Source organism: Larkinella humicola (assembly GCF_008727875.1).
GTDB lineage: Bacteria > Bacteroidota > Bacteroidia > Cytophagales > Spirosomataceae > Larkinella > Larkinella humicola.
Genome location: NZ_VTWS01000004.1, coordinates 634,011 through 691,681, shown reverse-complemented (window position 1 = coordinate 691,681; position 57,671 = coordinate 634,011). Strand labels below are relative to the sequence as shown.

At 51.5% G+C, this 57,671-nt stretch carries 54 protein-coding genes and 1 tRNA gene (2 of these 55 cut by a window edge); 25 read left to right on the top strand and 30 right to left on the bottom strand.

The genetic code is table 11. The annotated features are described in order from the left end of the window. Window positions 1–470, top strand: partial view of a DedA family protein gene (locus F0P93_RS18820; protein WP_150878717.1) — the 3' portion only. Its footprint begins 184 nt before the window's first position; the window shows 470 of its 654 coding nt (coding positions 185–654); its start codon lies off the left edge, out of view; the stop codon is at window positions 468–470. 18 nt (window positions 471–488) lie between these two features. Here the strand turns inward: F0P93_RS18820 and F0P93_RS18815 are convergent, their stop codons facing one another. Both F0P93_RS18815 and F0P93_RS18810 read right to left on the bottom strand, forming a co-directional pair. Further along, the gene (locus F0P93_RS18815; protein WP_150878630.1) at window positions 489–989 is read right to left on the bottom strand and encodes a Fur family transcriptional regulator; all 501 of its coding nucleotides are present in this window, start codon (window positions 987–989) and stop codon (window positions 489–491) included. Between the two features lie 159 nt (window positions 990–1,148). Continuing rightward, window positions 1,149–1,658: a gamma carbonic anhydrase family protein gene (locus F0P93_RS18810; RefSeq protein WP_150878628.1), complete on the bottom strand. Its 510-nt coding sequence runs from the start codon at window positions 1,656–1,658 to the stop codon at window positions 1,149–1,151. Between the two features lie 156 nt (window positions 1,659–1,814). Here F0P93_RS18810 and F0P93_RS18805 point away from each other — a divergent pair, with 156 nt between their 5' ends. The 14 genes from F0P93_RS18805 (at window position 1,815) to F0P93_RS18740 (ending at window position 19,714) form a co-directional block, all read left to right on the top strand. Then, window positions 1,815–4,235, top strand: coding sequence for an SLBB domain-containing protein (locus F0P93_RS18805; RefSeq protein ID WP_150878626.1), 2,421 nt, complete (start codon window positions 1,815–1,817; stop codon window positions 4,233–4,235). 72 nt (window positions 4,236–4,307) lie between these two features. Continuing rightward, window positions 4,308–5,381, top strand: coding sequence for a GumC domain-containing protein (locus F0P93_RS18800; protein ID WP_150878624.1), 1,074 nt, complete (start codon window positions 4,308–4,310; stop codon window positions 5,379–5,381). A gap of 94 nt (window positions 5,382–5,475) precedes the next feature. After that, window positions 5,476–6,456, top strand: a complete 981-nt coding sequence (locus tag F0P93_RS18795) for a GDP-mannose 4,6-dehydratase (RefSeq protein WP_150878622.1) — start codon at window positions 5,476–5,478, stop codon at window positions 6,454–6,456. A gap of 13 nt (window positions 6,457–6,469) precedes the next feature. Beyond that, on the top strand, window positions 6,470–7,813 hold the full coding sequence (locus F0P93_RS18790) for a flippase (RefSeq protein ID WP_150878620.1): 1,344 nt from the start codon (window positions 6,470–6,472) through the stop codon (window positions 7,811–7,813). 348 nt (window positions 7,814–8,161) lie between these two features. Next, window positions 8,162–9,079: a hypothetical protein gene (locus tag F0P93_RS18785; RefSeq protein ID WP_150878618.1), complete on the top strand. Its 918-nt coding sequence runs from the start codon at window positions 8,162–8,164 to the stop codon at window positions 9,077–9,079. Window positions 9,080–9,129: 50 nt separating this feature from the next. Continuing rightward, the gene (locus F0P93_RS18780; protein ID WP_150878616.1) at window positions 9,130–9,942 is read left to right on the top strand and encodes a class I SAM-dependent methyltransferase; all 813 of its coding nucleotides are present in this window, start codon (window positions 9,130–9,132) and stop codon (window positions 9,940–9,942) included. A 76-nt stretch (window positions 9,943–10,018) separates the two neighbouring features. Then, the gene (locus tag F0P93_RS18775) at window positions 10,019–10,975 is read left to right on the top strand and encodes a hypothetical protein (RefSeq protein WP_150878614.1); all 957 of its coding nucleotides are present in this window, start codon (window positions 10,019–10,021) and stop codon (window positions 10,973–10,975) included. Between the two features lie 12 nt (window positions 10,976–10,987). Beyond that, a complete protein-coding gene (locus F0P93_RS18770) occupies window positions 10,988–12,100 on the top strand; it encodes a glycosyltransferase family 4 protein (protein WP_150878612.1) in 1,113 nt (370 codons plus the stop codon). A gap of 121 nt (window positions 12,101–12,221) precedes the next feature. Then, window positions 12,222–12,962, top strand: a complete 741-nt coding sequence (locus F0P93_RS18765) for a glycosyltransferase family 2 protein (RefSeq protein WP_150878610.1) — start codon at window positions 12,222–12,224, stop codon at window positions 12,960–12,962. Beyond that, a complete protein-coding gene (locus tag F0P93_RS18760; protein ID WP_150878608.1) occupies window positions 12,959–14,254 on the top strand; it encodes an O-antigen ligase family protein in 1,296 nt (431 codons plus the stop codon). The genes F0P93_RS18765 and F0P93_RS18760 overlap by 4 nt, the downstream gene beginning before the upstream one ends. Window positions 14,255–14,281: 27 nt before the next feature. Beyond that, window positions 14,282–15,364 carry a glycosyltransferase family 4 protein gene (locus F0P93_RS18755; RefSeq protein ID WP_150878606.1) on the top strand — a complete coding sequence of 361 codons (1,083 nt, stop codon included), beginning with the start codon at window positions 14,282–14,284 and terminating at the stop codon, window positions 15,362–15,364. Between the two features lie 65 nt (window positions 15,365–15,429). Next, window positions 15,430–16,557 (top strand): glycosyltransferase family 4 protein, encoded by a 1,128-nt coding sequence (locus F0P93_RS18750; protein WP_150878603.1) that lies wholly within the window; start codon window positions 15,430–15,432, stop codon window positions 16,555–16,557. A gap of 305 nt (window positions 16,558–16,862) precedes the next feature. Continuing rightward, complete coding sequence (locus tag F0P93_RS18745) at window positions 16,863–18,200, top strand: exopolysaccharide biosynthesis polyprenyl glycosylphosphotransferase (RefSeq protein WP_225309547.1); 1,338 nt, start codon at window positions 16,863–16,865, stop codon at window positions 18,198–18,200. 26 nt (window positions 18,201–18,226) lie between these two features. Next, window positions 18,227–19,714 carry a capsule assembly Wzi family protein gene (locus F0P93_RS18740; RefSeq protein ID WP_150878599.1) on the top strand — a complete coding sequence of 496 codons (1,488 nt, stop codon included), beginning with the start codon at window positions 18,227–18,229 and terminating at the stop codon, window positions 19,712–19,714. Window positions 19,715–19,793: 79 nt separating this feature from the next. Here the strand turns inward: F0P93_RS18740 and F0P93_RS18735 are convergent, their stop codons facing one another. The 25 genes from F0P93_RS18735 to F0P93_RS18610 form a co-directional block, all read right to left on the bottom strand. Next, window positions 19,794–20,312: an NADH-quinone oxidoreductase subunit J family protein gene (locus tag F0P93_RS18735; RefSeq protein WP_150878597.1), complete on the bottom strand. Its 519-nt coding sequence runs from the start codon at window positions 20,310–20,312 to the stop codon at window positions 19,794–19,796. A gap of 83 nt (window positions 20,313–20,395) precedes the next feature. After that, window positions 20,396–20,959, bottom strand: coding sequence for a NuoI/complex I 23 kDa subunit family protein (locus tag F0P93_RS18730; protein WP_150878595.1), 564 nt, complete (start codon window positions 20,957–20,959; stop codon window positions 20,396–20,398). Between the two features lie 16 nt (window positions 20,960–20,975). Continuing rightward, window positions 20,976–22,127, bottom strand: coding sequence for an NADH-quinone oxidoreductase subunit NuoH (gene nuoH, locus F0P93_RS18725; protein ID WP_114404302.1), 1,152 nt, complete (start codon window positions 22,125–22,127; stop codon window positions 20,976–20,978). Between the two features lie 80 nt (window positions 22,128–22,207). Next, window positions 22,208–23,293 (bottom strand): NADH-quinone oxidoreductase subunit G, encoded by a 1,086-nt coding sequence (locus F0P93_RS18720; RefSeq protein ID WP_150878593.1) that lies wholly within the window; start codon window positions 23,291–23,293, stop codon window positions 22,208–22,210. A gap of 67 nt (window positions 23,294–23,360) precedes the next feature. Beyond that, window positions 23,361–24,701 carry an NADH-quinone oxidoreductase subunit NuoF gene (gene nuoF / locus F0P93_RS18715; RefSeq protein ID WP_150878591.1) on the bottom strand — a complete coding sequence of 447 codons (1,341 nt, stop codon included), beginning with the start codon at window positions 24,699–24,701 and terminating at the stop codon, window positions 23,361–23,363. 49 nt (window positions 24,702–24,750) lie between these two features. Beyond that, entirely contained in the window at window positions 24,751–25,782 is a 1,032-nt protein-coding gene (locus F0P93_RS18710; protein WP_150878589.1) for a phytanoyl-CoA dioxygenase family protein, read from the bottom strand. 48 nt (window positions 25,783–25,830) lie between these two features. Next, window positions 25,831–26,328, bottom strand: coding sequence for an NADH-quinone oxidoreductase subunit NuoE family protein (locus F0P93_RS18705; protein WP_150878587.1), 498 nt, complete (start codon window positions 26,326–26,328; stop codon window positions 25,831–25,833). A 6-nt stretch (window positions 26,329–26,334) separates the two neighbouring features. Continuing rightward, window positions 26,335–26,775, bottom strand: coding sequence for a DUF29 domain-containing protein (locus F0P93_RS18700; protein WP_150878585.1), 441 nt, complete (start codon window positions 26,773–26,775; stop codon window positions 26,335–26,337). 28 nt (window positions 26,776–26,803) lie between these two features. Further along, window positions 26,804–28,051, bottom strand: a complete 1,248-nt coding sequence (nuoD, locus tag F0P93_RS18695) for an NADH dehydrogenase (quinone) subunit D (protein ID WP_225309546.1) — start codon at window positions 28,049–28,051, stop codon at window positions 26,804–26,806. Between the two features lie 121 nt (window positions 28,052–28,172). Continuing rightward, window positions 28,173–28,676 carry an NADH-quinone oxidoreductase subunit C gene (locus F0P93_RS18690; RefSeq protein WP_150878583.1) on the bottom strand — a complete coding sequence of 168 codons (504 nt, stop codon included), beginning with the start codon at window positions 28,674–28,676 and terminating at the stop codon, window positions 28,173–28,175. A gap of 136 nt (window positions 28,677–28,812) precedes the next feature. After that, window positions 28,813–29,358 carry an NADH-quinone oxidoreductase subunit B gene (locus tag F0P93_RS18685; RefSeq protein WP_114404311.1) on the bottom strand — a complete coding sequence of 182 codons (546 nt, stop codon included), beginning with the start codon at window positions 29,356–29,358 and terminating at the stop codon, window positions 28,813–28,815. A gap of 56 nt (window positions 29,359–29,414) precedes the next feature. After that, the gene (locus F0P93_RS18680) at window positions 29,415–29,786 is read right to left on the bottom strand and encodes an NADH-quinone oxidoreductase subunit A (protein WP_114404312.1); all 372 of its coding nucleotides are present in this window, start codon (window positions 29,784–29,786) and stop codon (window positions 29,415–29,417) included. Window positions 29,787–29,928: 142 nt separating this feature from the next. After that, complete coding sequence (locus F0P93_RS18675) at window positions 29,929–32,067, bottom strand: T9SS type A sorting domain-containing protein (protein WP_150878581.1); 2,139 nt, start codon at window positions 32,065–32,067, stop codon at window positions 29,929–29,931. Window positions 32,068–32,262: 195 nt separating this feature from the next. Then, a complete protein-coding gene (locus F0P93_RS18670) occupies window positions 32,263–34,941 on the bottom strand; it encodes a T9SS type A sorting domain-containing protein (protein ID WP_191908850.1) in 2,679 nt (892 codons plus the stop codon). Between the two features lie 102 nt (window positions 34,942–35,043). Next, window positions 35,044–36,045 (bottom strand): GTPase ObgE, encoded by a 1,002-nt coding sequence (obgE, locus tag F0P93_RS18665; protein WP_150878577.1) that lies wholly within the window; start codon window positions 36,043–36,045, stop codon window positions 35,044–35,046. Window positions 36,046–36,074: 29 nt separating this feature from the next. Then, on the bottom strand, window positions 36,075–36,665 hold the full coding sequence (locus F0P93_RS18660; protein ID WP_150878575.1) for an adenylate kinase: 591 nt from the start codon (window positions 36,663–36,665) through the stop codon (window positions 36,075–36,077). Between the two features lie 159 nt (window positions 36,666–36,824). Continuing rightward, window positions 36,825–38,588 (bottom strand): tetratricopeptide repeat protein, encoded by a 1,764-nt coding sequence (locus tag F0P93_RS18655; RefSeq protein WP_150878573.1) that lies wholly within the window; start codon window positions 38,586–38,588, stop codon window positions 36,825–36,827. A 95-nt stretch (window positions 38,589–38,683) separates the two neighbouring features. Further along, window positions 38,684–39,616, bottom strand: a complete 933-nt coding sequence (locus F0P93_RS18650) for a PstS family phosphate ABC transporter substrate-binding protein (RefSeq protein WP_150878571.1) — start codon at window positions 39,614–39,616, stop codon at window positions 38,684–38,686. A 217-nt stretch (window positions 39,617–39,833) separates the two neighbouring features. Continuing rightward, window positions 39,834–40,661, bottom strand: a complete 828-nt coding sequence (locus F0P93_RS18640; protein ID WP_150878567.1) for an energy transducer TonB — start codon at window positions 40,659–40,661, stop codon at window positions 39,834–39,836. A gap of 40 nt (window positions 40,662–40,701) precedes the next feature. Then, window positions 40,702–41,232 (bottom strand): ExbD/TolR family protein, encoded by a 531-nt coding sequence (locus tag F0P93_RS18635; protein ID WP_150878565.1) that lies wholly within the window; start codon window positions 41,230–41,232, stop codon window positions 40,702–40,704. A 48-nt stretch (window positions 41,233–41,280) separates the two neighbouring features. Continuing rightward, window positions 41,281–41,907 carry an ExbD/TolR family protein gene (locus F0P93_RS18630; protein ID WP_150878563.1) on the bottom strand — a complete coding sequence of 209 codons (627 nt, stop codon included), beginning with the start codon at window positions 41,905–41,907 and terminating at the stop codon, window positions 41,281–41,283. A 43-nt stretch (window positions 41,908–41,950) separates the two neighbouring features. Next, window positions 41,951–42,784, bottom strand: coding sequence for a MotA/TolQ/ExbB proton channel family protein (locus F0P93_RS18625; RefSeq protein WP_150878561.1), 834 nt, complete (start codon window positions 42,782–42,784; stop codon window positions 41,951–41,953). 547 nt (window positions 42,785–43,331) lie between these two features. Next, window positions 43,332–44,507: an MFS transporter gene (locus F0P93_RS18620; protein ID WP_150878559.1), complete on the bottom strand. Its 1,176-nt coding sequence runs from the start codon at window positions 44,505–44,507 to the stop codon at window positions 43,332–43,334. Between the two features lie 110 nt (window positions 44,508–44,617). Next, window positions 44,618–44,995, bottom strand: a complete 378-nt coding sequence (locus F0P93_RS18615) for a hypothetical protein (RefSeq protein ID WP_138994959.1) — start codon at window positions 44,993–44,995, stop codon at window positions 44,618–44,620. Then, on the bottom strand, window positions 44,992–45,297 hold the full coding sequence (locus tag F0P93_RS18610; RefSeq protein ID WP_150878557.1) for a hypothetical protein: 306 nt from the start codon (window positions 45,295–45,297) through the stop codon (window positions 44,992–44,994). The genes F0P93_RS18615 and F0P93_RS18610 overlap by 4 nt, the downstream gene beginning before the upstream one ends. A 1-nt stretch (window position 45,298) precedes the next feature. On the opposite strand from F0P93_RS18610, the gene F0P93_RS18605 reads away from it, so the two are divergent. The 7 genes from F0P93_RS18605 (at window position 45,299) to F0P93_RS18575 (ending at window position 54,405) form a co-directional block, all read left to right on the top strand. Continuing rightward, window positions 45,299–46,249, top strand: a complete 951-nt coding sequence (locus F0P93_RS18605) for an RraA family protein (protein ID WP_150878713.1) — start codon at window positions 45,299–45,301, stop codon at window positions 46,247–46,249. 115 nt (window positions 46,250–46,364) lie between these two features. After that, on the top strand, window positions 46,365–47,633 hold the full coding sequence (locus F0P93_RS18600) for a mandelate racemase/muconate lactonizing enzyme family protein (RefSeq protein WP_150878555.1): 1,269 nt from the start codon (window positions 46,365–46,367) through the stop codon (window positions 47,631–47,633). A 100-nt stretch (window positions 47,634–47,733) separates the two neighbouring features. Beyond that, the gene (uxuA, locus tag F0P93_RS18595) at window positions 47,734–48,939 is read left to right on the top strand and encodes a mannonate dehydratase (protein WP_150878553.1); all 1,206 of its coding nucleotides are present in this window, start codon (window positions 47,734–47,736) and stop codon (window positions 48,937–48,939) included. A 104-nt stretch (window positions 48,940–49,043) separates the two neighbouring features. Next, window positions 49,044–51,137: an alpha-glucuronidase family glycosyl hydrolase gene (locus F0P93_RS18590; RefSeq protein ID WP_150878551.1), complete on the top strand. Its 2,094-nt coding sequence runs from the start codon at window positions 49,044–49,046 to the stop codon at window positions 51,135–51,137. A gap of 24 nt (window positions 51,138–51,161) precedes the next feature. Continuing rightward, complete coding sequence (locus tag F0P93_RS18585; protein ID WP_150878549.1) at window positions 51,162–51,944, top strand: SDR family NAD(P)-dependent oxidoreductase; 783 nt, start codon at window positions 51,162–51,164, stop codon at window positions 51,942–51,944. An 88-nt stretch (window positions 51,945–52,032) separates the two neighbouring features. Continuing rightward, complete coding sequence (locus F0P93_RS18580) at window positions 52,033–52,905, top strand: sugar phosphate isomerase/epimerase family protein (protein WP_150878547.1); 873 nt, start codon at window positions 52,033–52,035, stop codon at window positions 52,903–52,905. A gap of 111 nt (window positions 52,906–53,016) precedes the next feature. Continuing rightward, the gene (locus F0P93_RS18575) at window positions 53,017–54,405 is read left to right on the top strand and encodes an enolase C-terminal domain-like protein (protein WP_150878545.1); all 1,389 of its coding nucleotides are present in this window, start codon (window positions 53,017–53,019) and stop codon (window positions 54,403–54,405) included. Between the two features lie 28 nt (window positions 54,406–54,433). Here F0P93_RS18575 and F0P93_RS18570 read toward each other — a convergent pair whose 3' ends face one another. Continuing rightward, window positions 54,434–54,838 (bottom strand): VOC family protein, encoded by a 405-nt coding sequence (locus tag F0P93_RS18570; RefSeq protein ID WP_150878543.1) that lies wholly within the window; start codon window positions 54,836–54,838, stop codon window positions 54,434–54,436. A gap of 353 nt (window positions 54,839–55,191) precedes the next feature. Here F0P93_RS18570 and F0P93_RS31945 point away from each other — a divergent pair, with 353 nt between their 5' ends. The 3 genes from F0P93_RS31945 (at window position 55,192) to F0P93_RS18555 (ending at window position 57,299) form a co-directional block, all read left to right on the top strand. Continuing rightward, window positions 55,192–55,659, top strand: a complete 468-nt coding sequence (locus tag F0P93_RS31945; RefSeq protein ID WP_150878541.1) for a response regulator transcription factor — start codon at window positions 55,192–55,194, stop codon at window positions 55,657–55,659. A 116-nt stretch (window positions 55,660–55,775) separates the two neighbouring features. Further along, a complete protein-coding gene (locus F0P93_RS18560; RefSeq protein WP_150878539.1) occupies window positions 55,776–56,309 on the top strand; it encodes a DUF4199 domain-containing protein in 534 nt (177 codons plus the stop codon). 63 nt (window positions 56,310–56,372) lie between these two features. After that, window positions 56,373–57,299, top strand: a complete 927-nt coding sequence (locus tag F0P93_RS18555; RefSeq protein WP_150878537.1) for a metallophosphoesterase — start codon at window positions 56,373–56,375, stop codon at window positions 57,297–57,299. Between the two features lie 80 nt (window positions 57,300–57,379). Here the strand turns inward: F0P93_RS18555 and F0P93_RS18550 are convergent. Both F0P93_RS18550 and F0P93_RS18545 read right to left on the bottom strand, forming a co-directional pair. Next, window positions 57,380–57,453 (bottom strand) — tRNA-Pro (locus F0P93_RS18550). 110 nt (window positions 57,454–57,563) lie between these two features. Beyond that, window positions 57,564–57,671, bottom strand: the end of a protein-coding gene (locus F0P93_RS18545) for a M1 family metallopeptidase (RefSeq protein ID WP_150878534.1). 2,295 nt of this gene lie beyond the right edge of the window; the window shows 108 of its 2,403 coding nt (coding positions 2,296–2,403); the start codon falls outside the window, past its right edge — the gene reads right to left on this strand; its stop codon occupies window positions 57,564–57,566.

The window sequence follows — 57,671 nt, the reverse complement described above, 5'->3', positions numbered from 1 at the left end:
TTCCCCTGTGGCTGTTGCTGCTCTGCATTTTCGGGGCCGCGGTGGTGGGGTCGCTGGTAGGGTATCTCACGGGGCGGTATTTCGGTGAGCGGCTGCAAAACCGCCCGGATTCGTTGTTTTTCAAGAAAAAATACATTGAAACCACCCGCGAATATTTCCTGAAATACGGCAGCCGAACGCTGATTGTGGCCCGGTTTCTGCCCATTGTCCGCACGTTTGCGCCCATTCTCTCCGGATTGATTCGGATGGATATGCGGTATTTTATGCTTTACAACGTTATCGGGGGAGCCATCTGGGTGGTCTCGCTGGTGGGGGGCGGGTATTATTTTGGCGAAAAATTCCCCTGGATCGTCGATTACGTCCACTACATCATCATTTTCTTCCTGGCCGTTACCACTTTCACGGTCATTCGGGGCTACCTCAACGCCCGGAAAGAAATGAAGCAGGAAAAAGAAACCGTCAGCGAATAATCCAATCAGGCGGTTCCGCTAGTTTATGTTGGCATTGGCTGCTGCGGCTTTCGTCCGCGCCACGCAGGCTTCGTCCGCACATTCGCCGTAAAAAACCAGGGAATGTGATTCGACGTGAAATTGCAGCGTATTGCCGACCGTGGTTTTGATCAGTTGCAAACGCGGATCACAAAACTCCATAACGCGGTGGCAGTTGACACAAATCAGGTGCGCATGTTGCTGCCGTCCGAGTGATTTTTCAAACCGGCTTTTCGTATTATCCTCATCGCCAAACTGGTGTCGGCTCACCAGCCCGCAATCCACCAGCACGTCCAGCGTGTTGTATACCGTGGCCCGGCTAACGGCAAATGATCGTTCCTTCATCGCCTGATACAATTCCTCGGCGTCGAAATGGTCATTGCGCGAATACACCTCTTCCAGAATGGCAAACCGTTCCGACGACCGGCGCAGCCCTTTCATGAGTAAATATTCTTCCAGTTTTGTTCGGGCTGTCGTAATCAATGGAGTTAGGTTCGCCATAAAAATAAGGCCGAGACGGCTTCTAAATCCCCAGGCAGAGGGCGTAAAAACCGGCCGCTGGTCAACAAAAAAATCCCTAAAATTATTTAGACTAATTTCAAACAAATATACGACCTCAACCAATGCGATGCAATATTTTTTAGAAAGGAGTTTTACAAGTTATTGATACCACTTGGCGTACATCACATAATTGTTGGCCGTTCGCATAAAAACCTCGCCCAGTTCGGGTGTAACGGCTTTCAAAAACCGGGCGGGATTACCGGCATAAATTGTGCCTGGCGGCACGACCGTGTTTTGGGTCACAATGGCCCCGGCGGCAACAATGGAACCGGTTCCGATCACGGCTCCGTCCATCACAATGGCTCCCATGCCGATCAGAACCTGGTCTTCAATCGTGCAGCCGTGGACAATGGCGTTGTGGGCAATGGAAACATAGCTGCCAATGGTAGTTCTGAATTTCTGGTAGGTGCAGTGTATAACCGCTCCATCCTGAACGTTGCAATAATCCCCCATTGTGATCGAGTTCACATCGCCCCGCACCACGGCATTGAACCAGACGGTGCAATTTCGCCCCATCACGACTTCCCCAACGATCGTTGCATTATCGGCAAACCAGCATTCTTCGCCCGCTTTCGGATGAATGCCGCGAACGGATTTTATCAGAGCCATCTTGGATATATTCTATTTGTTCGGATATTATTTCGGAAAACACTTCGGCTAAATAGCGGTTTTTTCCATTAAAAAGCCACTTTTGGACCATTGACTATAAAAAGCGGCAGAGAATCAATCAATTCGTAACTTTGTGGGTCAGATTTTTTTCACTGCATGAACCGTAGCAGAACACAATCATACTGGTTAACTCCCCGTGACTCCTCGTTTTTGTTGTTTCGACAACTGCCCGCGCTGTCTTTCTTTTTCCTGTTGATAGCTGTCACTGCCGGTTTTGCCCAGCAACCCTCGCGGGCCGATCAGTTAAACGACGAGCAGATTATTGAATTTTATCAACGGGCACAGGGCAGCGGACTCACCGAAATGCAAATCGAGCAAGCGGCTATGTCACAGGGGTATACGCTGACCGATATTGCCAAAATGCGGCAACGCATGGCAAAAATACGCCAGCAATCGAACCGCACCGGGCAGTTTTCCGTCGATACACTCATTAACCGGGCGCAGCAGGGCACGCTTTCGCAACGACCATACGCACTGGGCGACAGCCTGAATCTGCTGCGCCGGGATACCATCCGGCGACCGTATATTTTCGGCGCGGCTTTGTTTCAGGGAACGGCTCTTACGTTTGAGCCGAACCTCCGGATTGCTACCCCCCGGAATTACGTGGTAGGCCCTGACGATGAACTGGTAGTGGAAATATACGGCAATTCCACTGAAAGTTTCCGGCTGCGCGTTAGTCCCGAAGGCTCGGTGCGGATGCTGAACCTGGCGCCCATTTTTGTCAGCGGCCTCACCATCGAACAGGCCGAACAGCGGATTGTCGGGCGGCTCCGGCAGGCTTTTCAGGGCCTGAACCGCCCCAACAGCGGCACCTATGCCTCCGTAACCCTCGGTAACATCCGCAGCATCCGTGTCACGATGGTGGGCGAAGTCGTCATGCCCGGGACCTACACGCTTTCGTCGCTCTCAACGGCTTTCAACGCCCTGTATCTGGCGGGCGGCCCAAACCCCGAAACCGGCTCTTTCCGCGATATTCAGGTGATCCGCAACAACCGCGTCGTCCGGACCATCGACCTGTACGACTACCTTTTGCGGGCCGATAAAAAAGACGACATCCGGCTGCTGGATCAGGATGTGATTCGGGTTAATGACTACGGCGTTCGCGTTGAAATGGTCGGGCAGGTTAAACGGCCGGCCATTTATGAAGTAAAATCCGGCGAAACGCTCAAGAATGTCCTGAGTTTTGCGGGCGGTTTTACGGATCGGGCCTACACCTTTTCGATCACCCTGCGCCGGAATACGCCCCGCGAACTGCGAATCTCAACCATCACACAGGATCAGATTGCGACCTTCATTCCGCAGTCCGGCGACAAATACACGACTGGTGAGATTCTGAACCGGTACGAAAACCGGGTTCAGGTGTCGGGCGCCATCATGCGACCGGGCGATTATGCGCTGGGCGACGAAATCACGACCGTCCGTTCGCTCATCAGCCGGGCCGAAGGACTGCGGAAAGACGCTTTCCTGAACCGGGCGGTTTTGTACCGCGAACGCGAAAACACCGATCTGGAGGCCATTCCGTTCGATGTGGGGCGGCTGATGCGGAACGAAACGGAAGACATTCCGCTGGCGCGGCAGGACAGCGTGCACATTTACTCGGTCCGCGATTTGCGCGAACCGTATTACGTCAGCATCGAGGGAGCGGTGAATCGGCCGGATACCATTCCGTACGTAACCAACCTGACCGTCACCGATTTAATTGCGCTATCGGGCGGTTTTCAGGAGGGCGCTACCCCCAACCGCATTGAGATTGCCCGGCGGATTCGGGAAGATACGACCAAAATGACCGGTGGCGAAACCGTTCAGGTTTTTCAGTTTTCGATTGACCGCAACCTGAACCTACTCCCGGCGGATGCGCGGTTTCCCCTCAGGCCTTTTGATGTAGTGTACGTCCGAACGTCGCCCCGCTACGAACTTCAGCAGAATGTGGCGGTATTTGGCGAAGTGATGCACCCCGGGAATTACGCCATCGAGTCGCGTTCCGAACGGATTTCGGATGTGCTTCGGCGGGTGGGCGGCCTGAAAGCCGGGGCTTTTCTGCCGGGAGCCCGGTTCTCCCGGCGCGGCACCCCCATTGCAACCGATCTGGGAGCGATTCTGGAAGACCCGGGGGTTTCGGGTAATTTGCTGCTGGAAGTTGGAGATTCGCTGATTATTCCGAAACGGCCCGAAACCGTCAGTATTCAGGGAGCCGTTCTGAATCCGTCAACGATCAGTTATACGGAAGGATTCAGCTTTAAAGATTACGTGACGCAGGCCGGAGGCTATACCGACAATGCCCGGCAAAAAAGAACGTATGTGGTGTATGCCAATGGCCTGAAAGACCGGACCAAGCGGTTTTTGTTTTTCAGGAAATACCCCAAAATTGAACCCGGATCACGCGTTATCGTCCCGTTTGAACCCCTGAATGATCAGCGACCACTCACCCCCGGCGAACGAATTGGCCTGATTTCCGTGCTCGGTACAATGACAATTACCCTAACCACCGTTATCATTAACCTGGTTCGGTTATTTTAACCATCTTTAGCGCCACGTTTAGTACGTCGCTTCATGTCAGTAACAACGCACAAACCATCAACAGGGCCAGAAATGGACGACGATGATCTCATCCAGATCCGCCCCGGTGACCTCTGGAAATTTCTACAGCGCAGCCGCCTGGCCGTGCTGGCTTTTGCCGTGCTGGGTGCCCTGGCAGGGTTGTATTACGGTTTTTCCAAACCGGACGACTATAAATCGGAGGTTACCGTGATGCCTGAAGTGTCGGCGGGGAGTCCGGGCGGCATGGGAAACCTCGGATCGCTGGCCGGGCTGGCCGGCATCAGCATGGACAATGCCGCCGGTGATGGCATCCGGCCCGATCTCTACCCGGAAGTTCTCCAAAGCATTCCGTTTGCCCTCCAGATTCTGAAGCAACCGGTTTATTCCAAACACTACAAAACCGTGCTGCCGTTGCAGAACTACCTGAAACGACACAGCCGGGAAACGGCTTTTCAGCGACTGACCGGAAACACGGACGACACCCCGGCCGACGACTCAAAACCGGCTCCCGTGGCCTTGCCCGATCCTAAAAATTACAGCAAAGCGTTGCAGGTCTCGCCCGAACAGGAGGGTCTGGCGGCCATGCTAACCAGCCGGATTACGACCACCTACGAACGGCGCACGGGGGTGGTAACCATCGAAGTGATCATGCCCGACCCGGTGGTGGCGGCCACCGTCGCCCGGTTTTCTCTCGAATACCTGACCCACTACATCACCAGCTACCGGACGCAGAAAGTCAAAAATCAGGAGCGTTTCCTGACCCAGCAGGTCGAGCAATCCCGGCGCCGGTACCAGACGGCGGAATATGACCTGGAAAGTTACCGCGACCGGAACCGGAGCCTTTACAGCGGTTTGGCGCGGATCGGGGAGCAGCGGCTCCAGGCCGAGTTTTTGTTGGCACAAACGGTTTACAATGATTTATCCCGGCAGTTGGAACAGGCCAAAATTCGGGTGCAGGAAGAAACGCCGGTTTTCAAGATGCTGGAACCACCGCGCATACCGCTTCGGCCCAACGGCCCCCGGCGCACACTGCTGGTTCTGGCCGGTTTGGTGGCTGGTGCGGTGGTGGGTTTGGGCTGGACGTTGGGAAAAACGATTTTGGAAAAAATGAATCGCCAGGTGTAAAAATAGGGTACGGTTTTCAGTTTACGGTTGTTGATGATACGACTACAGGACGCGTCAGCAACCGTAAACTGAAAACTGAAAACTGAAAACTCGTATGAAAAAAGCTTTGATTTGTGGGGTTTCAGGACAGGATGGTGCGTATCTGGCACATTTACTGCTGACCAAAGGATATGAAGTGTATGGCGGTTCGCGCGATGCCCAGATGTCGTCGTTCAGTAACCTGACCCGGCTCAACATCCGGTCGCAGGTGTCGCTGGTGTCGGTCAACATCAACGACTTCCGCAGTGTTTTGCAGACGTTGCTGAAAGTCCGGCCCGACGAGGTCTACAATCTGGCGGGGCAAAGTTCGGTGGGCCTGTCGTTCGAACAACCTGTCGAGACCCTCGAAAGCATCAGCATCGGAACGTTGAATTTGCTGGAAGCCATCCGGTTTAGTGAGTTGCCGATCCGGTTATACAACGCCGGTTCGAGCGAGTCGTTCGGTGATACGGGCCGCCTGGCCGCCGACGAAGAGACGCCTTTCCGCCCGCGCAGCCCCTACGGCGTGGCCAAAGCTGCGGCTTTCTGGCAGGTTGCCAATTACCGCGAAGCCTACCAGTTGTATGCCAGCACCGGGATTCTGTTCAACCACGAGTCGCCCCTGCGGCCCGAACGGTTTGTCACCCGGAAAATCGTGGCAGCCGCCTGCCGGATTGCGCAGGGCAGCAACGAGAAACTAACGCTGGGAAACATCGACATTGCCCGTGACTGGGGCTGGGCGCCGGATTATGTGGAAGCCATGTGGATGATGCTGCAGAAACCCCAGCCCGACGACTACGTGATTGCCACCGGACACACCCGGAAACTGAAGGATTTCATTCGAATCGTTTTCGAACAGGTCAACCTCGATTGGGAGGAGCACGTGCAGATCGACCCCTCGTTTTTCCGGCCCACCGACCTGGCCGAAGGAAATGCGAACCCGGCCAAAGCTTTCTGGCATTTTGGCTGGAAGGCCCAACACAAGATGGAGGACGTGGCCCGGCTGATGGTCGAAGCCCAGCTCACCGGCGTTCTTCATCCGACCGCTGCTCCCTGATTCTCACATCCGTATGATTGAACTAAGTCCGCAAAAGCTGAGTACGACGGCTCGGAAAGCGCTTGCCAATGCTGGCTGGGTCTTCTTCGACCGCATTTTCCGGATCGCAACGGCTTTGCTGGTTGGGGTCTGGTCGGCGCGGTATCTGGGGCCTTCCCAATTTGGCCTGCTCAATTTTGCGAATGTTTTCCCAACCGTTCTAACGTCGCTGGCCGGGCTGGGTTTGGCCAACATCCTGATCACGGAAATTGTCCGGAAAGGCGAATACGCTGAGAATCAACTGCTCGGCACGGCTTTCATTCTCCGGCTCATGGCCGGTTCGGTTTCTCTGTTTATCATTGCGGTTGCCATTCGCCTTCTCTACAGCGATCAGCCGGTTTTACAGGCCATGATTCTGTTTACCAGTTCGGTGCTGGTTTGCCAAAGCGTGGATGTCATCGATCTGCATTTCCAGTCGCGTGTCAAATCCCGGCTTTCGGTCGTTGCCAAATCCATTGCGTTTGTTTTATCGACGCTGTTGCGGGTTTATTTTCTGGCCAATCACTTCAGTCTGCTGGCATTCTCCTCGGTTGTTTTTGTGGAAGCGGCTTTCTCGGCCCTGATTCTGGTTCTGATTTATAACCGCGAAGAAGGGCAGCACGTTTTGCAGTGGCGGTTTAACCGGGTGCTGGCCGCGCGGCTTCTGAAACTGGCCTGGCCGATTATGATTGCCGATTTCTTCATTTTCCTCTACATGCGTTCCGATCAGTATATGCTCAAAGAACTGGCCAGCGACCTGGAATTAGGAAAATATACGGCCGCCTTACGGCTTTCGGAAGTCTGGTATTTCATTGCGACAGCCCTGACCTCGTCTTTTTACCCGACTATTGTGAAGCTGAAAACCCAGGATGAAGAAGCGTTTCAGCGGGCGTTTCGAAAGCTGCTCGGGCTGTTGACCTTCATTAGCCTCGCCATTTCGGTTTTTATCTCTTTTTCGGCCCCTTTTCTGGTTCAGCTTCTCTATGGCCAACAATACGCCGGAGCCGATCAGATTCTGATTATTCACATCTGGTCATCGGTTTTTGTTTTTACCGGCGTGGGCAGCAGCTACTGGTTTATCCTCCACGGCCAGCAACGCATTGTTTTGCTCAAAACCATCGGTGGTGCCCTCGTAAACATTCTCCTGAACATTGCGTTGATTCCAGGCTATGGCGCCGTTGGTTCGTCGGTGGCGACCTTGCTGGCTTACATGATGTCCTCTTACCTCATGAATTATTTTATCAAAGAAGCCCGGCCCGTTTTTTACATTCAATCCCTTGCCTTTGTCGATATTTTTAAACTAAATTTCATTCGCAGTCTGTTGAAACCGGGGCAATAACATCGTTTAGTCAACCCGGTTTTCAGCGAAACGAAGCAGGCAAAACCCCTGCTGACAACCAATTTCCGGTACTCTCTGTCTCCTGCTATAGCTCCTGTGCATCTTGTCATTCGGCCGGAAAGTCACGCATCACTTGGGTCCCAATCCGGGATTTGTTCGCTCGTTTTTCCGGATCGTTGTGATCGAAATGTATTTTTTTTCAGATGAAATCGTGTAGTAACACGTTATACCATCGTACCTGATCAACTGAGGTTACGTTTTTCTGGACAATCTGCCGGAAACAGATCCCTTGTAAATCAGGACTATACGGCGTACCAATCTCATTGAATCAACAAAATTGATGTGCTGATGCAGTTTGATGTCCCAATCCTCTTTGTCTTATTTAACCGTCCTCACCACGTCCGCGACGTGCTTGACCGCATTCGTCAGGTTCAGCCGCGCGAGTTATTTGTATCCGTAGACGGCCCCCGGCCCGGCAACGAAACCGATCCGGGACAGATCGCCGAATGCCTGGCGCTGCTCGAACAGATCGACTGGCCCTGCTCGGTTCACCGGTTGATTCATGATCAGAATCTGGGCTGTAAAAAAGCCGTCAGCACGGCCATTAGCTGGTTTTTTCAGCAGGTGGAAATGGGGATTATTCTGGAAGACGACTGTTTGCCCGATCTGAGCTTCTTTTCGTTCTGCCGGGAAAACCTCCACTACCACCGCGACAACGCGACGATCATGCACATCGCCGGCGTCAATTTTCAGAATGGCCACTGGCACGGCGACGGTTCGTATTTTTACACCAAAATCTGCCACGTATGGGGTTGGGCCAGTTGGCGACGGGCCTGGGAAAAGTACGACGTTTCGATGGCAACCTACCCGGTTTTTCGCCAGCAAAACCGCATTGCCGACCTGTTCGCCGAGCCCAAAGTGCAGCAATACTGGATCGACGCGTTTGACAGCGTGGTTGCCGGGCAGGTCAACAGTTGGGCCTACCCCTGGGTCTATACCATCTGGATCAACAACGGACTCTGCATCTGCCCCAACCAGAATCTGATCTCCAACATCGGTTTTGGCACAGAAGCCACCCACACCAAAGAAGACCGGGAATTGCTCGCCAATTTGCCCCTAAACGCCCTGACGGAAGTCAAACACCCTACGTTTATCATTGAAAACGTGCTGGCCACCGAATACTCGGTTCACCATTATTTTAAAAAGCCCGGCTGGGTGACCATCAAAGCGGAGAGCTTGAAAAGGCGGCTTGGTTTGAAGAATTAAGCTTATTTTTGGAGCTAATCGCCAAATAGCCAGGAACAAAAAAATATTCTATGACCTGCCATATTTGCAATACCCCTTCGAACGAGTCTTTCCAGGTGAAAGTATTGTTCAAATATGATGTTACGTATTATCGTTGCCACGAGTGCGGTTTCATCCAGACCGAATCCCCGTATTGGCTCCCGGAAGCCTATGCATCAGCCATTACCTCGCTGGACATCGGCCTGGTTTCACGGAATGTACGCTGGGCTCCCACCGTCGAGGCTATGATTCGGAAATGGTTTCAACCGGAAGGTCCGTTTCTGGATTACGGGGGGGGCTACGGACTGTTTGTGCGGATGATGCGCGATCGTGGGTTTCCGTTCATCCGGCAAGATCAATACTGCGAAAACCTCTTCGCGAAGCATTTCGACGTGACCGATCAGCCTGCGGGCAAAACCTACGAGTTAGTTACGGCTTTTGAGGTATTTGAGCACCTGGCCGATCCGGTGGCTACCGTCGGGGAAATGCTCCGGGCTGGTAAGAGCATTCTCTTCACGACCAAAGTGTTGCCTAATCCGAATGTCACCCCGGAAACCTGGTGGTATTTTATCCCCGAAACCGGTCAGCACGTCGCCCTTTACAGCCTCGAATCGCTGCACCGGCTCGCCAACCGTTTTGGCCTGCAATTGTATAGCGATCAACACGACCTGCACCTGATGACGGCCAAACCGATCAACCCTACCTGGTTCCGCTGGTTCACGCACCCGCGGAAAGTGGCCCTGTATAACTACCTGCATTCGTATCCGGCCAAATCCCTGTTGGATCATGACTTTCAAGCAGTGTCCGATTCCGTAAGAAAGCAACCCTTAAAAGACCTTATTTGATGGCTCCGCCTTTATTTCGTACCTTAATTGCGAAATTAGCAATTGTCGAGTTCACTATTAGGCCATCTCTGTTCCAGTGTCTATACAATTAGATATTCCGGTTCTGTTTATTTTGTTCAACCGGCCCCGTCATGCCCGCCGGGTGTTTGACCAAATCCGCCTGGTGCAACCGCTGGACCTTTACGTTGCCATCGATGGTCCCCGATCCGATCGCCCGGATGACTCAAAGCAGATTGCCGAATGTCTGGCGCTGCTCGACGGAATCGACTGGCCGTGTCAGGTACACCGGCTGGTTCGAAATCAGAATCTGGGGTGTAAACGGGCCGTCAGCACCGCCATTAACTGGTTTTTCAACCAGGTCGAGATGGGCATCATTCTGGAAGATGACTGCCTGCCCGATGTCACTTTCTTTTCATTTTGCCGTGAAAACCTCCTGCATCATCAGCACAATCCGGGCGTAATGCACATTACGGGCGTCAACTTTCAGCACGGGCAGTGGCACGGGGATGGCTCGTATTTTTATTCCAAAATCTGCCACGTCTGGGGCTGGGCGAGCTGGCGACGGGCCTGGCAGCACTACGACGTTGAAATCACTACGTATCCGGAATTCCGGCGGCAGAAACTGGTGAGCACCCTGTTTTCGGATCCAAAAGTGCAGCAATACTGGACCGAAGCCTTCGACGGTGTTTTCAACGGACAGATCGACACCTGGGATTACCAGTGGTGTTACGCCATCTGGATCCATTACGGGCTCTGCATCTGCCCCAACCAAAACCTGATCTCCAACATCGGTTTTGACCAGGATGCCACGCACACCAAAACCGACGCCGAATCGACGGGCAATAATCCCCTGCAACCACTGACGGAACTCAGGCATCCGCAGTTTTTTATCGAAAACCGCCAGGCGACGGAGTATTCATTGAATAAGTTTTTCAGGAAAGTAGCCACCATCCGGCAGCGAATGGACAATATCACCACAAAAACCGGGTTAAAAACGATGAAGAAGACTTTCAAAAAGCACTTGCTTCCCTGAAAGAAGAACCGCATGAAGATTTTTTTTGACCATCAAACGTTTTCCCAACAAAACTACGGCGGCATTTCCCGGTATTTTTGTGAATTGATTGCCGGCATCAACCAGTCTCCAACTCCTCACCAGGCTCATTTATCGTTGTTATTTTCCAACAATGCATACTTAAAAGAGAAAGGGCTTCACGCTCTGCCTTTTTTTCCCGGTCAGCCATTTGCCAGAACACAGCCTTATTTTTACCGACTTAACAAAGCATTCAACCGGCTGGAAATGCAGACCCGTTCATACGATGTTTTTCACGCGACGTATTACGAGCCTTCTTTTCTGAGTCACATTCGAAAGCGCCCCGTCGTGGTTACTTTCCTGGACATGATCCACGAAAAATACCACACGGTGTATCCCGAATTGGCCGCCGACAGCCGCGTGATGGCCTGGAAAAAGGAAATTGTGCATCAGGCTACGGCGGTTATCGCGATTTCCGAAAACACCAAACGGGATTTAATCGAATACTACGACCTTTCACCGGATCGGATTCGCGTCATTTACCTGGGCTCGTCGGTTTTTGTAGATGATACCCAAGCTGAACTCCCGTCGGAAGCCACAGCCCCGTATTTGCTCTTTGTCGGCAACCGGGGGATGTACAAAAACTTCCTGCCCTTTATTCGGGCCGTTGCACCCTTGCTCCTCGCCTACCAGGTTCGGGTGATCTGCGCGGGCGGGGGAGCCTTTTCGCCCGAAGAAACGGCTATCCTGAAACAATTGAACCTGACCAATCTTGTTGACCAGCAACCCATTGACGACGATACGCTGCGGCACCTCTACCGCCAGGCCCTGGCGTTTGTCTTTCCGTCCCTCTACGAAGGGTTCGGCATTCCCGTTCTGGAAGCCTTCGCCTGCAACTGCCCCTGCATTCTGAGCAACCGGAGTTCGCTGCCTGAAGTGGCGGGGGCTGCCGCGCTTTATTTTGATCCGGATCAGCCGGATTCCCTCCGCGCAGCCGTCGAACAACTCATTACCAGCCCGGCCCGTCGCCAACAACTCGCCGAGCTGGGACAGGCGCAACTGCGTCATTTTTCCTGGGAAAAAACCGTCCGCGAAACGCTCGATCTCTACGAGAGCCTGCTGCACTAGGTTGCCCGCTAAAAAGGAGTGTTGCCAAATTGGTCGGGTGCCGAGCCACAATTTTCTATCTTTGTGGTTTATACCGTTTTATCCAGGACGTATTTCCGTACGTCCTTCACCGGAGTTGTCTATGCCGCCATTGGTTTCCGTTATTACGGTTTGTTACAATAGCCAAAAACACATCGAACAAACCATTCAATCGGTTGTCCATCAAACCTATGCACCCATCGAATACATTTTGATCGACGGAAAATCGACCGACCGGACGGTAGCCATCATCGAGCAGTATGCCCGGCAGTTTCCGAACCGAATCAAGTATGTGTCCGAACCCGACAGCGGTATTTACAACGCCATGAACAAAGGCATCCGGCGGGCCACCGGCGAACTGATCGGCATCATCAACAGCGATGACTGGTACGAAACCGACGCCGTTGAACGAATCGTGCAGGCTTACCAACAGTTTGGCCCCGCCGTTTACCACGGCATTCAGCGCACGTTCCTCGATGAGCAGGAAGCCTTCCTGATCCAGACGCACGCCAGCCAGCTTCCCAAAGGCAACATCGAACACCCCACCTGCTTTGTGCCGGCTGCGTTTTACCAAACCTACGGGCTGTTCAGCGAGCAATACCGGTACGTGAGTGACTATGAACTGATGCTGCGTCTGGCCGGGAAGCACCTTCCGTTTATTCCCCTCAACGCCATTCTCAGTAATTTTCGGCAGGGCGGGGCATCGCACCGGCCCGAAGCGGTTTGGGAAAACCTGCACCTCTGGCACGAAAAAGGCCTGCTGAGCCGCCGTCAATACCTGACCTGGCTTTACAAAGACAAACTGAAAGTCTACACCAAACGGCTGACCCGCCGAACGCCATGAAGATCAGGACGTTATTCTATATCGCCCTGCTGATCGGCTTGTTCGGAACCGTCACCAACCTGATTTTCATCAGCCCGTTGCCGTCGATTCTGGCCCTGGCGGTTTTGCCCTATCTGTTTTTCAGGCATGCGGTTTTCGTGATTCCAAGGTTCATTTATTACCTGTACATCTACTTTTTGTTTTCGCTGGCGGGCATTTTGATCTACTATCCGCCGTCGCTGCTCGCGTTCGGTTTTTATCGGTACGATGGAAACTTCATTATTTCGTACCTGCCCCTGTTGCTCATCGCCTTCTTTTCGTATGATGTCGCCGTCGATTCCCTTTTCAAACGGTTTCTGATCTTTGCCACCCTGGTCAACGGCGTGGCGTTCGGGCTGAATCTGGTGCTGACCAATTTTGCCGCCATCACCGACTGGGGCAATCCGGAAACCTACTTCCACGGTTTTTTCAAAAGCACCAACGGCGCGGGCGGTTTCATCAGCATCGTGCTGTCGCTCAACATCGTGCTGTTTTTGCAGGAACGCAAGCGGAAATGGCTGCTGATGATCGTCGTCAACTTCGTCTTTCTGATCGCTACGACCTCCCGGGGGTCGCTGCTGGGCCTGGTAGCCGGTTTTGCCTTCTACTTTTTTGACCGCACCAACCGGGCCTACCTGATTCGGCTGGCCCTTTTCGCCATTGTCGCCGTCCAGTGCGCGGTTCTGACGTATACCTATCCGCTTTATACGAGGTATGTCCGCGACGCCGACCTCAGCGAAGCAGGGGCCAGTACCTACATTTCGCCCCTCTTTGGCGAAGTCAGCACCAAATCGGCCAACATCGCCATCCGCGCCGTCGAAACCTGGCCCCGTGCCGTTGACTGTTTTCTGCATTCGCCCCTGATCGGAACCGGTTTTGGGTCCGTCAACGATGTTCCGTTGCGGTACAAGGGCCTTCCGTATGTGGTCAGCCTCAACGATCAACCCAAAAAGACCTTCGACGATGCGCACGCCCATCATTCGTATCTGCACATTCTGGGGGAACAGGGCCTGGTCGGGCTGGCGGTCTTTTTGCTGTTCTGGCACGCGCTGTATCGGTATCTGAAAAAAGGTGCAGACAGCCTCGTGCAAAAATTTCTGCTGGTTTCGTATTTCAACCTGTCGGTCATGAGCTTTACCGAACACCGCATTACATCGCCCTCCAACGCGCTGCCGCTGGTGATTGCGCTGTGTTTATACATGCTGAAACGAAATTTCGATACTAAAAAGCGGAATTCCGTGGTTAGTACTAGTAGTGTGGAAAGCAAGATTTAATTTTACGACCGATCATTTACGCCTTCTATGAACCATAAATCAGTTGTTGTCAACGCCCGGTTTCTCACACAGCCCGTTACGGGAACGCAGCGGGTTGGCATTGAACTCGGAATGCGATTGAAGAATCTGCTGCCGGACATTACGTTTTTAACGCCTTATAACATACTCCAGGAAGACATTGCAAAGGATTTAGGCGCTACGGTGTACGGCCGCAGCAAAGGGTATCTGTGGGAGCAGATCGAAATGCCGCTCTACCTCAAAAGCCAGGGCAGTCCGCTCTTGCTGAACCTCTGCAATACCGCTCCCATCGTTTACGACAACAAGATTGTCACAGTTCTGGATTTATCCTTTCATCGTCACCCGGAATGGTTTTCGAAAAAATTCTCGCTACTCTATAATTTTACCGTTCCCCGCATTGTCAAGTCGGCGCACAAGGTTCTGACAATCAGCGAATACTCGTTGAATGATCTGAATCAATTTTATCAGGTTCCCCGTTCGTCACTGGACATTATTTACCCCAGCATTTCGGATATTTTCCTGCATCCGCCTGCGGTGAAAGGCGAAAATCCGTACGGAAAATACATTCTGGCGGTTTCGTCACTCGATCCGCGCAAAAATTTCAAAGGGCTGATTCGGGCGTTTCAGGAAGCTAAATTTTCGGATACGAAGCTGGTGATTGTCGGAGCGGCTCACAAAGTATTCGCCGACAACGGACTGAAGGAAATGATTCAGAACGACCCGTCCATTATTTTCACCGGTTACCTCAGCGATGCGCAGTTGGTGAATCTGTATCAGCACGCCTTGTTTTTTGCCTATCCGTCTTTTTTTGAAGGCTTTGGCATTCCGCCACTCGAAGCCATGTCGTGTGGCTGCCCCACGCTGGTGTCTGACACCACGAGCCTGCCCGAAGTCTGTGGCGACGCCAGTGTGTACGTCGATCCCTACGACCTTGGCAGCATCCGCGACGGGCTAACGAAGCTGTACCGTGATGAATCGCTCCGCAAAACGCTGGTGGAGAAAGGGCGCGGGCGGGTCGAACGGTTCAGTTGGCAACAATCCGCCGAGAAACTGGCTGGAATCATTATGGAATTGAATTCAGACAAAAGATAATAGACCAGAGATTAGGGAGTTTGACAAAATCTTACTTCTCTTGTCTCGCTTCTTTATTCTCAAAAATGCTTGATAAAAAAGTCGCCCTGGTGCACGAATGGCTGGTTACGTTTGCCGGTTCCGAAAGCGTGGTCGAACAAATCCTGCAACTTTATCCGCAAAGTGATCTGTTCGCCCTGGTCGACTTTCTGCCCGACTCGCAACGCCCCCTGATTTTGAATAAAACCGCTACGACGAGTTTTATTCAGAAACTGCCGTGGGCGAAAAAAAAATACCGCACCTACCTGCCCTTCATGCCACTGGCTGTCGAGCAGTTCGATCTGAGTGCCTACGACGTGGTGGTGTCGAGCAGCCATGCTGTGGCGAAGGGCGTGTTGACCGGCCCCAACCAGCTTCACATCTGCTATTGCCACTCGCCCATGCGGTATGCCTGGGATTTGTACCACCAATACCTGAGCGAAAGCGGTCTCAAAACCGGGGTGAGTGGGGCCCTGGCCAAATTAATTTTGCACTACATTCGGCTGTGGGATTATCAATCGGCCCAACGGGTTGATTATTTTGTCGCCAACTCCCGCTATATTGCCCGCCGAATCCGGAAAGTGTACGGTCGCGATGCCGATGTGATCTATCCGCCCGTCGATACCGGGAAATTTGCGCTCTGTGCGCAGAAAGAAAACTATTACCTGACGGCTTCGCGGATGGTTCCCTACAAAAAAATAAATTTGATTGTAGAAGCATTTTCGACCATGCCCGACAAACGCCTGGTGGTGGTGGGCGACGGCCCGGACTTTGAAAAAATTAAACGGCTGGCAACGCCCAACATTGAGTTGGTCGGCTACCAATCCGACGCCGTGCTGATTTCGTATATGCAGAAGGCCAAAGCGTTTCTGTTTGCTGCCGAAGAGGATTTCGGGATCACGCCCGTGGAAGCCCAGGCCTGCGGAACGCCGGTGCTGGCCTACGGAAAAGGCGGGGTGCTGGAGTCGGTGATGGATCAGAAAACCGGACTGTTTTTCGACCGGCAACAGGTCGATTCACTCACCGAATGCGTGCAGCGGTTTGAACGAAGCATCGATCAGTTCGACCCGGTTGTCATTCACGAACACGCGCAGCGGTTTAGTCGTGAAACTTTTCGTCAGGAGTTTGATCGCTACGTAACCCGAAAAACAACCGAATGGTTTTCGGCGGAGTAGGGCCTTTAACTATCTGATTATTAAATGGCACAATCGCAAGAATGATAAAAACAACGAGTCCTTAGGATAAATATTAGCGCATTTTTCAATAAATTTTTGCCAATAATCGTACAAATAAAGTGAACTTGGAGTTAATAAAGAGTTAGTGTTACACGCTCTGTTTATACTAAGTGTCTTTCATTTGTCACAAATTCAAGCGAGGGAGCGGTCTGGCAGTTTTATAATCTGCACGTGCAGCGGCTGTTCCAAACGAATTGCTTATGAAACACCGGTTTTCTTTTTTATTGCGGCCTTTTAGCGCAACGATGGATATCATCTCTCTGGATATCTGCTTTGCCCTTGCCTACCGGCTCAAATTTGGTTCTACAGCGTCTTTATTCGATGCTCCCTACGTTACCCTCTTCTGGTTCATTAACGCAGCCTGGTTTTTGATTTTATTGCTCAATAAGCCCTATAACTTTTCCCGGCTAACGTTTACGATCCAAAATCTGCTGGTGGGTCTTGCCAAACTGGTTGGGCTTCACATTGCCTTGGTGTCGGTTTTCTGGGTGTTCACGAAGGGCGGTTTTGATTATTCCCGCGAGCAGCTTGCCCTAACGTATGTCCTGTTTCTGTGTGCCGGTTCGCTCTGGCGCTCGGTGGTGCTCATTCTGCTGAAGGTCTACCGCGCAATGGGCTACAACACCCGGCGGTTTGTGGTGGTAGGCTACGGGCCGCTTTCCCGGAGCATTCAGACGTTCTACCAGATGTATCCGGAAATTGGGTTCAAATTTTACGGGTATTTTGATAAAATGAACGCCGAGAATGCCACCGCACTGCGGGGAGATTACAATTACCTGAAAGAATTCATCACCCGCAACGAAATTGACTGCGTTTATTGCTGTCTGCCCTACATTGAAACCGAGCAGTTGCGTGACATTATGAACTTTTCGGAGGAAGCCAGCTACCAGGTGAAGCTGATTGTCGACTTCAAAGGGTTCCTCACGAAAGGCGTGACGGTTGAATACCACGATGTTCAGCCAGTGATTAGCCTGTCGACTCACTACCTGGATGATTTGCAGGTGAACGTATTCAAACGGACTTTCGACATTGCTTTCTCGGCGAGTGTGCTGGCGGCTGGTGCGCCATTTTTCCTTATTATTGCACTCATAACCAAATTCAGTTCGAGAGGACCGGCTTTTTATTCGCAGGAGCGGATTGGGAAGTGGGGCAAACCGTTTCGGATTTACAAGTTTCGCAGCATGTATCCCGATGCCGAACGGGGTGGTCCGGCTCTGTCATCGGGCGACAACGACGACCGCATTACTCCCTGGGGCCAGTTCATGCGAAAAACGCGTCTTGACGAATTCCCCCAGTTTTACAACGTACTGAAAGGGGATATGTCGGTGGTTGGGCCTCGCCCGGAGCGGCAGTATTTCATTAATCAAATCGTCGAGAAATCGCCGGAATACAAGTATTTGCTGATGGTCAAACCCGGTATTACCTCCATCGGACAAATCAAATTCGGCTATGCCGAAAATGTTGAGCAGATGGTGCAGCGACTGTGGTACGACCTTGAATATCTGCAAAATGTTTCTCTCTCAACCGACGTGTGGCTCATTGTCCAAACCGTCCGCGTCATGGTGCAGGGAAGAGGAAAGTAAACGTATAGAGGTCACTTATTATATCTATGAACGTAAAAGCCGGGCTGGTCTTTCTCCTGTCCTGCTGCGGTATGTACCCGGTTTTGGGTCAACGGGCTTATTTCCCGAAGACGACGCGGTATGATCTGCAGGCAGGTGCTTATCTTTCTTCGGGCGACCGGACGCCCTTCTGGTTACGGGCCAACCAATTCGGTATCGTTCCCACGACCACGCCCGCGGCTACCTTTCGGCTCGGCATTTCATCCGATTACGGAAAACCGGTCATCGACAGCGGCAGCATTCGCCAGAAGAAATTCGACTGGGGCTACGGCGTCGACGTGGTTGCCAATGTAGCCGGTAACACAAAAATTCTGCTCCCGGAAGCCTACGTAAAAGCGCGTTACGGGCGGATCGAGTTCTACGCCGGTCGCCGTCGGAACGTCATTGGCCTGATGGATACGACGCTGACCTCCGGTTCGTTTGCCTGGTCGGGCAATGCGCTGCCCATTCCGGTGATTCAAATCGGGACCCAGGGGTTTGTTCCCGTTCCGCTGACCAGAAATTTCCTTTCCATTTATGCCTTCTACAACCACGGCTGGTTCGACAACAAGCGGATTGTCCGTAACACGTATCTGCATCAAAAGGCACTGTACGGACGCATGGGAAGACCGGGTTCCAAACTGAAACTATACGCCGGGATCAACCACCAGGTGCAGTGGGCGGGCTATTCGGACCAGATCTCACCGGATTTCACGAACAACGGATATCTGCCCCGCAGTTTGAAAAACTACTGGTTTGTGGTTACGTCCCACCGCAATCCGAACAAAATCGATACGACCCTGCCCAGCTTCGAAGAAAACCGGGTCGGCAATCACCTGGGGACGGTCGATCTGGCGCTGGAAGCAGACCTCGGCTCACTCAATCTCTTCATGTATCGCCAGAGCATCTACGACGACGGCTCCCTGTTTTATCTGACCAACATCCGCGACGGTTTGAACGGAATCCGGCTGAGGAACACCCGACCCGAAAAAGCGTTTGTTTCGATCCACGAAGCCTTGTTCGAGTTTCTGTATACCAAGCATCAGGGGGGTGCCACATTTCTCATCAGCAACCCCGCTAAACGGGGACGCGATAATTACTTCAATCATTCGCAGTATGTCGATGGCTGGGTTTACGGAAACCGCACCATTGGTTCGCCGTTTATGACGCCGGGCCGTGATGTTCGGGCGGGTCTGCCCAACGGAGCCATTGGCAATAACCGGGTGAGTCTACTGCATTTTGGTCTGTCCGGCACCATGGGCCGGGTCGAGTGGCTGGGCAAATTGTCGTACAGTAGCAACATCGGAACCTACAATGAACCCTATTACAACAGGCCCCGGCAGTGGTCAACGCTGTTCAGCCTGATGGCTCCGGTCAGCCTGGGCGGTTTGGGCGACTTCCAAATCAACGCGTCTTTTGCAAACGATTACGGCGGGCTGCTCTACGACTCGGCGGGCGGTTATCTCGGGATTCGGAAAATCATCTCCTCGCGGTAATCAGGTTGCGGAATAAATCAAAAAAAAGCGGGTTGCACTGCTTCCAGTACAACCCGTTCAACGTAATACAAATCCCGTTCTAATAATGCCGGTCGCCCGGTTCGCGTTTTCCCAGCATTACGGCCCCCACCATGGCGACCAGTAGCAGCACCGACGCCAGTTCGAACGGCAGCAGATAGTCGCGGTATAACACAAGGCCAAGGTTTTCCACCAGCCCCACTTTTGCACTGTAGGTCGATGGGTTGTAGGTAGCCATTGAAGCCGCCCGAAACACCGCCACCATGACGACCAGCAACACCCCGCCGACAATCACGGCAGCCAGCTTGGTGATGGTGGTTTTAGATTCTTCGTCCTCCGTTTTCATGTTCAGGAACATGATCACAAACAGAAACAAAACCATGATGGCACCGGCATAGACGATGATGTTGACGGCCGCCAGAAACTGCGCGTTCAGCAGGATGTAATGCCCTGACAGACAGAAGAACGTCAGAATCAGCGCCAGGACGCTGTGAATGGGGTTTCGGGCCGTCACCACGAACGATGCGCTCAGCAGGGTGATGGCGGTTAAGGCGTAAAATAAAATTTCAGTAGGCTTCATTTTTTAGCGTTTAAGGTCTAAGGTTTAAGGGTTAACGTTATCTTAAATGCCTTAAACGTTAAACCTTAAACTTTAAACGAAAATTAGGTTGCTGATCGCGAAAACGACGGTTCGGTGGGGGTTGCCTGCGCATCCGGGTTGGTCCGAATATACCGGTCGCTCATCTTCTCGACCAATTCCTCCTTGCCATAAACGACCTGATCGCGTTCGGTGAAAATCGGCACCAGTTTGTCGTGGCGCAGATAAACCGCCTGTTTCGGGCAGGCTTCTTCGCACAACCCGCAGAAGATGCAGCGCAGCATGTTGATTTCGTAAACCGCTGCGTACTTTTCTTCCCGATACAGGTTTTCTTCGCCTTTTTTACGCTCGGCAGCCACCATCGAGATGGCTTCGGCCGGACAGGCCACGGCGCACAGCCCACAGGCCGTACAACGCTCCCGCCCCTCTTCGTCGCGTTTCAGAATGTGGTGTCCGCGGAAAACCGGCCCCAAATACCGCTTCACCTCCGGATACGGAATGGTCACTTTCTTGGCAAAAAAGTGTTTTATCGTGATGGCCAGTCCCTGAGCAATCGCCGGAAGGTACATCTTCTCCGCCATCGTCATTTCCTTGTTGCTGACCTCTTTAGATCGATTGGTTAGTTGCATAACTATCAGTGCGTTATCAGGTTCGCTGCGGTTGAACGGCGGGTTTCGGGGCGCGGGCCGACGATACCATCGCCATGATCACCATCACGATGACAATGGCCCAACTGGCGTATTTAACATCATATAACAGGCCGAAACCGGTTACGACAACATTCAGAATGGAAAGCGGGATGAAGGTTTTCCAGCCCAGGTTCATCAACTGATCGTAGCGGAAACGCGGCAACGTCCAGCGCACCCACATGAAGAAGAAAATGAAGAAGAAAATCTTGCCGAACAGCACGATGGTTCCGACGAGCGTTGCCAGGTTGTGGCCGGTTGCCGCCCCCAGCGAACCGGTCAGGGTTTCGCGTACCCAGTCCATACCGGGATAATTGTAACCGCCAAAATACAGCGATGCAATGATGGCCGACGACACGAACATGTTGATGTATTCGGCGAACAGGTAGAAACCCAGTTTCATGGAACTGTACTCGGTGTGATAACCGCCCACCAGTTCCGTTTCACACTCCGGCAAATCGAAGGGTGTCCGGTTACACTCGGCAAACGCGCAGGTCAGGAAAATAATAAATCCCAGCGGCTGGTTGAAGAGGTTCCAGGCAAAACCGTGCTGTTGTTCCACAATGGCCCGAATCGACAGCGACCCCGTCATCATCAGAATGGCAATGATGGACAGGCCAAACCCGATTTCGTAGCTGATGTTCTGCGAAGCGGCCCGAATGGCACCCAATAACGAAAATTTATTGTTCGAGGCCCAGCCACCCACCATCAACCCGTAGACGCCCAGCGACACAACGCCGAACACGTACAGAATTCCGATGTTGATTTCGACGCCCTGAACCGGAATCAGCAAGTCTTCATAGCGGATGCTTTCGCCAAACGGAATAACCGCACTCGACATCAAAGCCGTCAGAATAGCCAGACAGGGACCCAGAATAAAAAGCCATTTGTTAGCCTGTGATGGAATAAAATCTTCCTTAAAAAACATCTTGCCGGCATCGGCCAGCGGTTGAAAAATACCGCCCGGTCCCGCCCGGTTGGGGCCAAAACGATCCTGAATAAAACCGGCTACCTTGCGTTCCGCCCAGGTCGAATACATGGCAATCAACAGGGTTACTCCGAAGAGAACCACGATGAGAATGCCTTTGATAATGAGTTCAGTCAGTTCCATATGTTTAAGACATGAGAAGTGAGACAAGAGACAAGAGAGCTAAAAGCCTATCCTCTCTTGTCTGGTGTCTTTTCTCTATTTCAAGGTTCGGGGTCGTTGGCGTGGGGCAAAACCGGGGCAAACCGCTCCGGCGTCAATTGTTGAATGCCCAGCTGCGAGGTATCCCGTTCGTCGTCGACGTGCGTGTACGTCGCTGCGGCCAGTTTCCGCTGGAAATCCGGCTTGATCAGATCGCCCCGGTATTTATTGGCCGAAATCACCGAACTGCGCGAGATTTTCGTCGGCCCTTCAATGACCCAGTCGCTGGTTTTCTTTTTCTCGAAACGGCAGGTGTTGCAGATGAATTCGGTGACTTCGTTCCACTCGTTCTTGCGGGCCGTTACCCGGATCACTTCATCGCCCCGGTACCAAACCGTGGTTTTGCCGGAGCAGGTCGGGCAATCGCGGTGGGCATCGACCGGTTTGGTAAACCAGACCCGGTTTTTGAACCGGTAGGTTTTATCCGTCAGCGCGCCCACCGGGCAGACGTCAATGACGTTTCCGGAAAAGTCGTTATCGATGGCTTTCTCAATATACGTACCGATTTCGGACGCATCGCCCCGGCCCAGCACGCCATGCACGCGTTTCTGCGTGATCTGATCGGCGGTATACACACAGCGGTAGCACAAAATGCAGCGCGTCATGTGCAACTGGATGTAAGGACCAATATCCTGCTTTTCAAACGTCCGGCGTTCTTCCTCGTAGCGGGTGGTTGCCATGCCGTGGTTGAAAGCGAAGTTCTGCAAATCGCACTCGCCGGCCTGGTCACAAACCGGGCAATCGAGCGGGTGGTTGATGAGCAGAAACTCAACGATGGCTTTCCGGGTGGTCAGCACCTGCTCGTTGGTCGAGTTTTCAACGATCATGCCGTCCTGCACGGGAGTGATGCACGACGCGACGAGTTTGGGCATCGGGCGCGGATCTTTCGCCGAACCGGCCGCTACCCGCACCAGACACGCCCGGCATTTGCCGCCACTGCCTTTGAGGGGCTGGTAGTAACACATGGCCGGGGGGGCCACATTGCCCCCGATTTTCCGGGCCGCCTGCAAAATCGTCGTTCCCGGTTCTACCTCGACTTCGATTCCGTCGATGGTAACTTTGACTAACTGCGGTTTTATATCTTCCATTTAGCTATAGCTCGTAAGTTACGATCAGATCCAAAGCTTTTCTTCTAATCTGTTCAGCATCACCTAATTATACCAATGCCATTTCACCTTTGAACACCGCACCCGGTTGCGTAGCCTCGGCAGGATGCGTGATGTGCCACTCAAACTCGTCGCGGAAATGGCGAATGGCGCTCGCGACCGGCCAGGCCGCTGCGTCGCCCAAGGGGCAAATGGTATTTCCTTCAATTTTTTTAGCCACATCGACCAGCAAATCGATGTCGTGCATGCTGCCGTGACCGTGTTCGATCCGGTGCAATACTTTTTCCATCCAGCCGGTTCCTTCACGGCACGGGCTACACTGTCCGCAGGACTCGTGGTGGTAGAACCGGGAGAAATTCCACGTGTTGCGAACGATACAGGCCGTTTCGTCAAACACGATAAAACCGCCCGATCCCAACATCGTACCCGTCTGAAAACCGCCGTCCGACAGCGATTCGTAGGTCATCAGACGCGGTTCGCCATTGGCCAGTTTGGTAATCAGGTTGGCGGGCAGAATCGGTACCGACGAACCACCGGCCACAAGTGCTTTCAAATGATGGCCGTCGCGAATGCCGCCACACCATTCGTCGGAATACAGAAACTCTTCGACCGGAACGCCCAGTTCGATTTCGTAAACCCCCGGTTTTTTGATGTGTCCGGAAGCCGAGATCAGTTTAGTGCCGGAGCTGCGGCCAATGCCGATGGCAGCATATGCATCTCCACCGTTGTTGACAATCCAGGCGGCCGTCGCAATGGATTCAACGTTGTTGACCACCGTCGGACACTGATACAAGCCTTTGACCGCTGGAAAGGGCGGTTTGTTCCGCGGATTGCCCCGTTTGCCTTCCAGCGACTCCAGCAGGGCGGTTTCTTCGCCACAAATATACGCTCCTCCGCCCGGATGAACGACCAGTTCCAGATCATAACCCGAACCCAAAATATTTTTACCCAGAAAACCGGCCGCTTTTGCTTCGGCGATGGCTTTTTCGAGAATACGAATCACGTACATCAACTCGCCCCGCACATAAATGAACGACTTGTTCGCGCCCAGGGCATAGCTGGAAACGATCATGCCTTCGATGAGCAGGTGAGGAATGTTCTTCATCAGGTAGTGGTCCTTGAACGTACCCGGCTCCGATTCATCGGCATTGCACACCAGGTAGCGGGGTACGCCTTCCGGCTTGGCCAGAAAGCTCCACTTCATTCCCATCGGGAAACCCGCACCACCCCGACCGCGAATACCAGCTTTCTTCACTTCTTCCACCACGCCTTCCGGACTCATGGTTTTGATGGCTTTCTCAACCGCCGTGTAGCCGCCCTGTTTCCGGTATACATCGTAGGTTTCGATACCGGGAACGTCAATATGTTCGAGCAGAATCTTTTTGCCCATAGCTTTATCTCAAAAACGGGTTAAAATCGAACCGTGAATCTCCAGACTTTTAGTTCCATTCTTTTCCGGCCGTCATCACATCTTCTTCGGCCAGATTGGTTGGGTTTGCATAAATCGTAATGCCGTTGTGAAGTTGAGCGATGGATTTTTCCCCTTCTTCAAAACGGTGTTTCGGATACGAACGGAGAGTCGAATAATGACAAACGAACGATTTCCGCGTCAATGCCGGATTATTAATTCGGCTCCCGCCATGTGCCAGCGCACCGTGCCAGAGCAGCACATCCCCTTTTTTCAGGAGCAATATGGTGCCTTTAATGCCATTTTTCGCACACGTCTTATTGAGGTAATTCGTAAATTCGTCGGGCGTGTAAAAGGAGTCCTGCTCACTAAACAGAATTCCGGTGCCAAAATCGAATTTCGGCAACCGGTGCGACCCCGGATAATACACCAGCGGACCCGAATCGGGACTGACGTCTTCGAGCGGAATCCAGGCGGCTGCCAGGTGGCTGGCAATCTTTGAGCGCACCCAGGGATAATCCTGGTGCGTACCCTGCTGACTGCCGTATTTAAAGATCAGGCTTTGAAAAACCGTCGTCTTTTCATTGAACACTGCATCCAGAAACGTAGCCAGGTGCGGATGCGTCATCACTTTTTTGGCCCCAATCGAACTGTTGTGGTATTCCAGCAAGCGCGATCCGATGCCTCTCAGTTTTTCTTTGGGAACCTCTTTAACGGGCGTTTCCTTGCCGTCGTTGAACTGGTACACCAACGATTTGACGGAATACTTTTCGTTGTTTTCAACCACTTCTTCCACTTCCTGCCACAGATTGTCGAGCCACTGGGGCGGTATGGCTTTTTCCAGAATGACGTAGCCGTTATCGCGCCAGTCGCGCAGTAGTTTGGCTAAATCGTAAGGGAAGTCTTTCGGCGTTTTAAACGTCTTGACAAAAGCGTCGATGTTAGCGTCCGAGCGATCAATCCAGGGCAGTGTATCTTCCTCAAAATCAAGCGGTGAATTTTTCATCCGGAACTTGACCATCCGGTACAACCGACGAAGCTTGTCTTTCAATTTGCTTTCCATGCGTAATCGTTCTTCGTTGAATTTGAGGTTGATGTGTGTACTGGTTTTTTACCGGCTCAATTCGGCAATGATTTCATCGACTTTATCCCGCGTCAGATTCATGTAGTATTTTTCCCGGATCTGAAAAACCGGTCCCATCCCACAGGCCGCCAGACATTCGACTTCTTTCAGGGTAAACTTTTGATCGGCGGTGGTTTCGCCCGCCTGAATACCGAGCTTCTGTTTCAGATAATCGTAGATTTCTTCCCCGCCCATCAGGCAGCAAGGCCCGGTCCGGCAGTATTCAATAACGTGTTTCCCCACCGGGTCCAGGTGGAACATGGTGTAGAACGTAGCGACTTCATACACTTCGATCGCCTGAATGTCCAGCATCCGGCCAATGTAATCCATCACTTCCGGACTCAGCCAGCCCCATTGTTCCTGCGCCAGGTGCAAAAGCGGCAGCAAGGCCGACTTCTGGCGTTCAGCCGGGTAACGAGCAATCATTTCCTGCGCTATTTTCAGCCGCTCAGGGGTAAATTCTACGGTAGTTGAAGTTTCCGTCATATCGGTTTACAGCAGGTATTCATCTTCAAAAACTTCCTGCCACGTTAATGGAGCAGGTTCAAATTTATCTTTACGCGACAGGTTCATTTCGGCCTTGGCTTCTTCGGTTGCATCCTCAAAACTTTCCTGCCAATTATTCTCAATAAACTGCACGTTCAACGACGGCATGTATTTTTGGAGCTTTTGAATTTCTCTCCGGGCATTGACAATCGTTCGTACCCAACTGGTTGACCGTTTTTGTGGTTGATAACGCCATTTCAGGATATGAACCATCAGCCGTACAAGCTGACTTTCCAAGGCCCGTTTGTCCGCATTCGACATATTTTCGTACAATTCATCCAACCCCTCCATGGCTTCTTCATACTCCTTATCTTCGATAAGTTTCCGAATGGTTTCAACCGTATCCAGGTGCGACGTTATGACTAAATCCTGCCAGTCGGGTTTCATACTCCCTCCTTTCCCTTTTAACCGGGTTTTACGAATCCAATTCGCCCGCAATCACGTTCAGGCTACTCATAATGACAATCGCATCCGACAGGGTCGTTCCCACACACATTTCCGGATAGGCCTGGTAATAAATGAACGAAGGCCGGCGGAAATGCAAACGGTAGGGTGCCCGGCCGCCGTCGCTGATCAGGTAAAAACCGAGTTCGCCATTGCCACCTTCAACCGAATGGTAGACTTCGCCCACCGGCGCATCGATTTCACCCATCACAATTTTAAAGTGATAGATAAGGGCTTCCATGTTGCGGTATACTTCCTTCTTCGGCGGCAGGTAATACTCCGGCGCATCGGCGAAATACGGCCCTTCGGGCAGGTTTTCAAGCGCCTGCTCCACAATCCGCAGACTCTGCCAGATTTCTTCGTTCCGCACCATAAACCGGTCGTAGGTGTCGCCACTCTTGCCAACCGGAATATCAAATTCAAAATCCTGGTAGGATGAATACGGATTCATGACCCGAACGTCGTAATCGACACCGGCAGCCCGCAGGTTGGGGCCGGTAAAACCGTAGTTCAACGCGCGTTCGGCCGTAATCCCACCCACGTCGATGATGCGGTCCATGAAAATCCGGTTGCGGTTGAACAGCTTCTCGAACTCGCGCATGATCGGCGGAAACCGCTTGATGAACGCCCGGATTTTACGAATGGCTTCCGGCGACAAATCGCGTTCCATGCCGCCAATCCGTCCCATGTTGGTGGTCAGACGCGCTCCGCAGACTTCTTCGTAGATTTCGTAGATATTTTCGCGTTCCTCGAACAGGTACAGAAAACCGGTAAAGGCGCCCGTATCCACGCCCAGAATCCCGTTACAGATCAGGTGATCGGCAATCCGGGCCAGTTCCATCATGATGACGCGAATGTATTCTGCCCGCTTCGGCACTGTAACGCCCAGCAACTTTTCGACCGTCATGTGCCAGCCAAAATTGTTGATCGGCGATGAACAGTAGTTCATCCGGTCGGTCAGCGTAGTAATCTGGTAGAAAGGCCGCCGTTCGGCAATTTTTTCGAACGCCCGGTGAATGTAGCCAATCGTCTGCTCGCCCGACACAATTTTTTCGCCATCCATTTGCAGGATGTTCTGGAAAATACCGTGCGTGGCCGGGTGCGTCGGACCGAGGTTGAGGGTGGTTAACTCGTTGACGTACTGAACCGATTCTTCGGGTTTAGCCGGCAAATCGTTGCCCGGTGCGTTTTTATTCGATATATCAAGTACAGTGCTCATGAAACTTTGAATTATCAATGGATGGTTGAAAATGGTTGGACGGTTAACATGGTTAAAATATAATTCCTAAGCCATTTAACCATTTTTAGCCATCAGACCATCCCTTCATTTTAAGCCATCCTTACCTGCCAAAAAGTGCATCAATCTTGTCTTCCCGCGTCGGATCTTCGAGCGGGTATTGCTTCCTCATCGGAAAGTAATCCATATCTTCCATGTTCAGAATCCGGGTCAGTTTCGGATGACCGTCGAAAATGACGCCGAAGAAATCGTAGGTTTCGCGTTCCATCCAGTTGGCACTCAGGTACACCGTGGTGGCCGTCGGAATGTGCAGATCGGCTTCGGCCAGAAAGACCTTGATGCGAATCCGAAAGTTGTTGACCAGACTGTGAAGTTGATAGACGATGCAAAACTCACGAGCCGGATTCGGATCGTCCGGGTAATGAATCCCACACAAAGTGGTCAGAAAACTGATCTGATAAATCGGATGAGTGTTCAGATACTGAAGCATGGGAATGATCTGCTCCCGCGTGGTCGACAACGTGAGCATGCCGTACGGATCATCAAAATCGTAAACGTCTTCTCCAAACTGGCGGATCAGGTCTTTAGCAACTTCTTCGTTAGTCATGAATATTGATCATCAAATTGCTGAATGGTTCTGATGGTTGAATGGTTAACTTGCTAAATGGTTAAAATGGTTACAAATTTTCAGATGGACATTAACCATAAAAACCATTTAGCCATTAAAACCGTATCCCATTCAATCATTGAATATTATACGATTCCAGCAGGTGCTGATATTCCGGTGAATTTCGCCGACGCAAGGATTCGTTGATCGATAACTGCTGCACTTGCATCAACCCGTCCAGGATTTGCTCCGGGCGCGGTGGACAGCCCGGCACGTACACATCGACCGGAATGATGCGGTCGATGCCCTGCAAAACGCTGTAGGTGTCAAAAATACCGCCACTCGACGCGCAGGCCCCGATGGCGATCACCCAACGGGGCTCAGCCATTTGCAGATATACCTGCTTCAGAACCGGGGCCATTTTCTTGGCAATCGTTCCGGCTACCAGCAGAACGTCGGCCTGACGGGGCGAAAAACTCGGGCGTTCGGCCCCGAACCGGGCAATGTCATACCGGGATGCCATGGTCGACATAAATTCGATGCCACAACAGGAGGTTGCAAACGGCAAAGGCCAGAGCGAATTCGCACGGGCCAGCCCAATTATTTTATCAAATGAAGTTGCCTGAAAACCGGGACCTTCGTAACTGGCGGGGGCTTCGGCTATCTTGATGTCACTTGCCATGCTGTGTTGGTTGTTTGTTGATAACAACAAATTAACATTTTATACTGCATTTCAGTTTACTCCCACTTCAATACGCCTTTTTTCAGGATGTAATAGAAGCCGGACAGCAGTAATCCCATAAAGAGAATCATTTCCAGGAATCCCGCCATACCCAGGCTCTTGAAATTGACAGCCCAGGGATACATAAAGATGACTTCCACATCAAAAAGTACAAAAAGAATGGCGATCAGGAAGTACTTAATGGAGATTGGGGTCCGGGCGTCACCTTCGGAGGGGATTCCGCACTCAAATGCAGCGTCTTTTTTCTGGCTGTTCCGCTTGGGTCCGATGTTGTGCGTGACGAACATCGTGGTAACAATAAATCCCAGCGCCAATCCCAATTGGATAAAAATCGGCAGGTAATCTGAAGGCAAATAGGTTGTGTCCATACGAGGTTGCAGAAAGCACCGCAAGTTAACGATATTTCAAACACGAAATTATCTTTCAAATTTACCACATAAGCGCGGATTTATCAACACAAAGCGGGTCTTCCACCGGAATGAAAGACCCGCTTTGTTTCGGCTCCGGTGGTTATTTGATCCAAACCCGCCGGGTGGCCTTATAGCCGTCGGCTTTCACCCGGATGATGTAATTCCCCGGCGAATACGTTGACAGATTGATGGCCAGTTGGTTGTCAAAAACCGGTACCAAAGTGGTGTAAATTACCTGACCGCTTAGGGTTGAGACCGTTACGTTCGCATTGGTGATGTTTTCTTTGATTTCCAGTCGGACAATCCCGTCGGTCGACGGGTTGGGAAAAGCGATGATCCCGGCACTGGCATTGTCGTTACCGATGTAGCTGACGTTGCTCGAATACAGGGAATAACACACCAGCGAACTGTTGCCGACGGTAAAGGTGGTTTTAGAGCGGGCCGAATATTCTCCGTTTTGCGTAACTTTTATAATGTCTGAATTCCCGCCAACCCGGTTTCCGCCGGTTCTCCAGTCATACTGCCGCTGGGCTACCGCAGCCCCCGCGGGCGGAAAAGCCTGCAACGAGAACGGTCCTCGCTGCGCAACGGTGGGCGGAGCTTGTTTCGGCTGAATAATCAGGCTGGCTGGTGCGGAAGCTGTTGAAGTGCAGCCGTAGAGGTTGACGGCCCGGGCCGTGTAGGAACCGGCCGTTCCAACGGTCAGTTGGCGGGTCGTGGCATTGGTGCTCCAGACGATGCTGTTGGCAACGGGGCTGTCGGTTGAAAACGTGAACGTCGAATCGGCACAAGCCTGCTGTGTTCCCGACTGGGTGATGGTCGGAGCGACCGGCACCAGCGGAGCGGCTATGGTCACCGAGGGAGAAATAAAGGTGGTCCCGCCATCGTCCTTCGCAATAGCATAATACGTTCCGGGTGCCGTTACCGCCAGCGTGCTTCCTTTCTGGCCGTTGCTCCAGGTCACATTGGTGAGTTTAAAGGCGGTATTGTCTTTGTCCCGCACTTCCGCCTGCAAACTCAGGTTGATGCCCTGATTGGTTGAAGCACAGGCCACGGTCAGTTCCGGGGTTGGCAACGGCAGCAAGGGAATGGCTCCGGTAAAAAACCGCTCATCCATGCTGGCAAACCAGGCTTCGGCATACTGACGAAGGCCGTCGCCACCGAAGTGCGTCCCACCGTCGTTGTTGACGGCATCAAAACGCGGGATCTGAATGCGATCGGTTTCGGGCCCGGCAAAAACGTTGTTGTTGAACGTACCAATCACCTGATTCTGCGCGGCAATGATTCCAGGGTCAACACGCCCCAGGTTGTAGGACGAACGGGCCAGCATCCAGGAGGGATACCGCCGGGTGTCGGCCCGGGTTTTATTGATCAGCAACTGCATCCAAAGCCGGTATTGTTCCTGCTGAAGACGCAGGTGATTATCCGTTTCGCCCTGCTGCCACAAAACCGCCCGAAGGCCCTGAAGCGAACTGAAATACCGCAGTGAAATCAATAAATTTCCGTAGGGCATTCCGGCGGGAAAGTTCTGGTCTATATAAACATTTTTCGACGTTCCTCCGTCGAAGCTTTCAATCCAGTTCTGGATGGCAGTACCGGCCCAGGCGGTATTGATAAACAAAACCGGGACGTTGTATTTTCGGGAAATCAGATCACCCAGCTGGCCCCAGCACCACGCACTCTGGCCCCGCGGACCCACGAGGGCATCGGCACCCAATTGCCGGAAGCTGGGAGAAGGCGGGTTTTCGAGGGAACTGGCAACCGAATTATCGTAGGTGATGCAGTTGACCCGGTCGTCGGTTGCTCCTTCGGCCCCCCGCTGCTGAAAGCCCTGAGCATTCGATTGTCCCGTGATGATGAAAACTTCACCAATCCCGATCCGAACGACATTGTCCTGACCCACCAGCGTGTTCCCCTGCCAGGCGCGGGCTTCGAGTCGATACCAGCCGCCCCGCCCTTTGAGCGGGCCCTGAAAAATACCGCCTTTCGGATCGGTCTGAAGGGTTTGCCATTCGGTGTCGATGCCCTGGCCGTCGTTCATTTTTACCAACCGGGCTTCTACTTTCGTAATCGGCTGGGCGTAGGTGCCAGCCACGTAAATTGTACTGTTATCGCTCTGATCGCGCTGAAAAACCGCGCGGCTCGAAGGATAGGTTATTTTCAGTTGGGCAACGGCAGGGTACCAAAAAAGCAAAAATCCCGCCATGCCGAGCACTCGGGTAAATACGGTGGATTTCATTCGTCAACAAGTAATCGTTCTCAATGCAGTCGCGCTTAATCGTCAGTTATCGGATTCTTGTGTAGTAAACCTGGCAAAACGAAACATAACGGCGTTATTTTTTCGCTGTCTGCTAACAAAGATTCGGTTTTTTTCCGGGAAAACAAAACCGCCCCGCGAAACGCATTTCACGGGGCGGTTTCTTAAATTAACTCCTTATAAACCAATCAACAAACGTTTCGACACGTTGAAAGTGGCCGAACGAACCGTTAAAACATAATGCCCCGAAGGAACAGTTGACAAATTCCAGGTTTTTCGCTCGTTAAAGCTGGCCACGCTTCCCTGCCATACTACCTGTCCGCTCAGGGTCGTTAGGGTCACCGTCGCGTTGGTAATATCCTCCAGCGTTTCAATGGTAATTTCTTTGTTGGGGCTGGGGTTCGGGTAAATGCTCAATCCATCATTGTCGATGATGAGCGTAAAGGCAATGGGCACGGAGAAATCGGACGCACACACCAGTCCATTATCGTAGGCCAGAAAAGCCCGGGCGCGGTAGGACCCGGTCTGATTGGCCTTGATGATGGCGGTTCGGGGTTCAACCACCGCATTATCCCGTTCCCACCGGTAATAATCGCCTTGCCGGGTTCCGGCGGCTTCGAGTGTGTATGTCCCGATTTGCTTCAGAATCGGTACTGTCGGTACGGGTTTCACATCGACAAGCAGACCCGCCGACGGCGGAGAGAAGCAACCATTGGCGTCGCGGACGCGGGCTGTGTAGGTATTGGATCGGGTGGCCACAATGCTCTGGGTCGAATCGCCGACGTTCCAGAAGGCTTTCAGTATTCCGCTGGCCGTCAGGGTTACGCGCTCGCCATCGCAGAACGTGGTGGAACCGCTGGCGGTCAGCGTCGGTGGTGCAGGCAGTGGGTTAACCCGGATCGAAACCGTGTTGGACGGATCCGAAAGACACCCGTAGATGTTGCGGGTTCTGACCAGGTAATTACCCGCCAGGTTGATGGTGACGCTCCGCGCGGTCTGGTTCGCCACACCTTCCCAGACATACCCCGCTTCGGCAGTCGATGTCAGCGTTACATTCTGATCCGCGCAAAACGTTGTCGGGCCACCAGCCGATACCGTGGGGCGGCTGGGAAGGGGGTCTACAATAATGGCAATCTGGTTCGACTCCCGGGAGGTGCAGCCGTTTTGGTCGGTAACGGTCAGGGAATAGTTGCCTCCTCTCCGAATTTCGATCTGTTTCGATTTCTCACCGGTACTCCAGTTATACACCAGCGCATCGGTCGATTCAAGGATGGTAGACAGGCGGTCGCAAAAACGGGCCTGCCCCAGATTTCGGGCCGTTGGCGCAGCGGGCAACGGATTCACTTTAACGGCTACCTCATCCGACGTAAATTCGCAGTTGCCAACATCCCGGTAAACCGCCCGGTAGTTGCCCGCCGTCGAAACCGTAATGTTCTTTCCCGTCGTATTGTTGCTCCAGGCCGTGTTGTCGTAGCTTGACGTTAGGGTCAGGTTGCCCCCTTCGCAGAACGTCGTTGGGCCGCTGGTCGTGATGGTGGGGCGGTTCGGAACCTGGTAGGGAGCCGAAAAAAACGTATTGCCCAGTCCGTCTTTCACAGTGGCCATGTATTGGCCGCTGCCAACGGTTATGCTTTGGGAGCTTCCGCCGGAACTCCAGTTAATCGAGCTAAATCCCCCTTCCACCCGCAGTGCCAGGGTATTAGCCGCTCCACACGCTACCGAAATGCTCACTCCGGCGGCTGGTGACTGGGGTTTGGAATTTTGGAAAAAATTATCGTTCATGCTGGCGTCCCAGGCTTCGGCAAATTGGATTAACCCGTTGTCGAAGAAGTGGACACCTTCATTGTCACGTCGCGCCCCGGCCCCGCGCGGAACCTGGATACCGTCAGTATTGGGACCCGCAAACACATTTCCGGCACTCTGAATCGTTTTATCCTGACCCGCCACAATGCTGCCGTCGCTGCCATTGGCGTCGGAATACGAAGCCCGGCAAACCAGCCACGAGATATCTTTGCCACTGTGCTCCCGGCTGCGCTGAATGACTTTCGTCAGATTTGCGGCATAATCATCCGACGAGCGATTGAACTGGTTATCAGCCTCGCCCTGGTGCCACAGGATCGCCCGGACGCCCAGCGTTTGAACGTAGTAATTCAAGGCTGTTCGAAGGTTCCCGTAGGGTTGTCCTACGGGGTATTTTTCGGTATTGGTATACTCTTCCGTGGTCTGAAGACCGTCTGCGCTCTCACGCCAGTTTTTGGAAGACGATCCTCCCCAACCGGCATTGAAGAATAAAACCGGTACCCCTAAACGCGCAACCAGGCGGTCGCCCAGGCGACCCCAGCACCAGGCGGAATACCCGCGCGGAAAAATTCGGTTTCCCGCATCCAGGTGCGAAAATTCAGGGAAATTTGGGTCAAACGGAACCTGATCATTACTGCTGCCAAAATTGACACAGCTAACCCGGTCATTGCTAGCTCCCGGACCTCCGTAATTATCAATGCCCTGCGCGTTGGACTGTCCGGCAACGACAAACACTTCGCCGACGCCGATGCGTTCAACACCACCACCTTCAACATACTGCTCTCCTTGCAACCCACGGACTTTCAGGCGGTACCAACCACCTTTTACCGTTACTGAACCGGAGAAAGCTCCCCCTTTCGGGTTTTCCTGGATGGTGGTCCAGTCTACCAGCGTGCCACCATCCATCGGTTCAACCCGAACCTGAATGCGGGTAAAGGGTAGGGAATAAAAACCGCCAATCCAGAGACTTGCTTCGTTACCGCCATTTCGCTGAAAAACCATTCTGGATTTCGGAAACGTAATCTGAATCTGCGCCAGAGCCAACGCAGGAAGCATAAGGAAAAGGAAGTTCAATAACGTTGTAAAAATCCGGATTTTATTCATAGCTGAGCGTCCGATTGTGTCAATCGCGATGGTCGCTTGTCGGGTTGGTTACACTTAGTTTTCAGTTTGCGTCAACGCATTCCAGATCAGATCCGTCAGTTCCGTCAATCCCTGTTGACGGACGGACGAAATAAATACCGCCGGGATATCAGCCGGTAAACGATCCAAAATCGCGTTCTGATCTGCGTCCTCGATTAAATCTAGTTTTGAGATTGCCAACAAGCGCTGTTTATCAAGCAATTCGGGATTATACTGCCGTAATTCGTTCAATAAGGTTTCGTATTCAGCCCCGCAGTCTTCACTGGTGGCTGGTACTAGAAACAGCAGAATGGAGTTCCGTTCAATGTGCCGCAGAAAACGCAATCCCAGCCCTTTTCCCTGTGATGCGCCTTCAATAATTCCCGGCACATCGGCCATGACAAACGATTTATAATCCCGGTAAGCAACGACCCCTAATTGGGGGACAAGGGTTGTAAAGGGGTAATCTGCAATTTCGGGTTTAGCCGCCGACAGGACGGACAGCAACGTTGATTTACCCGCATTTGGAAACCCAACCAACCCAACATCAGCGAGCAGCTTCAATTCTAAAATAACCCATTCTTCAAGCCCCGGCTCGCCTGGCTGCGCATAATCGGGAGCCTGCTTGGTCGCGGATTTAAAGTGGGTGTTGCCCATGCCTCCCCGGCCACCGTTCAATAGAATGATTTCCTGACCATCTTCTGTAATTTCGGCCATTTGATCACCGGTTTCGGCGTGACGGGCTATTGTTCCCAAAGGAACCTCAATGATAACGTCTTCGCCTTCGGCTCCGGTTCGCCGACCCCCTTCGCCCCCTTTTCCGGGTTTCGCCTTGATGTGTTTCTGGTATTTCAGGTGCAGTAAGGTCCAGAGCTGCGAGCTGCCTTTCAGGATTATGTGACCACCCCGACCGCCATCGCCCCCATCAGGTCCACCTTTATCGACGTGTTTTTCCCGCCGAAAGTGCATGGAACCCGCGCCACCTGCACCGGATCGAATGTTTATTTTTACGTAATCTATAAAATTTGATGAAGCCATGCTACTGTTTTAGGCCTATCGCTTGTATTTTACTGGCGAACATTCGCAGTGACCGTTTCAATTTCGGCACAGATGGCCTGAAATATCTCTTCAATATTTCCGATTCCACCAATGGCTTTGAACTTCCCTTGCGACTCGTAGTAATTGGCGACAGGTGCCGTTTTATCATTGTACTCTTTAATCCTGCGATGGATCAATGCTTCGTTCTGATCGTCAGGACGTCCCGACGACTGCCCCCGGATTAGTAGCCGTTTGGTCAGTTCGTCTTCATCCACCACCAGGGCTACCATGACCTTGATCTGGGTGTTGTGAAGGGCCAACAGTTCATCGAGCGCTTCGGCCTGAGGAACCGTTCGTGGAAATCCATCAAAAATGAAGCCAGCCGCCGATTCATTTTCCTTTAGTTTATTCTCGATCATACCGATCACGACCTCATCGGGCACCAGAATTCCCTGGTCCATGAGCATCTTGGCTCGTAAGCCCAGTTCCGTGCCCCCCCGTATTTCGGAGCGCAGCAGGTCGCCGGTCGACAAATGCACCAACTGATATTGGGCAATTAATTTTTCACTTTGTGTGCCTTTTCCGGCACCAGGAGGGCCAAATAGTACAAGGTTAAGCATAGAGTGATAGCAAGATACACGCAGGTTTACGCACAAAATTACAATTGTTGGCAGGAAAACAGCATTTTCCGACCGAAGTATTTATCAATAGGTGTTTACGCACAAAAAGAGGAACCGTTTCAGGGGTTCCTCTTTTTGCAAAGTAACGATTACCAGGGGTTATTTTGTAGCCTTCGCCGGCTTTTTAGCGGCTGGCTTGGCGGCTGGTTTTGCAGCGGGTTGGGGTGCCGGTGGATTCAGTGCATTTTGCACATCCTTATCATTCGGATCGAGTTCGGCAGCTTTTGTCAAGTATTCTTTCGATTTAACGGCATCGTTTTTGTTAGCGTAGTACGACGACAGAAATTTATAGGCTGTCATCATGTACCGTTTGTTCGCTTCTTTCTTGGCCGCATCGGCTGCGATCTCCTTATCCGAAACCTCCAGGTATTTTTCATACAGCGGTACTGGCTCACCGGTCACCATTGCGCCTTTGGTGTCGCTGAAGTAATTAGCCGAAGCCCGGAAATAATAACCGGGTGACCAGTCAGGCGTAATTTTGTTGACCTTCAGGAAGGCAGAGTCAGCAGCAGCATAGAATTTTTCTTTCGCCTGACGAATGGCAGCTGTATCGCCACCCATCATCATGGTGCTGTCTCTTCCTACCCGGCTTCCGAGCAGATAGTTGGCCATCCCCAACTGGAAATAATCGTTGGTAGTCGCTTTTCCGGTATCTACCGCAATGGCTTTCTTGTAAGCCGTAATAGCACGGTCATACCGTTTGGCACCATACAGGTTTTTACCAATCTCCCGGTACAGGTTCTCTGTTGAATCCTGCGGAGCCGCTTTTTCAAGGTTCACGATGGAGAGCGAATCACCTTCCGGTGTTCCCAATTGTCCATAAGCCCGACCCAGGTATTTGTAGTCATCATAGATTACTTTCTCCGGGGCGGTTTTAATGAAGGTATTCAACGCTTCGATCGCTTCATTGTACTTACCGGATCCTGAATAGGCCCAACCGTAAATCCGTTGAATAACCGGGTTATTCACTTTTCCCTTCAACTGGTCCAGTTTCTGAATAGCTTTCATGTTGTCGCCGGCCAGGAAGTCAAATTGTGCCGAACGCAGCAATTTATCCACATCGGTAGTCTGGCTTTTCTGGATGTACAGATCCATGTTTTTGGACGCATTTTTGTAGGCTCTGGACCCAAAAAATGCTTCTGCCAGATCTTCGTACGTAGGAGCAAATTCAGGATCAGCTTCGATTGCCTGGGCGTAGAATTTTTGCGCTTCCGCATAGTTTTTTCCGCGCAGGAAAGTATTCCCTATTTTGTATTTGGCTTCCGCATCATTTGGACGGATCGACAACGCATTCTCGTACTTTGTAACAGCGTTACCGCCGTCATTCTTGAGGGAATAGGCATCACCTAACGCCATTTCGATGTCGGCGTTTTCATTTTTCTTGTCCCGCTCGTCAGCGATCGTCAGAATCCGGAGAGCTTCGGCGGGATCATTCATCCCGGCATCTTTGAACATCGTATAGGCCTCACCAGCGCGCAACAACACTCCGATGTCCTTGCTTTTGGTTTCTTTTATGGCGTTATCGATTAGGGTTTTCGCAGTAGCACGATCCTTTTTAGCCAAGGCTACAGCACCCAATCCCACGTTGTTGAGTTGGTTTTTAGGATCGGCAGCCGCGCCTTTTTCAAAGGCTTGCTTGGCAGCGTCCGGATTACCGGATTTCAACTGAGCATATCCCAGATAGAAAAAGTTTTCGGCAGAAGGAGCACTGGTTGCCAAACCTTGGAACGTTTGGAGAGCCTTGGTATACCGGCCTGCTTCCAGATCCTTCACTCCCGATTGTGCGTCTTGGGCAACCGCTTGCAATGAGCCAAACAAACCGGCGGCTACCACTGTCAACAGAGCTTTCTTTTGGAAATTCATGCCAATTTCAGGTTGAGAAATGGGTGAAAAAATGGTTTACTATATTTAAAAACAAAATGCAAAAGTATATAATTGCGTTAGAAACAGAAAATTTTTCATTTCTTTTCCAAAACTACCTCCCGAATATACGGTTTTGCGGGCCAAAGACCACTTTTTTCAATTAGCAGACTGCCCACATCCCGAACAATATAATTGACCAGCCCTCCTCCTAAACCCGAATGTGCTTCGCGGCTGATCACGTATACATTTCGACGCAGAGGATATAACTTTAAACCTAAATTCCGTTGAAATGGTTGAAAAAAATCGTCGATTGATCCCGGATTTGCCTTCTCTGATACGCCCATCACCCGCAGATTTTTTGACAACTCAGCAGCTAAGGGAGAATCGCCATCGCTAATCCAGTTAACGCCGATAAATCCCAATGCCGTCGGATTCTTACGAACGTAATCGATGACCTGTTTGTTTGATTTTACCGTAAAAATTTTGATACGGCTCAGGTCGGAGACCTTAAACTGTTTCAGGGCAAAATTCAGATTGCTGGAATTATTATTGTCGAATACCAGCACGATCGGCCCTTTCTGGCTCCCGCTTTTCAGTTGTTCCCAGCGTGTAATCTTTCCCTGGAAAATGGCGCTCAACTCCGGCATCGTAATCAGGCTGTCCTGATTTTCCCGGCCAACGATGAGGGCAATCCCATCTGTGGCAATAAACTCCGATTTGTACTTAATCTTTTCCTTCGTAAAAACGGATTTCTCGTTATCGTTCAGTTCCCGTGTCGAAAACACCAGCCGGGCGCTATCACGCAACATCGTCGTAATAGCCTCCTGCTCGGGTTTGAACGCAACATTAAATTTTGCCCCCGGATAAACACCTTCGTAGGCCTTGTAGATCGATTCAACCATAGGCTCCAGCGATTCATCGGCTGTGACATTGATTGTTCCGTGGCTTGGGTTATCCGGCGGAGGATTTGAGCAGGAAATCAGGCCGGTCAACGCAAGCCCTATTCCAATCGTAATCAGGTTATTCATGACTAAAGCCAACGTTGTATGCCCCGGTATGCTCTAAACAGCCCATATAGGACTAGCAAGCCTGCCAACAGATATCGAAAAATTCCGGTAGGCAACAGTCCAAAAGACTGGGAGGAGGCAATCAGGTAGATGCCCCCTCCCAGGTATAACAATCCCATCAGCACCGTAACAGTCAGGCTGAAAAGATCGGCAGATGGTTTTTCTTTCATTCGCAACCTTACTCCAACTGGAAATTGATTGGCAAGTTGTATTTCACCCGTACCGGACGACCAGACTGTTTACCAGGTCTCCATTTTGGCATGGCCTTTACAACGCGCATGGCTTCTTCGTCCGTACCAAACCCAAGTCCTTTCAAAACGGTTACATCCTGAATACTCCCATCGGTGTTGACAACGAAGCTCACGAACACCCGCCCTGAGATGTTAGCCCGGGAGGCTGCGGGTGGGTAGCGAATGTTCTTGCCCAGAAACTGGCCAAGAGCAGCCATACCACCCGGAAATTCCGGATTTTGTTCAACAACGGTAAAGATTTGGTCTTCTTTGGGAGCTGCTTCAACGGCCGCTTCCACTTTGGTCGGACCGGCGGTTTCTTCCGGAGCCACAATCACCTCTTCGGCGTTAGGGTCACCCTCCTGCGTTTTTTCGGCCGCAACGGCTTCTTTCAACTCTTCCACGGTTGGTGGAGGAGTTTCTTCAGGAACTTCTTCATCCGGTTTTACTTCCGGCGGAAGGAACTTCACCGTGTTCACCTTCGGCAATTCAACCGGTGGTGGCGGTGGCGGTGGTGGCTCATTGGGGTCAATCGGCGGAGGTGGTAATTTCATCAGGTCCACTTCAACCATTGCCTGCTCGTCCTCTTTTGGCGTCAGAACAGAAATAATTGAAGGAGTAGCCATTGCCAGGAGAAACAGTACCGACCCAATAATCAGAGCCCGATAAACTGTTCTGGAATAGTCTTTCCGTAATGCATACGCACCATACGCCTTGTTACGATCTGCGAACACGATATCATCGAGTGTTGCAGGGTTATTCGTTACTTCTGCCATGGCGATTAAATAATTATTGGGTTGGCTTTTCAGCCGTTCATTATTTTATTTTGTCGGCAATAAGCTTATTCTCATCCGGAGTCAGCTGATCCACTAACGCGTAGCGTTTCGTCTTCGTAATGGCCATCTCGTCCAGCATATCCACCAGATTTTTGTAGGTAGATTCTTTGGTCGGTTTGATGACCACAACAAAATCTTTTTCTCCGATTTTGCGCTTGTTTTCCTGAAGTGCATTCCGAATTTCGGGGCCATACTGAACCGTTTTTAATTCCGGGTCTTCGTTAGCAGCTTTTCCGAAAATGTAATGGATCTGGTTTTCTTTCCCCAGGAAAATCGTCATTACCTTGGACGCCTTGATAGGCTCCGTTTCAACTTTTTCGGTCTTGTCTGGCACGTTCAGTGTCATCGAAGACGGTTTACTTAAGGTGGAGGCAAGAATGAAAAACGTAATGAGAAGAAAGCCCAAGTCAACCATCGGGGTCATATCGACCCGGGTAGACCCTTTTTTACTGCGGACTTTCCCACCTTTATGTTTACCACCACCACCCCCACCAGAGTCGATATCTGCCATTGTGTTACGAATCTAAGGCGATGAATCGCGTGAGTTTGTGGTTTTTAATTAATCATTTGTCCAGCCGGCGGGCGGAGCCTCAGTCCCTGTAATCAGGTTAAACTTGTTAATGTTCTGCGATTGCAGGGAACTTAACACGTTCTTGAAGTTCGGAAATTTCGCCAGGTTATCTCCTTTCACTGCAATGCGCAGCTTGTTATTCGCTTTCCGGGCATTGAACACCCACTGCGATAACTGGTTGGTTTGCAGACTGGCGGTCGAATCGACGGGAACTCCCGGTTGTTTTACCTGTGCCATCTGATCTGATTTCAGCGACAGAAAGGATTTCAACTGATTGATCGGCAACCCGAAGTTTGGCAGCAGCGAGAAGGCTTTCTTCTCGCGATCGGAGAAAGAAATACCGTAGACTTCACCAATGTTTTCGAGCATTGCTACCCGATTCGGTTGCCCATCGATACCGAAGAACACTTTCCCTTCCTTATCCAGACTGATCGTCATGATATCGGTATCGGGAACTTTTATACCGGAGATCGAGGTCGGCGGGTTGATTTCAGCAGCCTCCTGTACTCTGATCTGAGCCGTCAAAATAAAGAAGGTCAGAAGAAGGAATGCTACATCACACATCGCCGTCATGTCCATGTGAGGTCTCGACCGTTTAGGCTTAACGATAGGCATAGTTTATTGTTTTTTGTGATGTAAAAACGGTACCGAACCCCAATTAATTGTGTGCGGCAAAGTTTTGCTGAATGCTCAAACCAATTTCATCGATGTTGTACGTCAATTCATCGATGCGGCTCGTAAAGTAGCTGTACATGATCGTCGCGATAGCGGCCGTACCGATACCCAATGCCGTGTTTACAAGGGCTTCTGAAATACCCGTTGACAAGGCTGCCGTATCGGGCTGACCTGTTGATCCCAATTCGCTAAAGGCGCGGATCATACCCAATACCGTACCCAACAGCGCAACCAGCGTCGATACAGAAGCCAGCGTAGCAATGATGGTCAGGTTTTTCTCCAGCATCGGCAATTCGAGCGTTGTCGCTTCTTCAACTTCTTTCTGAAGCGCAATCAGTTTTTGCTCTTTGGTCAGTTCCGTGTCCGTTCTGAGTTGCTGGTATTTTACCAGAGCCGTTTTAACCACGTTTCCAACCGAACCTTTCTGACGATCACATTCTTTGATAGCGGCTTCAACTTCATTGCGGTCGAGCTGACCCTTTACTTTCCGAACAAACTCGTCGATTGAACCGGAACCATTGGCACGACCGATCGTAATAAAACGCTCAATTGAGAAAACCAGCACAATTAAGAAACAGGTAAACAGAATAGGTACAATTGAACCGCCTTTGTAGATGATCCCAAAATAATCGCCGTCGATCGGAAGGTTTTCGTTATTTCCACCTTGAAAGTGACTGGCATCGCCAAATACGAACATGTACGTGCTCAAAGCGATGGCAAACAAAATGGGAATGACAAACACCGGGTTCAGACCGCTCGACTTTTTCTTGGGAGCTGCTGCTTTAGCTGGTGCTGGAGTTGGAGATTGTGTTTTCATTAGACTAACTGTAGGGTTAAATTGAAACTGGTTTTTTGTGTAAAGAAAACGAAAATTTCAAATTGAAACGTTTTGGTAGAATAAAATTTCGGAAGACTTTTCGCGAAGCCTACTACAAAAGTATCAATTTTCTATCTGAATTTATACAAATGGGTAGGTCATTTTTTTGTTAATTCGGGAATTTATTCCACGATTTTTAGATTTTTCCAAGTTTTTACCATACTATTAAATTTGAAAAAAAATTAGTAACTATTTCTTTTTCACACCATTATACGAAATATTATTTGTTTGACTATGAAAACCCGTTTGCACCCTTGTGAATGAAAGATTTGTGTACGTAAATTTGCCCGCATCGTTAAGAAATGCCTTCATTTCGGATTTATACCTACCAATCGGTCCTTTATTTCCTTAAACTGGTTATAAATATACAACTAAAAATATCGTTCGGAAAAACTCGCCCGATTTAATCAAGGGTTTGAAACGCGCTTTTTTGCTTCTAAATCCGCTTTTTTTGCTAATTCTACAGCCTGAAGCCCCTAAAAATTCTTCATTTTTTTTTCTGTTTCCCCATAAGAAAAAGAAACGAAATCGATGAAAAGACGGCAATGGTAAAAAAAGCCAGCGAGAACCGATCAGTTTTATTGTCGTAAAGATAAGCTGAAAGATAAGCACCCAACCCAATACCAGCCTCCAGCGCAATGTACATGGTTGCCAGCGCGCGTCCCCGATTTCCCGAATTGCTGAGGTCAACAGTCCAGGCCTGTGCCGTTGGCGAATACATCCCCATCGAAACACCAAACACCACTCCCGCGAGCAAAAATGACGCAGTCGAAGTGCTGAAGGCCAGTAAAAGCATAGCCGCCGTAATGATCAGGGAAGCCAGGCACAATACCGGGCGACGCCCGTACTCGTCGGATATCTTACCCGCCAGAAAGCGAATCGCCAGGGAAGAAATGGTGAAAACCGTAAAAAATAACCCCTTGTTGCCCACATTCAACGCCTGGCTGAAGTCGGGAGCCAGTGTAATGACCGCACCAAAACTAAAAGAATTAAGGAAGGTGACCAGGGATGGGGCAAAAACCGCAGGCTCGAACACATCCCGACGGGAAATCCGCAACAGACGCCAGCGAAACGGCACGCGGTTGGTCAGCGTTTCCTTCATGTTCAACAAAATGATGATGGAGAGCAGCGCCAGGGCCGAAGACGTGTAAAACAGGGCATTCAGGCCAAAAAGCGACGTCAGCCAGCTCCCCAAAGCCGGGCCGAATGCCATGCCGATGCTGCCGCTCAGGCCCAGTACGCCCATCGCTTCACCCCGGCGCTCGTCGGGAACAATGTCGGCCACGTAAGCCGAGGTGCCGGTCGGTTTGAATCCGGTCGAAAAACCGTGTACCAGCCGCAACAGCAACAAGGCCGCCACGCCGTTAAACCAGACCAAGGGCACCAAAGGGTATAAAAAACCGCATACGAAACAGACCAGCGACCCGAAAGCCATCACCGGCACCCGGCCGATGGTGTCGGTCAACCGGCCGCTGAAAGGCCTTGATAACCCGGCAGTTATGGTGAACAAGCTGATGATGTAGCCCTTGTATTCGGCCCCGCCCAGGGCCGTTAAATATCCCGGCAATTCGGGAATCAGCATGTTGAAGCTGGCAAAGAAAAGAAATGAACTCAGGCAGAGAAGAAAAAAAGCAGGAGTGTAGATGGTACGCGGCTGTTGCATCCGCAAAATTAATCAGATTTACGGGTTTCAATAAACCAAAAAAAAGCTACTTCCGAATCAGAAGTAGCTTTCCTGCGCTTTCTTAACCTAAACTAATCCTACAGAATCATTTATTTCATGGAAATCATCCGGGTCGGTTCCACCACCGCGGGTTTTCCAATGTTGACCGTTTTTTTAACACTTCCTTCCGAAGAGATAAACTCCAGCTCATACTGGCCGTCTGCCAAACCGCTGACATCCAGTTTTGCTGCAAACTTGCTCTCGTTCTTGCCAATAAACCGTTTGAAGAAAACGTCATTGTCCTTGTTACGCAAGACCACCGTTACCGGTGTCGACGAGGACTTTTCAACGGCCACCCAGATTTTGTTTTGATTGGTCACAAATGTGCTCGTTTCAAACGAACGGTTTTTGGGCGTGTTCGGAGTGGCCGTTGCGAGGTTGGCGCTCAATAGCGCAGTGCAGATCAAAGTACCAAATAATGCTTTCATGGTTTGTTCGTATTTGTTGTTGGTATGATTTCAGTTGTTGTTCCTGTTCTGATTACTTTATGCCAATTGCCATGCCAACAAATTAACTTGCTGATAATCAGAACAGAATTTTTTGGTAAATTTGAAAAGTGTACGAAGCCGGACAATAGTTGTTCGCTTGCGGACATTGTGGACACGGTTTTGGCACAACCATCGCCAAAACCGTGTCCGGCAAATTCAATCCGGCCGCAAAGGGTAGAAGTTTTTGCCATTCGCCTTCTTTCTTTTAATTCCCAAACCAATTCGTTGTTCTTGAATTTCATGATGAAACGGGTATCTCTACTTATCACGTCGCTCGCTTTATTGGGGCTGGCGACCGTGTCGTTCGGGCAACAAATCTCCCGCGAAGAACTGATCTTTCTCACCCCGGAATGGAAAGGGGAACGCTTTCCCGACGGGCGGCCCAAAGTGCCGGATGCCATTCTGAAGCGCATGAAACTGGTGACTCACGAAGAAGCCTGGGCCACCATGAAAGGCGAAAATTACAAGTATCAATATGCCGGTGGCTGGCAAACCATCAACCCCGACAGCGTTCTGGTGGGTCGTGCGCTCACGGCCACGTTCATGCCCGGTCGGCCCGATGTGCAACGGGTTACCGATAAAAAAGGACACGAAAAAGACGGCCGCGTTAAATCCCAAAATTCCTGGCCCATCGATATGCTCGTCAAAGGCGACGTGTACGTGGTCGATCAGTTTGATATGCACGAAGACGGTCCAACCATTGGCGACAACCTTGGCAATTCCATTTACGCCAAAACCGGTAACGGTATTGTTTACGAAGGGGCCGTCCGCGACATTGCCGGCCTGAAGGAAATCGGCGGTTTTACATCCTACTTCCGCAGCTACCACCCCTCCCACCACCTCAACAACGCCGACGGCGAGTTGAACACGACCTTGGTGGGCATTAACCGCCCGACCCGGATTGGCAAAGTGATGGTGATGCCCGGCGACATTGTGCTGGGCCGCGACGGGGGCGTGAGTTTCATTCCTCCGCACCTGGCCGAGAAAGTGGTCAAAACCTCCGAAATCGTCCGCTTGCGGGATATGTTCGGCCACCAGCGGCTTCGCGAACAGAAATACACGCCCGGCCAGATCGACACCCGCTGGTCGGATGTGATCGAAAAAGACTTCTCCCAATGGCTCAACGCCCACTTGAGCGAATTGCCGGTTCCCAAAGAACAGATTCAGGAATATCTAAAAACCCGTACGTGGTGAAAGAGCTATTACACAGAGTTTATCAGAGGAAATCAGAGTTAATCAAAGAAATCTCTGGTAAACTCTGATGACCTCTGATAAACTCTGTGTAACAACCCCACAAACTCCTTAACTCATGACCTCACGAAGATCTTTCCTGACGAAAAGTGCCATTGCCAGTGTGTTTGCCGCCACCGCCAGCTACGGCAACGGCCTGGAAACCGCCATCGAGCGAACCCCGATGTCCTCCGCGCCGTCGGATCTGAAAATCACCGACATCAAATGCGGTTTCATTCGCGGTGGACACAGCTTATTTGTCAAAATTCACACCAACCAGGGCATCTGGGGCTGCGGAGAAGGCGTCGATGCCACGCCCGGAACCTATCATCTGGTGAAGCTGATGGCCGAGCGCATCAAGGGCAAAAGCCCACTGAATGTCAACCGTTTATTTGAAGATATTCGCAAATCCGGTTTTTTTGAAGGCGCACAGGCCGGGATGTTCATTGCGGTTTTGTCCGCCGTCGAAACCGCCCTGTGGGATCTGGCCGGAAAAGCCCTCGGACTGCCGGTTTATCAGTTGCTCGGCGGTAAATACCGGGATCGAATCCGGGTCTATTGCGATACGGGAACCTACCGGGACACCGACAAAAGCACGAACAATTTCGCCCAAAGTGCCGTCGAAGCCGTTAAGATGGGATTCAACGCCGTGAAATACGACATCGACGAAGCCGGTGACCCTAATAAATACGATCGTTACAACTGGACCGCCAGCCCCGGCGAACTGGAGCGGATGTATAACCAGATTGCCGCCGTTCGGAAAGCCGTTGGCCCCAAGATCGATATTTGCGTCGATATGCACGGGCGGTATGACATGACAACGGGCAAACGGGTGGCCAAAATGATGGAACCGCTGAACCTGATGTTCCTGGAAGAACCGATTCCGGCCGAAAACGTCGACGCTTACAAGATCATTTCCGAATCGACCAGCACGCCCATTTGTGCGGGAGAAAACCACTATCTGGCCCACGGTTTCCGGCGAATGCTGGAAATTGGCGCGGTGGACATCATTATGCCGGATTTGCAGAAAGCCGGTGGTCTGGGCGAAGGCCAGCGCATTGCCAACCTGGCCAACCTGTATTACGTGCCGTTTGCGCCCCACATGGTGGCGTCGTATCTGGGCGCGATGGCGTCCAGCCACGTTTGCGCATCGGTGCCGAATTTCATGATTCTGGAATGGCAGATTTATTTCCATGAAGATCCGATGTTCAAGGAAATTGTCACCTTCGACGGGCCCATGGTCAAAGACGGTTTCATTCCGCTGTCCGAAAAACCGGGTATTGGCGTCGAAATCAACGAAGCGGGCATGAAAAAATACGCTCCGAAAGACGTGCCTTTCTTTGTGTAACCCATGAAAAGCGCATCCTTAACACCGCAAAAGAGGCTGAAATTTCGTCATTTTTAGCCTCTTTTAGGGTATTAAACGTAAAACAAACAATAGAGTAGAAATGGGAATGCTACAAACCATGCGGTGGTTCGGGCCGCACGATCCGGTTTCGCTGATGGACATTCGTCAGGCCGGTTGCAGCGGGATTGTGACGGCTTTGCACCAGATTCCGGTCGGCGATGTCTGGCCGGTGGAAGAAATCGAAAAACGGAAACAGCTTATCGAAGTCGACAACGGGCGGTATTCGTCCCTGCATTGGTCGGTGGTAGAGAGTTTGCCGGTCCACGAAGACATCAAGAAAGGACGGCCAGGCCGGGCCCATTTTATCGATACCTATAAACAGTCACTGCACAATCTGGCGGCTGTGGGCATCAAAACCGTTTGCTACAATTTCATGCCGGTTCTGGATTGGTCACGCACCAATTTGAACTACGAAATGCCCGATGGGTCGCGGGCGTTGCGGTTTGTGTGGGAAGATTTTGCGGTTTTCGACCTGTGCATTCTGAAACGACCGGGTGCCGAAGCGGATTACGAAGCGGACGTGATCCAGAGCGCCCGGGAGAAATTTTCCAGGATGTCGCCGGAACACATCACCGAATTGAGTAACATCGTTCTGCTCGGTTTGCCCGGTTCCGAAGAAGCGTTTACGCTGGCGACATTTCAGGGTTTGCTGGACGAATACGCTGCGATCGGTGATCGTGAACTGCGGGAGAATCTCTACTATTTTATCCGGGAAGTGGCTCCGGTCGCCGAATCGGTCGGCATCAATCTGTGCATTCACCCCGACGATCCGCCGAGGCCGTTGCTGGGATTGCCGCGCGTTGTGAGCACCGAAGCCGATCTGGCGCAGTTGATGGCGGCTTCCGACGTGACGGCCAATGGCATTACCTTCTGCACCGGTTCGCTGGGAATTCGCCCAGACAACGACCTGCCGGGCATGATCCGGCGGTTTGGCAACCGGATTCATTTTATTCACCTCCGAACGACGAAACGGGAAGACAACCCGCGCAATTTTCACGAAGCCGACCACCTGGCGGGCGACGTGGATATGTATGCCGTGGTCAAAGAAATTGTGCTGGAGCAGCAACGGCGGGCAAAAACCGAAGTGGGCGTAACCCAGATTCCGATGCGACCAGACCACGGCCACCAGATGCTCGACGACCTGCACAAGAAAACTTATCCGGGTTATTCCGCCATTGGCCGACTACGGGGATTGGCAGAACTGCGGGGATTGGAGTTAGGGATTGTGCGTTCGTTAGAAGATTAAACTATTTCGCAGAGTTAAGCGGAGAAAAAAAAGAGTCAAGCGGAGCCTCTGATAAACTCTTTTTAACTCCGCTTAACTCTGCGAAACAACTTTTTTCAAAAAGCATGAATTACAAAGTAATATTCCTATTTCTATTCTCCACGCTTTGCAGAGCCGACGATGGTTACCGGTTGTGGCTGAAATATGACCTGATCAAAGACGCCGGGCAACGGGCTTCCTACGCTCGTTCCGCGCAGTTGATCGTTCTGAACAGCACCAGACCGGTTTTGAAAACAGCCGCCGAAGAATTGCAAACCGGTTTGCAGGGATTACTGGGAAAACCCATTCCGATTGTCGCCAGTGCTGCAGGCAAAACCGGTAGTATTATCCTGACAGTCAACCCAGGCCAGCCGCAACTTAACGACGAAGGGTATCAGATTTTAAACCGCCGGAATACCATCACCATTACCGGAAAAACCGACTCCGGTGTTCTATACGGCGTTTTTGCCTTGCTGCGTCATCTGCAAACCCGGCAGTCCATCGCCCAACTGTCGCTGACCAGCAGTCCGAAAATCCAGCACCGGATGCTGAATCACTGGGACAATACGGATGCTTCCATCGAACGGGGCTACGCCGGGGAGTCGCTCTGGAAATGGTATGAACTGCCCGAACGCATTGACCCGCGCTACCGGGAATATGCCCGCGCCAATGCCTCGATTGGCATCAATGGAACCGTCGTCAATAATGTGAATGCCAGTTCCCGGTTTCTGACCGCCGAATATTTGCAGAAAGTGGCCTCACTGGCGAACGTCTTTCGCCCCTACGGGATTAAAATTTATTTGTCCGTTTATTTTCCGGCTCCCAAAACCATCGGAGGACTCAAAACCGCCGACCCGCTTGACCCCGAAGTGAACCAATGGTGGACCGACAAGGCGAATGAGATTTATAAATTGATTCCAGATTTTGGCGGTTTTCTGGTCAAGGCGAATTCGGAAGGCCAACCCGGCCCGCAGGATTACGGTCGCAACCACGCCGATGGGGCCAACATGCTCGCCAAAGCCCTGGCACCACACAAGGGCATTGTGATCTGGCGGGCGTTTGTCTACAAAGCCGACGGGAAAGCCGACCGGTTCAAAGCGGCTTATGACGAGTTCAAGCCGCTGGACGGCCAGTTTGAGAAAAACGTGATTGTTCAGGTCAAAAACGGCCCGATTGATTTCCAGCCCCGGGAACCGTTTTCCCCCATTTTTGGCACCATGCCGCAAACGCCCCTGGGCATGGAATTTCAGCTCACGCAGGAATACCTCGGTTTTGCCACGCATCTGGTCTATGAAGCGCCGATTTTTAAAGAGTGTCTGGAGTCGGATACCTACGTGGGCGGTAAAGGCTCAACCGTTGCAAAAGTCATCGACGGCAGTCTTCATGAGTATAAACTAACGGCCATTGCCGGGGTGGCCAATACCGGCTCCGACCGAAACTGGACGGGGCATCCGCTGGCGCAGGCAAACTGGTATGCATTCGGACGGCTGGCATGGGACCACACGCTTTCCGCAGAAGCTCTTGCGAATGAATGGGTTACCATGACCTTGACGACCGAGCCGACCTCCGCGAAAACCGTTACGGATCTGTTGCTCAAATCGCGGGAAATCTACGTCAATTACAACACGCCACTGGGCCTTTCGCGCCCCTGGACAGGCGTTCACTTTGCGCCGGAACCCTGGCAAAACCGCAGTTCGCGCCCCGACTGGACGGCGGTTTATTACCACCGCGCCGATTCCGTCGGCCTGGGTTTCGATCGCACCGTGAAAGGCAGTCATGCGCTGGCCCAATACCGCCCCGAAGTACAGCGCCAGTGGAGTAATCCGGAAACCTGTCCGCTGCCCTATCTGCTCTGGTTTCACCACATCGCCTGGACAAAAAAATTAAGCACCGGCCGGACGCTCTGGGATGAACTTTGCAGCCGGTTTTATTCGGGCGCGGATTCCGTGGGCGCGATGCAAAAGCAGTGGGCGTCGGTCAAAAAAGACATTGATCCCGAAACGTTCGCCAATGTCGCCGGTCGGCTGGTCACCCAGCAGAAAGAAGCTCTCTGGTGGCGCGATGCCTGGGTGTTGTATCTCCAGGAATTTTCCAAACAACCCATTCCGGCTCCATTCAAAAAACCGGAGCGATCTTTAAAAGAAGTCAAAGAATTGGTGGAGATTTATCAATTGCGGTGACGCCATTTAACTACGAATAATCACGTGCAAACAACAGAGAATCAGGGTAATCAAAGTGTGTTTTCGTTAACCGGAAAACTGGCGCTAATTACGGGCGGAGGAACCGGCATCGGTTTTGACATGGCCCGCTGCATGGTGCAGGCCGGAGCCACAGTCGTCATCACCGGACGGCGGGAAGAACCGTTGCGGGAAGCCGTCGCAACGCTGGGCAAAACCGCTCATTATTTTGTCAATGACGTATCCGAATTGGCTGCGCTGGACGCTTTGGTCGAACAGATTGAAACCACGCTCGCGCCCATCGATATTCTGGTGAACAATGCGGGCATCAATCTAAAAAAACCGGCGTTGGAAGTGACGGACGAGGAGTTCAACCGCATTATTCAAACCAACCTGAACGCGGTTTTTGCGCTCACCCGAGCCTGCGCCCGGCGAATGGTGCCCCGGCGTAGCGGGTCCATTCTGATGATTTCGTCCATGGCGGCCTATTACGGCATCGACCGCGTGGTGGCTTATGCGGCTTCCAAATCGGCGGTCGAAGGCATGGTGAAAGTGCTGGCGTCGGAATTTTCACCGCACAACGTTCGGGTTAATGCCATTGCACCGGGTTTTATTGAAACGGAAATGAGCAAAAAAGCGATGGGCGGTGATCCCGAGCGTCGCGACCGCGCCATGCGCCGAACCCCGATGGGGCATTTTGGTAAACCGGAAGACATTGGTCATGCCGCCGTCTTTCTGTCGTCCGATGCCGCCCGTTACATTACCGGTGCCTCGCTGCCCGTCGATGGTGGCAATTCGATTGGATTCTAATACCACCAACCTCCTGAAGGGGGCTTTTTGATCCCGCGTTGAAAGCCCCCTTTAGGGGGTTGGTGGTAAATACTAAACTACTTTTCCCATGAAAAAAATAACCCGAAAAACCTTTATCGAGGATCTTTCGCTGTTTGCTGGCGTCGCCCTGCTGCCGGGAACCGCTTTCGCTTCGCCCGACTGGAAAAAATCGAAGATGAAACTCGGGATGGTCACCTATTTATGGGGGAAAGACTGGGACGTTCCGACCCTGATCAAAAATTGCACAACGGCGGGCATTACCGGCGCCGAATTGCGGGTGGAACACGCCCACGGTGTGATGCCGAACCTGTCGGCGGCCGAGCGGCTGGACGTGAAAAAGAAGTTTGCCGACAGCCCGGTTCAGATCGTGGGTTTAGGGACAAACCAGCAATACGACTATCCGGATCAGAACCAGTTGAAACAATCCATAGAGCGGACGAAGGAGTTCATTCGACTCAGTGCCGATGTGGGCGGTTCGGGTGTCAAAGTAAAACCCAACGCGCTGCACAAAGACGTTCCGACCGAAAAAACGCTGGTCCAGATTGGTCAGTCGCTGAACGAACTGGCGAAGTATGCGGCTGACTTCGGGCAACAACTCCGGCTGGAAGTCCACGGCAACGAAACCCAGGAATTGCCGAATATCAAGACCATCATGGATCACGCGCCCAACCGCAACGCCACGGTTTGCTGGAACAGTAACAAGCAGGATTTTAACGGGAAAGGCCTGGAATACAACTTCAATCTGGTAAAAGACCGATTCGGCGATACGGTCCACGTCCGCGAGTTCAATGATCCGACGTATCCGTATCAGCAATTGCTGGATTGGTTCGCCAAAATGAATTACAAAGGCTGGATTCTGCTCGAATGCCACACCAATCCGGCGGATAAAGTCGCTTCCCTGATTGAGCAGCGGCAGCTTTTTGAGAAAATGACAGCCTGAACGATAGGAACACGGATTAGACGGATGTAATGGATCAAAACGGATTTTATCTGTGAAAATCCGTTTTGATCCATTACATCCGCGTTCCCATCAAAACCTTAGATAGAAACGATGAATCGCCGTGAATTTGTGGGTCATACGGGATCGCTTCTGGCGATGGGTACGACCGGTTTTTCAAGGAGCCTTACTGATATGATGACTGATCAAAAACCGCTGGCGAAGATTCGCATCCGGAACGTCAATTCTAATTTTGAGCGGGAACCGCTGAATCCGTACCGGTTCAAGGGAAGCGCCATTACGGATAGCTGGCAAGCGATTTCACTGCTGGAATCGGATTCCGGTATTCGCAAAATCGGTCTCGGAACGCAGGGCGTGCTCTGGTCGGATTCCAGTGTGTTTGCGGCCCACTCCGAAAGTGCCGGCAACGCCCTGATGTATGCGATGACCGAACGCGCTTTGCAACTCATCAAAGGCACTTCGTTCACCACGCCGGTCGACTTGCTGGATACCGTTCTGCCCGAAGTCCTGGCCTATGGCAAACAGATCACCCGCAACCCCGATTTGCGCAAAACTTTCGCCCTGAACGCCCTGGTTAGTGTCGACAATGCCGCCTGGCTGTTGTATGCGCAGGAGAATAAAATGGCCCGCTTCGACGACATGATTCCGGCGGCTTACAGACCGGGTTTGTCGCACCGGCATACGAAAGTGGCCAGCATTCCGTCGTTTAGCGTGGGCACCACTGCCGAACGAATCAAGACAGCCGCCGACGAAGGCTATTTTATCATGAAGCTGAAAACCGGTTCGGCCGGCACGCAGTCGGAAATGATCGAGAAGGACATTGCTTTTCTGACGGCGGTTCACAAAGCCATCGGGCATTACGAAACACCCTACACCAAAACCGGTAAAATACCGTATTATTTCGACGCCAACGGCCGCTACGAAAAAAAGGAAACGCTGCTCCGGTTTCTGGATCACGCCAAAAAAATCGGTGCTTTCGATCAGATTGCGGTGATTGAAGAGCCGTTTGAGGAGAATAATGACGTGTTTGTCGGGGATCTGGGCGTGCGGGTTGCCGCCGACGAAAGTGCGCACACGGTGGAAGATGCCGCCCGCCGGATTGAGCAGGGTTATTCGGCCATTGCCGTGAAAGCCATTGCCAAAACGCTCAGCATGACGATGAAAATCACGCAGTTGGCGTACGAAAAGAAGATTCCCTGCTTCTGTGCCGACCTGACAGTTAACCCGATTCTGGTCGACTGGAACAAATCGGTGGCGGCCCGGCTACCGCCTTTCCCCGGCATGACGGTCGGTTTGCAGGAAACCAACGGCCACCAGTATTACAAAAACTGGAACACCATGATGGGCTATCACCCCAAAGCCGCAGCGTCCTGGACCCAGACCCAAAAAGGTGTTTACCTCACCGATGCTTCGTTTTACGCACAAAGCGCGGGCATTTTCGATCCTTCGGCCCATTATGAAGCGGTTTTTGCCGATAAATAGGAGTTTATTCGTCACCAGGAGTGTAAGACTACCCATCCAACCGCTTCCGTGCTTCTGGAGTACCCGGCGTGAAAAAGTTAACGAGATTACCATCCGGGTCTCTGAACAACAGCGAACGGTTACCCCAGGGCATGGTAGTTGGCTTCTGAACGATGCTATCACGAAGAAAGTCAGCCAGTTTTTGATAGTCGGCATCCACGTCGTCAACGCGGAATTCGATGATAGCCGAGCGATTAACTGCGGCATTAGCCACCTCATCGCCCCCGAATAGCAGTAAAGTGCGCGTACTTCCAATAGCCAATGTAGCGGTTGGGGTACGTAACTCCGCAAAATCGTCGGTATACTGCGTCACGGACATGCCGGTGACCTGATTATAAAACTGGACAAGGCGCTTGATGTCTGCGGTAATGATCCTGACAGAGGAAAGAGTCATTGCGTAGGTGATGAATGTTGAAGGACACAAAGTAAGGCCTCGCAACTGACAGCCCTATGTCAGCAGGGTTTAGCTCGTCAGAATTTCCAGATTGAAGCTTACCCACGAAGGGCTTGAAATTTTCCCGATGAACAATAGTAACTTTTCGAAAGTACGTTTTGCCGAGGGCTGGAACCTGAGTAGTGGATCGTCGTGGAGAGATTTCGTGGAGAACGAATAAGCCGCAAGCCGGTCTGATTAATCCCCTTTTACGGACTCGGAAACCCGAACGAATTCCCGCCGGTTTCCTTCCGTATTTTTCACAAAAACCGTATTTTAGAGGTAAATAGAGCTGCCAGTCATTGATACTCATAATGTTGACTTTTTTAGCAAGAAATAAACTCATTATCCTCTACGGTACTTCGCTGGCCCTCTTGCTGTTTTTAGTAAAGTGGCTGGAACTCCGGTTTCTGATTATCAATCACGCTTCTGAAGTTTACATCGGTGCCATTGCTGTTCTTTTTACGGCTTTGGGAATCTGGCTTGCACTGAAATTGACCAAACCCAAAATAGAAACTGTCGTCGTTGAGAAGGCGATTTATATCGCTTCGACCGACTTCGTTTTAAACGAAAATGAGCTTACCAAAATCGGTTTGAGTAAACGGGAACTGGAAGTTTTGCAATTAATCGCCAACGGACTGAGCAATCAGGAAATTGCTTCGCGCTTGTATGTTTCCCTGAATACCGTTAAAACACACTCATCAAAAGTGCTTGAGAAACTGGACGTTAAGCGCCGGACGCAGGCCATTGAAAAAGCCAAACGGCTCAGTCTGATTCCCTGATCCATCTCCTGCCAAAGCATGATTTTTCGGGATTCTCCGAAAAATCACCCGAAAGGATGAACGGGGGATTCGCCAGTTTGCCCAGTTTTGTGCAAACCAACGCTACACTCCATGTCATGAAAAAGATCGTCCTGGTCAGCGGGCTGATTGCCGGCATTATTCTCACCTCCGTGATGGCCGTCTCCACGGCAGTGTGTTACACCACCAATCAGTATGAAGGCAACATGGTTCTGGGCTATGCCTCCATGATCCTCGCTTTCTCGCTCATTTTTGTCGGCGTAAAAAACTTCCGGGACAACTATAACAACCGGGTTATTTCGTTCGGAAAAGCGTTTAAAATCGGGCTGTATATTACCCTGATTGCTTCAACCATGTACGTACTGAGCTGGTTGGTCGAATATTATTTCTTCATTCCGGATTTCATGGAGAAATACATTGCCCATGCGGTCAATCAAGCTAAAATTGAGGGGGCCAGTCAGCTTGAACTGGATAAAAAGGCAGCGGAATTCAGCGATTATAAAGAGATGTATAAGACGCCGGTTGGCGTTATCTTACTCACTTATCTCGAAGTTTTACCAGTTGGTTTACTCATTTCACTGATCTGTGCTTTGTTGTTAAAAAGAAAGAATCAACCCGGGCAAGCTGCGTAATAAATCCGCATCGGAACCCTATTGCCATTTCGGTCGGTATAGTTAGTAGGATCAACCGGTTTCATGGAAGAACAACTATATGATATTGTCGGCGATGTCCACGGCTATGCCGACAAGCTGCGCCAACTGCTTGAGCAAATGGGCTATGAGCAACAAAAGGGCGTTTATTCGCATCCTTCGCGGAAAGTGATTTTTGTGGGCGACTGGATTGATCGCGGCCCTCAGGTCCGGGAAACCCTGTCGCTGGTGCGAGCCATGATCGACGGAGGGCTGGCGCTGGCGGTTATGGGCAATCACGAATACAACGCCATTGCTTTCCACCTCGAAAATCCAACGGGAGGGCACGTCAGGCCACATACCATTAAAAATATTCATCAGCACTACCAGACGCTTTACCAGTTCAAAGATTATACGGATGAATGGCAGGACTATGTTTCCTGGTTTCTGACCATTCCTCTTTACCTCGATTTACCTTCGATTCGGGTCGCTCATGCCAGTTGGGATGACAGCCATATAGCGTTATTAGACCAGTTGCTGCCGAATGGTAGACTTACCCCCAGCCTGGTGCAAAAAGCAGCCATCAAAAATACGCCTTTCTGGAAAGCGGTTGAGGAAACCTTAAAAGGGAAAGAAGCCCGTTTGCCGCATAACCAATTCTTTCGGGACAAAGACGGCATTCTTCGGCACGAAAGCCGCATCCGGTGGTGGACGAACCATTCCGATTCGACGACCTATGCCGATTATTTTTTTGATGCTCCGGCGGCCATTGCTTCGCTACCCGTTGATTACGATCTCTATCCAACAGGAGTCACGTTGGATGAGACGAGCAAACCGTTATTTTTCGGGCATTACTGGCTTCAGGGGCAACCCTGTCTGGGTTCTCCACGAGCCGCCTGTGTCGATTTCAGCATCGCAAAAGGGGGCTTTTTGGCGGCCTATCGATGGCAGGGGGAAAATGAATTGACAAACGAGCATCTCGTCTGGGTGTAGCAAATTTTAAAAACCGGATAGTTCGCCAACAAAAAAAGGCAGTCAGATTCATGATCTGACTGCCTTTTGGCCCAATTCAGTCGGGATGGCGGGATTCGAACCCACGACCCCTTGCACCCCATGCAAGTACACTACCTGGCTGTGCTACATCCCGAATCGGGTGCAAACTTAATGAATAATGAATAATGAACAATAAATCGCGCCGAAAGAATCTCGATTTGTCCCCAAATTACTTTGGAGCAAATTCATTGTTCATGATTGTTTTTAATTCTTATTCGCTCCTCCCTGCCGGGCTGGTGGTTGTGTTGTCTGCTGCTGTTGCTGCATCGGATTCGGGCCCTGTGGCGCGAATGGACTCCGTTGCTGTTTGTA

Coding starts and splice junctions, on each gene's coding strand:
- F0P93_RS18815 (WP_150878630.1), bottom strand. CDS start 989: ATGGCGAACCTAACTCCATTGATTACGACAGCCCGAACAAAACTGGAA.
- F0P93_RS18810 (WP_150878628.1), bottom strand. CDS start 1,658: ATGGCTCTGATAAAATCCGTTCGCGGCATTCATCCGAAAGCGGGCGAA.
- F0P93_RS18805 (WP_150878626.1), top strand. CDS start 1,815: ATGAACCGTAGCAGAACACAATCATACTGGTTAACTCCCCGTGACTCC.
- F0P93_RS18800 (WP_150878624.1), top strand. CDS start 4,308: ATGGACGACGATGATCTCATCCAGATCCGCCCCGGTGACCTCTGGAAA.
- F0P93_RS18795 (WP_150878622.1), top strand. CDS start 5,476: ATGAAAAAAGCTTTGATTTGTGGGGTTTCAGGACAGGATGGTGCGTAT.
- F0P93_RS18790 (WP_150878620.1), top strand. CDS start 6,470: ATGATTGAACTAAGTCCGCAAAAGCTGAGTACGACGGCTCGGAAAGCG.
- F0P93_RS18785 (WP_150878618.1), top strand. CDS start 8,162: ATGCAGTTTGATGTCCCAATCCTCTTTGTCTTATTTAACCGTCCTCAC.
- F0P93_RS18780 (WP_150878616.1), top strand. CDS start 9,130: ATGACCTGCCATATTTGCAATACCCCTTCGAACGAGTCTTTCCAGGTG.
- F0P93_RS18770 (WP_150878612.1), top strand. CDS start 10,988: ATGAAGATTTTTTTTGACCATCAAACGTTTTCCCAACAAAACTACGGC.
- F0P93_RS18765 (WP_150878610.1), top strand. CDS start 12,222: ATGCCGCCATTGGTTTCCGTTATTACGGTTTGTTACAATAGCCAAAAA.
- F0P93_RS18760 (WP_150878608.1), top strand. CDS start 12,959: ATGAAGATCAGGACGTTATTCTATATCGCCCTGCTGATCGGCTTGTTC.
- F0P93_RS18755 (WP_150878606.1), top strand. CDS start 14,282: ATGAACCATAAATCAGTTGTTGTCAACGCCCGGTTTCTCACACAGCCC.
- F0P93_RS18750 (WP_150878603.1), top strand. CDS start 15,430: ATGCTTGATAAAAAAGTCGCCCTGGTGCACGAATGGCTGGTTACGTTT.
- F0P93_RS18745 (WP_225309547.1), top strand. CDS start 16,863: ATGGATATCATCTCTCTGGATATCTGCTTTGCCCTTGCCTACCGGCTC.
- F0P93_RS18740 (WP_150878599.1), top strand. CDS start 18,227: ATGAACGTAAAAGCCGGGCTGGTCTTTCTCCTGTCCTGCTGCGGTATG.
- F0P93_RS18735 (WP_150878597.1), bottom strand. CDS start 20,312: ATGAAGCCTACTGAAATTTTATTTTACGCCTTAACCGCCATCACCCTG.
- F0P93_RS18730 (WP_150878595.1), bottom strand. CDS start 20,959: ATGCAACTAACCAATCGATCTAAAGAGGTCAGCAACAAGGAAATGACG.
- nuoH (WP_114404302.1), bottom strand. CDS start 22,127: ATGGAACTGACTGAACTCATTATCAAAGGCATTCTCATCGTGGTTCTC.
- F0P93_RS18720 (WP_150878593.1), bottom strand. CDS start 23,293: ATGGAAGATATAAAACCGCAGTTAGTCAAAGTTACCATCGACGGAATC.
- nuoF (WP_150878591.1), bottom strand. CDS start 24,701: ATGGGCAAAAAGATTCTGCTCGAACATATTGACGTTCCCGGTATCGAA.
- F0P93_RS18710 (WP_150878589.1), bottom strand. CDS start 25,782: ATGGAAAGCAAATTGAAAGACAAGCTTCGTCGGTTGTACCGGATGGTC.
- F0P93_RS18705 (WP_150878587.1), bottom strand. CDS start 26,328: ATGACGGAAACTTCAACTACCGTAGAATTTACCCCTGAGCGGCTGAAA.
- F0P93_RS18700 (WP_150878585.1), bottom strand. CDS start 26,775: ATGAAACCCGACTGGCAGGATTTAGTCATAACGTCGCACCTGGATACG.
- nuoD (WP_225309546.1), bottom strand. CDS start 28,051: ATGAGCACTGTACTTGATATATCGAATAAAAACGCACCGGGCAACGAT.
- F0P93_RS18690 (WP_150878583.1), bottom strand. CDS start 28,676: ATGACTAACGAAGAAGTTGCTAAAGACCTGATCCGCCAGTTTGGAGAA.
- F0P93_RS18685 (WP_114404311.1), bottom strand. CDS start 29,358: ATGGCAAGTGACATCAAGATAGCCGAAGCCCCCGCCAGTTACGAAGGT.
- F0P93_RS18680 (WP_114404312.1), bottom strand. CDS start 29,786: ATGGACACAACCTATTTGCCTTCAGATTACCTGCCGATTTTTATCCAA.
- F0P93_RS18675 (WP_150878581.1), bottom strand. CDS start 32,067: ATGAAATCCACCGTATTTACCCGAGTGCTCGGCATGGCGGGATTTTTG.
- F0P93_RS18670 (WP_191908850.1), bottom strand. CDS start 34,941: ATGCTTCCTGCGTTGGCTCTGGCGCAGATTCAGATTACGTTTCCGAAA.
- obgE (WP_150878577.1), bottom strand. CDS start 36,045: ATGGCTTCATCAAATTTTATAGATTACGTAAAAATAAACATTCGATCC.
- F0P93_RS18660 (WP_150878575.1), bottom strand. CDS start 36,665: ATGCTTAACCTTGTACTATTTGGCCCTCCTGGTGCCGGAAAAGGCACA.
- F0P93_RS18655 (WP_150878573.1), bottom strand. CDS start 38,588: ATGAATTTCCAAAAGAAAGCTCTGTTGACAGTGGTAGCCGCCGGTTTG.
- F0P93_RS18650 (WP_150878571.1), bottom strand. CDS start 39,616: ATGAATAACCTGATTACGATTGGAATAGGGCTTGCGTTGACCGGCCTG.
- F0P93_RS18640 (WP_150878567.1), bottom strand. CDS start 40,661: ATGGCAGAAGTAACGAATAACCCTGCAACACTCGATGATATCGTGTTC.
- F0P93_RS18635 (WP_150878565.1), bottom strand. CDS start 41,232: ATGGCAGATATCGACTCTGGTGGGGGTGGTGGTGGTAAACATAAAGGT.
- F0P93_RS18630 (WP_150878563.1), bottom strand. CDS start 41,907: ATGCCTATCGTTAAGCCTAAACGGTCGAGACCTCACATGGACATGACG.
- F0P93_RS18625 (WP_150878561.1), bottom strand. CDS start 42,784: ATGAAAACACAATCTCCAACTCCAGCACCAGCTAAAGCAGCAGCTCCC.
- F0P93_RS18620 (WP_150878559.1), bottom strand. CDS start 44,507: ATGCAACAGCCGCGTACCATCTACACTCCTGCTTTTTTTCTTCTCTGC.
- F0P93_RS18615 (WP_138994959.1), bottom strand. CDS start 44,995: ATGAAAGCATTATTTGGTACTTTGATCTGCACTGCGCTATTGAGCGCC.
- F0P93_RS18610 (WP_150878557.1), bottom strand. CDS start 45,297: ATGAAATTCAAGAACAACGAATTGGTTTGGGAATTAAAAGAAAGAAGG.
- F0P93_RS18605 (WP_150878713.1), top strand. CDS start 45,299: ATGAAACGGGTATCTCTACTTATCACGTCGCTCGCTTTATTGGGGCTG.
- F0P93_RS18600 (WP_150878555.1), top strand. CDS start 46,365: ATGACCTCACGAAGATCTTTCCTGACGAAAAGTGCCATTGCCAGTGTG.
- uxuA (WP_150878553.1), top strand. CDS start 47,734: ATGGGAATGCTACAAACCATGCGGTGGTTCGGGCCGCACGATCCGGTT.
- F0P93_RS18590 (WP_150878551.1), top strand. CDS start 49,044: ATGAATTACAAAGTAATATTCCTATTTCTATTCTCCACGCTTTGCAGA.
- F0P93_RS18580 (WP_150878547.1), top strand. CDS start 52,033: ATGAAAAAAATAACCCGAAAAACCTTTATCGAGGATCTTTCGCTGTTT.
- F0P93_RS18575 (WP_150878545.1), top strand. CDS start 53,017: ATGAATCGCCGTGAATTTGTGGGTCATACGGGATCGCTTCTGGCGATG.
- F0P93_RS18570 (WP_150878543.1), bottom strand. CDS start 54,838: ATGACTCTTTCCTCTGTCAGGATCATTACCGCAGACATCAAGCGCCTT.
- F0P93_RS31945 (WP_150878541.1), top strand. CDS start 55,192: ATGTTGACTTTTTTAGCAAGAAATAAACTCATTATCCTCTACGGTACT.
- F0P93_RS18560 (WP_150878539.1), top strand. CDS start 55,776: ATGAAAAAGATCGTCCTGGTCAGCGGGCTGATTGCCGGCATTATTCTC.
- F0P93_RS18555 (WP_150878537.1), top strand. CDS start 56,373: ATGGAAGAACAACTATATGATATTGTCGGCGATGTCCACGGCTATGCC.